The sequence below is a fragment of the Bradyrhizobium sp. NBAIM14 genome, from assembly GCF_020193895.1.
Taxonomy (GTDB): domain Bacteria; phylum Pseudomonadota; class Alphaproteobacteria; order Rhizobiales; family Xanthobacteraceae; genus Bradyrhizobium; species Bradyrhizobium yuanmingense.
The window spans coordinates 57672-115342 of sequence record NZ_JADYVQ010000002.1; the positions used below are offsets into that span (position 1 = coordinate 57672).

Annotated in this window: 50 protein-coding genes (2 of these 50 cut by a window edge); 21 read left to right on the forward strand and 29 right to left on the reverse strand. The window is 64.9% G+C overall.

From position 1 onward, the window contains the following. Nucleotides 1-1509: the 3' portion of an MBL fold metallo-hydrolase gene (locus tag I6F28_RS06065; RefSeq protein WP_225139472.1), read on the forward strand. Its footprint begins 87 nt before the window's first position; only the last 1509 of its 1596 coding nucleotides appear in the window; the start codon falls outside the window, past its left edge; its stop codon occupies nt 1507-1509. Nucleotides 1510-2342: 833 nt separating this feature from the next. Here the strand turns inward: I6F28_RS06065 and I6F28_RS06075 are convergent. The 5 genes from I6F28_RS06075 to I6F28_RS06095 are packed head-to-tail and all read right to left on the reverse strand — an operon-like array spanning nt 2343 to nt 7470. After that, entirely contained in the window at nt 2343-3032 is a 690-nt protein-coding gene (locus I6F28_RS06075) for a type 1 glutamine amidotransferase domain-containing protein (RefSeq protein ID WP_036005815.1), read from the reverse strand. Between the two features lie 58 nt (nt 3033-3090). Further along, the gene (locus I6F28_RS06080) at nt 3091-3723 is read right to left on the reverse strand and encodes a hypothetical protein (protein WP_036023264.1); all 633 of its coding nucleotides are present in this window, start codon (nt 3721-3723) and stop codon (nt 3091-3093) included. A gap of 8 nt (nt 3724-3731) precedes the next feature. Beyond that, nucleotides 3732-5987 (reverse strand): xanthine dehydrogenase family protein molybdopterin-binding subunit, encoded by a 2256-nt coding sequence (locus I6F28_RS06085; protein WP_225139474.1) that lies wholly within the window; start codon nt 5985-5987, stop codon nt 3732-3734. Between the two features lies 1 nt (nt 5988). After that, the gene (locus tag I6F28_RS06090; protein WP_036023261.1) at nt 5989-6453 is read right to left on the reverse strand and encodes a (2Fe-2S)-binding protein; all 465 of its coding nucleotides are present in this window, start codon (nt 6451-6453) and stop codon (nt 5989-5991) included. 18 nt (nt 6454-6471) lie between these two features. Then, entirely contained in the window at nt 6472-7470 is a 999-nt protein-coding gene (locus I6F28_RS06095) for a helix-turn-helix transcriptional regulator (RefSeq protein WP_225139475.1), read from the reverse strand. Between the two features lie 337 nt (nt 7471-7807). Between I6F28_RS06095 and I6F28_RS06100 the strand changes: the two genes are divergently transcribed. The 8 genes from I6F28_RS06100 to I6F28_RS06135 all read left to right on the forward strand — a co-directional run bounded on the left by I6F28_RS06100 (nt 7808) and on the right by I6F28_RS06135 (nt 20138). Further along, nucleotides 7808-8563, forward strand: coding sequence for an alpha/beta hydrolase (locus I6F28_RS06100; protein WP_225111739.1), 756 nt, complete (start codon nt 7808-7810; stop codon nt 8561-8563). Between the two features lie 51 nt (nt 8564-8614). After that, nucleotides 8615-9628: an aldo/keto reductase gene (locus I6F28_RS06105; RefSeq protein ID WP_225139476.1), complete on the forward strand. Its 1014-nt coding sequence runs from the start codon at nt 8615-8617 to the stop codon at nt 9626-9628. A 30-nt stretch (nt 9629-9658) separates the two neighbouring features. After that, nucleotides 9659-10492: a VOC family protein gene (locus tag I6F28_RS06110; RefSeq protein ID WP_225139477.1), complete on the forward strand. Its 834-nt coding sequence runs from the start codon at nt 9659-9661 to the stop codon at nt 10490-10492. A 79-nt stretch (nt 10493-10571) separates the two neighbouring features. After that, nucleotides 10572-10982, forward strand: a complete 411-nt coding sequence (locus I6F28_RS06115) for a putative quinol monooxygenase (protein WP_225139478.1) — start codon at nt 10572-10574, stop codon at nt 10980-10982. 254 nt (nt 10983-11236) lie between these two features. Next, nucleotides 11237-14065 (forward strand): ATP-binding protein, encoded by a 2829-nt coding sequence (locus tag I6F28_RS06120; protein WP_225139479.1) that lies wholly within the window; start codon nt 11237-11239, stop codon nt 14063-14065. A gap of 75 nt (nt 14066-14140) precedes the next feature. Then, nucleotides 14141-15808: a thiamine pyrophosphate-requiring protein gene (locus I6F28_RS06125; protein ID WP_225139714.1), complete on the forward strand. Its 1668-nt coding sequence runs from the start codon at nt 14141-14143 to the stop codon at nt 15806-15808. 104 nt (nt 15809-15912) lie between these two features. After that, a complete protein-coding gene (locus tag I6F28_RS06130) occupies nt 15913-18405 on the forward strand; it encodes a GAF domain-containing sensor histidine kinase (RefSeq protein ID WP_225139480.1) in 2493 nt (830 codons plus the stop codon). Between the two features lie 83 nt (nt 18406-18488). Then, nucleotides 18489-20138 (forward strand): alpha/beta hydrolase, encoded by a 1650-nt coding sequence (locus I6F28_RS06135; protein ID WP_225139715.1) that lies wholly within the window; start codon nt 18489-18491, stop codon nt 20136-20138. A 1-nt stretch (nt 20139) separates the two neighbouring features. On the opposite strand, the gene I6F28_RS06140 is transcribed toward I6F28_RS06135, so the two are convergent. From I6F28_RS06140 to I6F28_RS06160, 5 genes are all read right to left on the reverse strand, one after another. Then, nucleotides 20140-21723 carry an MDR family MFS transporter gene (locus I6F28_RS06140; protein WP_225139481.1) on the reverse strand — a complete coding sequence of 528 codons (1584 nt, stop codon included), beginning with the start codon at nt 21721-21723 and terminating at the stop codon, nt 20140-20142. A gap of 198 nt (nt 21724-21921) precedes the next feature. Beyond that, on the reverse strand, nt 21922-23259 hold the full coding sequence (locus tag I6F28_RS06145) for a ComEC/Rec2 family competence protein (RefSeq protein ID WP_225139482.1): 1338 nt from the start codon (nt 23257-23259) through the stop codon (nt 21922-21924). Nucleotides 23260-23270: 11 nt separating this feature from the next. Beyond that, nucleotides 23271-25292: a S8 family peptidase gene (locus I6F28_RS06150; RefSeq protein WP_225139483.1), complete on the reverse strand. Its 2022-nt coding sequence runs from the start codon at nt 25290-25292 to the stop codon at nt 23271-23273. A gap of 11 nt (nt 25293-25303) precedes the next feature. After that, the gene (locus I6F28_RS06155) at nt 25304-26437 is read right to left on the reverse strand and encodes a patatin-like phospholipase family protein (protein WP_109144373.1); all 1134 of its coding nucleotides are present in this window, start codon (nt 26435-26437) and stop codon (nt 25304-25306) included. 137 nt (nt 26438-26574) lie between these two features. Further along, complete coding sequence (locus I6F28_RS06160) at nt 26575-27084, reverse strand: YcgN family cysteine cluster protein (protein WP_036042979.1); 510 nt, start codon at nt 27082-27084, stop codon at nt 26575-26577. A 293-nt stretch (nt 27085-27377) separates the two neighbouring features. On the opposite strand from I6F28_RS06160, the gene I6F28_RS06165 reads away from it, so the two are divergent. From I6F28_RS06165 to I6F28_RS06190, 6 genes are all read left to right on the forward strand, one after another. Continuing rightward, nucleotides 27378-29666 (forward strand): transglycosylase domain-containing protein, encoded by a 2289-nt coding sequence (locus I6F28_RS06165; RefSeq protein WP_036005842.1) that lies wholly within the window; start codon nt 27378-27380, stop codon nt 29664-29666. Between the two features lie 10 nt (nt 29667-29676). Then, a complete protein-coding gene (locus tag I6F28_RS06170; protein WP_036005844.1) occupies nt 29677-30255 on the forward strand; it encodes a DUF1214 domain-containing protein in 579 nt (192 codons plus the stop codon). Next, the gene (locus I6F28_RS06175; protein ID WP_036005846.1) at nt 30252-30836 is read left to right on the forward strand and encodes a DUF1254 domain-containing protein; all 585 of its coding nucleotides are present in this window, start codon (nt 30252-30254) and stop codon (nt 30834-30836) included. Before I6F28_RS06170 ends, I6F28_RS06175 begins: the two co-directional genes overlap by 4 nt. A 218-nt stretch (nt 30837-31054) precedes the next feature. Beyond that, nucleotides 31055-31837, forward strand: a complete 783-nt coding sequence (locus tag I6F28_RS06180) for a sulfite exporter TauE/SafE family protein (protein WP_225139716.1) — start codon at nt 31055-31057, stop codon at nt 31835-31837. 142 nt (nt 31838-31979) lie between these two features. Then, nucleotides 31980-33059, forward strand: a complete 1080-nt coding sequence (locus tag I6F28_RS06185) for a Cj0069 family protein (RefSeq protein WP_225139484.1) — start codon at nt 31980-31982, stop codon at nt 33057-33059. 130 nt (nt 33060-33189) lie between these two features. Further along, on the forward strand, nt 33190-33597 hold the full coding sequence (locus tag I6F28_RS06190) for a GFA family protein (protein WP_225139485.1): 408 nt from the start codon (nt 33190-33192) through the stop codon (nt 33595-33597). A gap of 237 nt (nt 33598-33834) precedes the next feature. Here the strand turns inward: I6F28_RS06190 and I6F28_RS06195 are convergent, their stop codons facing one another. The 9 genes from I6F28_RS06195 to I6F28_RS06235 all read right to left on the reverse strand — a co-directional run bounded on the left by I6F28_RS06195 (nt 33835) and on the right by I6F28_RS06235 (nt 44228). After that, nucleotides 33835-34314 (reverse strand): DUF411 domain-containing protein, encoded by a 480-nt coding sequence (locus I6F28_RS06195; protein WP_225139486.1) that lies wholly within the window; start codon nt 34312-34314, stop codon nt 33835-33837. Nucleotides 34315-34387: 73 nt separating this feature from the next. Next, the gene (locus tag I6F28_RS06200; protein ID WP_225139487.1) at nt 34388-37579 is read right to left on the reverse strand and encodes an efflux RND transporter permease subunit; all 3192 of its coding nucleotides are present in this window, start codon (nt 37577-37579) and stop codon (nt 34388-34390) included. Further along, nucleotides 37576-38997: an efflux RND transporter periplasmic adaptor subunit gene (locus tag I6F28_RS06205; protein WP_225139488.1), complete on the reverse strand. Its 1422-nt coding sequence runs from the start codon at nt 38995-38997 to the stop codon at nt 37576-37578. The genes I6F28_RS06200 and I6F28_RS06205 overlap by 4 nt, the downstream gene beginning before the upstream one ends. An 81-nt stretch (nt 38998-39078) precedes the next feature. Then, a complete protein-coding gene (locus I6F28_RS06210) occupies nt 39079-39471 on the reverse strand; it encodes a FixH family protein (RefSeq protein WP_225139489.1) in 393 nt (130 codons plus the stop codon). Nucleotides 39472-39565: 94 nt separating this feature from the next. Further along, the gene (locus I6F28_RS06215) at nt 39566-40027 is read right to left on the reverse strand and encodes a hypothetical protein (protein WP_346276206.1); all 462 of its coding nucleotides are present in this window, start codon (nt 40025-40027) and stop codon (nt 39566-39568) included. A gap of 53 nt (nt 40028-40080) precedes the next feature. Next, the gene (locus I6F28_RS06220) at nt 40081-41268 is read right to left on the reverse strand and encodes an MFS transporter (protein ID WP_225139717.1); all 1188 of its coding nucleotides are present in this window, start codon (nt 41266-41268) and stop codon (nt 40081-40083) included. Between the two features lie 60 nt (nt 41269-41328). Further along, on the reverse strand, nt 41329-42504 hold the full coding sequence (locus I6F28_RS06225) for an MFS transporter (protein WP_036005950.1): 1176 nt from the start codon (nt 42502-42504) through the stop codon (nt 41329-41331). Next, entirely contained in the window at nt 42501-43862 is a 1362-nt protein-coding gene (locus tag I6F28_RS06230) for an NAD(P)-binding domain-containing protein (RefSeq protein ID WP_225139490.1), read from the reverse strand. Before I6F28_RS06230 ends, I6F28_RS06225 begins: the two co-directional genes overlap by 4 nt. 48 nt (nt 43863-43910) lie before the next feature. Next, the gene (locus tag I6F28_RS06235) at nt 43911-44228 is read right to left on the reverse strand and encodes an ArsR/SmtB family transcription factor (protein ID WP_109145872.1); all 318 of its coding nucleotides are present in this window, start codon (nt 44226-44228) and stop codon (nt 43911-43913) included. A gap of 129 nt (nt 44229-44357) precedes the next feature. On the opposite strand from I6F28_RS06235, the gene I6F28_RS06240 reads away from it, so the two are divergent. Genes I6F28_RS06240 through arsC form a run of 4 tightly spaced genes read left to right on the forward strand, consistent with a single transcriptional unit; the run spans nt 44358 to nt 46339 of the window. After that, nucleotides 44358-44720 (forward strand): ArsR/SmtB family transcription factor, encoded by a 363-nt coding sequence (locus I6F28_RS06240; RefSeq protein ID WP_225139491.1) that lies wholly within the window; start codon nt 44358-44360, stop codon nt 44718-44720. Nucleotides 44721-44772: 52 nt separating this feature from the next. After that, on the forward strand, nt 44773-45240 hold the full coding sequence (locus I6F28_RS06245) for an arsenate reductase ArsC (protein WP_249781831.1): 468 nt from the start codon (nt 44773-44775) through the stop codon (nt 45238-45240). Continuing rightward, the gene (locus tag I6F28_RS06250; protein ID WP_225139492.1) at nt 45240-45941 is read left to right on the forward strand and encodes an aquaporin; all 702 of its coding nucleotides are present in this window, start codon (nt 45240-45242) and stop codon (nt 45939-45941) included. The genes I6F28_RS06245 and I6F28_RS06250 overlap by 1 nt, the downstream gene beginning before the upstream one ends. Next, nucleotides 45938-46339: an arsenate reductase (glutaredoxin) gene (arsC, locus tag I6F28_RS06255; protein WP_225139493.1), complete on the forward strand. Its 402-nt coding sequence runs from the start codon at nt 45938-45940 to the stop codon at nt 46337-46339. Before I6F28_RS06250 ends, arsC begins: the two co-directional genes overlap by 4 nt. Before the next feature lie 32 nt (nt 46340-46371). Here arsC and I6F28_RS06260 read toward each other — a convergent pair whose 3' ends face one another. The 6 genes from I6F28_RS06260 to I6F28_RS06285 all read right to left on the reverse strand — a co-directional run bounded on the left by I6F28_RS06260 (nt 46372) and on the right by I6F28_RS06285 (nt 52406). Next, nucleotides 46372-47136 carry a hypothetical protein gene (locus tag I6F28_RS06260; RefSeq protein WP_036005895.1) on the reverse strand — a complete coding sequence of 255 codons (765 nt, stop codon included), beginning with the start codon at nt 47134-47136 and terminating at the stop codon, nt 46372-46374. A 2-nt stretch (nt 47137-47138) separates the two neighbouring features. Next, on the reverse strand, nt 47139-47348 hold the full coding sequence (locus tag I6F28_RS06265; protein ID WP_036005954.1) for a hypothetical protein: 210 nt from the start codon (nt 47346-47348) through the stop codon (nt 47139-47141). A gap of 8 nt (nt 47349-47356) precedes the next feature. Continuing rightward, complete coding sequence (locus I6F28_RS06270; RefSeq protein WP_057027189.1) at nt 47357-47800, reverse strand: hypothetical protein; 444 nt, start codon at nt 47798-47800, stop codon at nt 47357-47359. A gap of 24 nt (nt 47801-47824) precedes the next feature. Then, complete coding sequence (locus tag I6F28_RS06275) at nt 47825-51226, reverse strand: CHAT domain-containing protein (RefSeq protein WP_524536098.1); 3402 nt, start codon at nt 51224-51226, stop codon at nt 47825-47827. A 213-nt stretch (nt 51227-51439) separates the two neighbouring features. Then, nucleotides 51440-52201 carry a hypothetical protein gene (locus I6F28_RS06280; protein WP_036023191.1) on the reverse strand — a complete coding sequence of 254 codons (762 nt, stop codon included), beginning with the start codon at nt 52199-52201 and terminating at the stop codon, nt 51440-51442. Nucleotides 52202-52217: 16 nt separating this feature from the next. After that, complete coding sequence (locus I6F28_RS06285; protein WP_036005903.1) at nt 52218-52406, reverse strand: hypothetical protein; 189 nt, start codon at nt 52404-52406, stop codon at nt 52218-52220. A 255-nt stretch (nt 52407-52661) separates the two neighbouring features. Here I6F28_RS06285 and I6F28_RS06290 point away from each other — a divergent pair, with 255 nt between their 5' ends. After that, on the forward strand, nt 52662-53636 hold the full coding sequence (locus tag I6F28_RS06290) for a DUF2336 domain-containing protein (protein WP_225139495.1): 975 nt from the start codon (nt 52662-52664) through the stop codon (nt 53634-53636). A gap of 84 nt (nt 53637-53720) precedes the next feature. Here I6F28_RS06290 and I6F28_RS06295 read toward each other — a convergent pair whose 3' ends face one another. The 4 genes from I6F28_RS06295 to I6F28_RS06310 form a co-directional block, all read right to left on the reverse strand. Continuing rightward, entirely contained in the window at nt 53721-54065 is a 345-nt protein-coding gene (locus I6F28_RS06295) for a DUF1491 family protein (RefSeq protein WP_036005907.1), read from the reverse strand. 46 nt (nt 54066-54111) lie between these two features. Continuing rightward, nucleotides 54112-54324: a hypothetical protein gene (locus I6F28_RS06300; RefSeq protein ID WP_024339804.1), complete on the reverse strand. Its 213-nt coding sequence runs from the start codon at nt 54322-54324 to the stop codon at nt 54112-54114. A 147-nt stretch (nt 54325-54471) separates the two neighbouring features. Continuing rightward, nucleotides 54472-55176, reverse strand: coding sequence for a peptidoglycan-binding domain-containing protein (locus I6F28_RS06305; RefSeq protein ID WP_036005910.1), 705 nt, complete (start codon nt 55174-55176; stop codon nt 54472-54474). Further along, nucleotides 55169-57034, reverse strand: a complete 1866-nt coding sequence (locus tag I6F28_RS06310; RefSeq protein WP_225139496.1) for a sensor histidine kinase — start codon at nt 57032-57034, stop codon at nt 55169-55171. Before I6F28_RS06310 ends, I6F28_RS06305 begins: the two co-directional genes overlap by 8 nt. Nucleotides 57035-57447: 413 nt before the next feature. Here I6F28_RS06310 and I6F28_RS06315 point away from each other — a divergent pair, with 413 nt between their 5' ends. Beyond that, nucleotides 57448-57671 carry the start of a DUF5330 domain-containing protein gene (locus I6F28_RS06315; protein ID WP_036023185.1) on the forward strand. 235 nt of this gene lie beyond the right edge of the window, so 224 of the gene's 459 nt are visible here — the first part of the coding sequence; its start codon is at nt 57448-57450; the stop codon falls past the right edge of the window.

The following is a 57671-nucleotide window of genomic DNA, read 5'->3' on the forward strand; positions in this document are numbered from 1 at the left end:
GTCGATTGCGGATTGTTCCAGGGCCAGAAGACGCTGAAGGAGCTCAATTATCGCGCCTTTCCGTTTCGCCCCGCCGACATCGATGCGGTGCTGCTCACGCACGCTCACATCGACCATAGCGGTCTCTTGCCGAAGCTCGTGCGCGCGGGCTTCGAGGGGCCGATCCTGGCGACGCGCGGCACGATCGACCTCTGCTCCTACATGCTGCCCGATGCCGGCAACATCCAGGAATCGGAGGTCAAGCAGCTCAACCGGCGCAACGCCTCGCGCGGGCGCAAGGAGGTCGAGCCGATCTACACGCAGGCCGACGCGATCGCATCGCTGCGATCGTTCCGCGCCGTCGACTACGAACGATGGACCGACGTGATCCCCGGCGTCCGCGCACGCTACTGGAACGCCGGCCATTTGCTCGGCTCCGCGTCGATCGAGCTGGAAATCGCCGAGCAAGGCGCGGCGCGGCCGCTGCGCGTGCTCGTCTCCGGCGACGTCGGGCCGGAGGCCAAGCTGCTCCAGCCCGATCCCGAAGCGCCGAGCGATTTCGACTACGTCATCTCGGAATCGACCTATGGCGACCGCGCGCACGAGGCCACGACACCTGCGCTTCGCCGCAAGCACCTCGCGGCCGAGGTGCGCGATGCCGCGGCGGCCGGCGGCGCGCTGCTGCTGCCGGCCTTCGCGGTCGAGCGCACCCAGGAGCTGATCGTCGATCTCGTCGACCTGATGGAGCACCGCGAGATTCCGACGGCGCCGATTTTCCTCGATTCACCGCTCGCGATCCGCGCGACCGAAGTGTTCCGCCGCCATTCCGAGAGCCTCGATCCGTCGGTCGACGCCACGCGCCTGCTCAACTCGCCGCATCTGAAATTCACCGAGACCGCGGACGAGAGCAAGGCGATCATGCGTCTGTCCGGATTTCACATCATCATCGCTGCGAGCGGCATGTGCGATGCGGGCCGGATCCGCCATCATCTGAAGCGCTGGCTGTGGAACGAGCGCGCGACCGTGCTTCTGGCCGGCTTCCAGGCCAACGGCACGCTCGGCCGCTTCCTTCAGAACGGGGCCAAGGCCGTCCGCATCCAGGGCGACGAGATCAAGGTCGCCGCCCGCATCCGCATGATCGACGAATATTCGGGTCATGCCGACGGCGCCGGCATGGCCAGCTGGATCGCGGCGCGTCGTCCCATCGCGCGCGGGCTGTTCCTGGTCCACGGCGAGGAAGCGGCGGTTGCGGGCCTGGCCGAGCGCGTCGCCGAGCGCATCATTCCCGCGGCCAGGATCTACCAGCCGATGCTGGACGACACTTTCGAGCTCGCGGCACCCGAACCGCGCGTGCTCGACGCCGATCATCGCCGGCGACTGTCGCCGGAGGCCGTGACGCGTCTCGACTGGCACAACGAGATGTCCGAGCTGATGCTCGACATCAACGATCGCGTCGCAGCCGCCGCCGACGACCGCGCCCGCGGCGTCATCATCCGAAGGCTGCGGCGGGCGCTGCAGGAAACGGCGTAGCGCTCGCGGAAACAATAATCCGGATTGCGCCTAGCTTCATCCAGGCTACGGCGCTTTGACGGCCCTCTGGGTGCTGATATTCTCCGGCGGAACGGGCTCGACGAGCCATGCCGCCAATCGATCAACCAGCGCTGCCGAGAGAATGCGGATGAGACGCGTGATGCTCCTGACGATCGGCCTCATGTCTGTCGTCGCCTGGCCGCACGACAGCGCCAGAGGCCAAACTTCGGCCGCGCCGCCGGTTTCGCTTGCTCGGCCCGATGCAGCGCCGCCACGCCCGGGTGCCACCAAGCCCCCCCGGGTAACGACGAACGGAACTCCAGCAGCGACGTCCAGCAGGGAGCCTTCCGTGATTGGCCGGCCTCAACCGAATCCAGCCGCCGACTACGATGGCTTCAGCGTCGGCACCGTCGATGACGTTGGCACTCCGAGCCGCGTGACGCCGGCCGTGCGTTCACGCGCAGCAAGGGACGCCAGGTCCAATCCGGATGGTCTCGATCAAGAAGATGAGGCGTTGAAGCGAAAGCTGATGATCTGCCAGAGCTGCAAATAGCAGAGCAATCGGATATGACTTGTGGCGGCGGCCTGCGCGCACGCCTCGTCCTTCGGGACGGCGCTGACGCGCCTCCTCAGAATGAGGCTAGTCAGCATCAGTGCTCGTTGAAATGGCTGCCGCGCACTCCGCCCTCATCCTGAGGAGCCCGCCCATAGCGGGCGTCTCGAAGGATGGCCGCCGGGGAAACTCCCAAATGCGATAGCCCTGCTGCAAAGAGGGATGTAAGCACAGCTTCAGATGCCGCGCCCATCCCGCTCGAATTCGTCCTTGCGAATCTTCAGGTTTTCGCGCCGCTGCTCCTATCCTTGAGGGCGGCCAGCAACTCTTTTCCGAGCGCTCCGGCAGAGGCGGGGTTCTGGCCCGTGATGAGCCGGCCATCGACGACGACGTGAGGTTGCCAATTGGCCGCGGACGAGTACTCGGCACCCTCTGCCCTCAACGCATCCTCGAGCTCGTAAGGTACGTCATCGCGCGCATAGTCGTACTCTTCCTTCTTCGAAAAGGATGTCAGCTTCTTGCCGCGCACGAACGGGACGCCATCGCCGAGGTCGACGCCAAGCAGCGCGCACGGCCCGTGACAGACAGCGGCGACGAGCTTGCCGGTGCTCCAGGCTCGCACAACGGCACTTTGGACCGCCGCATTGCGCTGGATGTCCACCATGGGACCAAGACCGCCGGGTATCAGGATGGCGTCGTAGTCGGCGGCATCCACCTCGGATAATTTACGGCTGTGATTCAGGCGGCGAAAGGCTTTGCTGGCGAGGAAATCCTTCTGAGCAGGATCTTTCTCGTCATATGCATCGTAAGGCGTCCACCCCCCGGCCGGCGACGCGAACTCCACCGCGATCCCAGCCTTGTCGAGCACCTCGAAAGGATGGGCAACCTCGGCGAAAAAGAAGCCGGTCTTGCGACTATGCGGTCCGATCACGGCTGCGTTGGTGACAATGAAGAGGACGTGTTGGGTCATGGTTTTCTCCTTTCGATAATGCTATCTGGGATCGCCTTGCCGCGGTGCGGAGACCGCCTCAATTCGGACAGGGCTGTCCGGCCGCGCCCCACATCGCCATGTCCTTGACGTGATCCTCGAAGGTGCCGGGCGGCGTTGAGCGGCCGGCTCCGGGCGCCCAGCCGCGCGGGATGAAGCCGCTCAGCGAGGCATCGTGCCGCAAATGCCCGACGAGACCAGCGGCGTCGCGACCGCCGTTGCGCTTGGGATCTTTCATCTGCGCGCAGATCTCGGCGCCGCTCTTGCCGAACCAGATGAAAGCCACCGGGGCGAGCTGCCAATCGATGCCGGCGCGCGGCGGCGACGGCGCCGGCTCGTTCGCCTGGGTCGAGGTCATGTGGCAGGTCGAGCACGGGATCGCTTCCGCTCCGATGCGGCTCTCGCCGCCATGGATGTTCATGCCATGCGGGCGAGGCTTGGTTTCGCCGGCCGGCGTCCAGATCGGTATCGCCTTGGCATCGACATGGCAGTTGGCACACCGTGGATGGGTCACGACGGCTTCGATCCGCTTCCACGCCTCCAGCCCCTCGGCGCGGCTGACGCTACCGGGCGGCAGCAGGTCCTTGGCGGCCTCGTCCTTCGCGGCGACGATCCCGGTCAGGGCGGCGACGGCCGACGCTGCCAAGACCAACGCGATCAGAGATCTCTGCATGGCGTGTCTCACACGAAATCGATGAACTTGTTGAAGGGCATTTCGCGGATGCGCTTTCCGGTCGCCGCGAAGATCGCATTGGCAAGCGCAGGCGCGGCGGGTGGCACCGGCGGCTCTCCGAGGCCCCTCACCTTCGGATCGTTCTCGAGCCCGCGAACTTCGATGACCGGGCATTGGTGGATCCGCATCGCCTCATGGTGATTGTAATTGGTCTGCTGCGCCGCGCCTTTTGAGTAGGTGATTTCGCAATTGATCGCGTGGCCTAGGCCCCAGACGACGCCGCCCTGGACCTGGTTCTCGAAATTGACGGGATCGATCACCTTGCCGACGTCGACCGCGACCCAGACCTTGTCGATCCGGACGCCACGGTCCGTCGCCGTCACCTCGACGACCTCGGCAACCGGTGTCCCGAACGACTCGACGAAGGCGACGCCGCGGCCCCTGCCGTTGCCGAGCGGCCCCTTCCAGGTCGACATCTCCGCGACCGTCTCCAGCAGCTTGCGATAATGCGGCACATTGCACATCGCGATGCGCGCCTTCATGGGATCGAGGCCGGCTGCGTGGATCAATTCGTCAATGAAGCTTTCGGTGAAGAAGCCGGCCGTGGACGCTCCCACGGAGCGCCAGGTGGTGCACGGCGACAGCCCTTGCGCCTCGTAGCTGATGGCGCGGAAGTTGGGGATGTCGTAATAGACGTTCCACGTGCCGGCGGCCAATTGAGGATCGGGATCCTTCGAGGGTGCACCCATGCGCTCGAGCAGTCCCTTGAACGGCGCCGTCGATGCCAATTGCAGGTCGGTCGCAACGATCTTGCCGTTGGCGACGCTTCCCCTGTGACGCGCGATCGCAATCTGCCGCGGAATATCCTGAAGGAAATCCTCCTCGCGCGAGAAGACGAGCTTGATCGGCGTCCCGCGCATCTGATTGGCGATCTCGGCGAGCACGCGGACGTTCTCGAATTCGAGACGATGGCCGAAGCTTCCGCCGGTCCATTGATTGTGGAAGGTGACCTGCTCCGGCTTGAGGCCGATAGCGTTCGCCGCGATGGCTTGCACCGCCTGCGGGCTCTGATGGCCAACCCAGATTTCCATGCCCTTGTCGGTGACGAGACCGATCCCGTTCAGCGGCTCGAGCGGCTGATGCGCCACGTAAGGGGCGCGATATTCGGCTTCGACGAGCTTGCCCGTCTTCAGGCCGGCTCCGACGTCGCCGATCGTCCGCCACTCCTTGCCGAGGAATTCGGGCTTGAACGATGATTCCAGCACTTTCCAATGATCGGCCTGCTCGGCGGGATAGGCCGAAGGCGCCCACTCGCAAGCGATGGCGTCGACGGCTTTCATCGCGTACCAGCTGTTGGTGGCGATCACCGCAACGCCGTTCTTGATCTCGAGGATCTTCTTCACGCCCGGCATCGCGCGCGCCTTGCTGGCGTCGTAGGATTTCAGCGGCTGTCCCTTGCCGGGGTTCAGTTTGACGGAGGCGTAGAGCATGCCCTCCATCTTCAGGTCGATGCCGAATTGCAGTTCGCCCATCACTTTGGCGCGCACGTCGAGGCGCGTCATCGGCTTGCCCAGCATGCGCCATGTCGAGGGATCGCGCGGCTGCGCATCGAGCACCGGCGGAATTCTTGCGGCCTCGGCCGCCAGTGAGACGTACGGAATTTTGCTTCCGTCAGGCAGGATCACGTGGCCGGATTGCGTGCGGATGTCGGCGACGGCGACGCCCGAACGTTTGGCCGCAGCTGCCTTCAACGTCTCACGCGCAACTGCCCCTGCCACGCGCAGCTTGTCATAGGTGTCCGGGATCGTGCTCGAGCCGCCCGTCATCTGCAGGCCGGATTTTCGAAGACTTTCCAGCGCAGCAGCGCGTGCCGCTTCGGCCTCAGGACTCTGGTCCGCGGCCAGGAACGGCGCCAGTTCCTCCTTGAATCCGGTGTTGAAGTAAGCGGGACTCGGGCCGGCGAAGCGGACTTCGAACTGGCCGGGGTCGAGGTCCATCTCTTCGGCGATCATGATCGGCTGCACCGAGCCGACGCCCTGGCCGATGTCGGCGTGTTGCGCGATCAGCGTGATCTTGTCGGGGCTGATCTCGACCCATGGATTGAAGGTGACGGAATTCGGGCCGAGTCCGGCGGCCAGCGGATTGCCATCGGCACTCGGCGCGGTCGCTTCGGCCGGACCATAGGCACCGAAAACGATGCCACCGGCGACCGCGGCAGAGCCGAACACGAAAGCCCGACGCGAAAGGGTTTGCATGTCGCCCATCTCACTTCTCCGCCATCTTGTTTGCGGCGGCCGCATGGATCGCCGCACGAATGCGCGGATAGGTGCCGCAGCGGCAGAGATTGCCGGACATCACCTGGTTGATCTGCTCGTCAGTCGGTTTTGGGATCGATGCAAGAAGCGAGATGGCCTGCATGATCTGACCGGTCTGGCAGTAGCCGCATTGCGGCACCTGATGCGCGATCCAGGCCTGCAAGACCGGATTTTGGTCCTTGTTGTGCAGGCCTTCGAGCGTGACGACCGATTTGCCCGCGACCTCGCCGATATGGGCCTGGCAGGACCGCACCGCCTTGCCGTCGATGTGAACGGTGCAGGCCCCGCATTGCGCGACCCCGCAGCCGTATTTGGCGCTGGTGATGCCCAGTTCGTCACGCAGCACCCACAACAGGGGCATCTCGGGCACGACGTCGACCTGGCGCTTGATCCCGTTCACCTTGAGCTCGATCATGCCGATATGTCCTCTCGCCTACCTGGTCGCTGCAACAGCAATGCTCGACGCCCATTGCGCCGTATTTCCGAATCCTGCTGGATCATGCGCAATCCCTGCGGAATGGCTTTCGAGCCAATCGGCTTTCACCTCGACCTGGCCACAGCACAATTCGCGATACTGCCCCGGGGTGAGATTTGCGGCCTTGCGGAATACGCGCGTGAAATTGGCCTGCGAGCCGAAACCGAACTCCAGGGCAATCTCGACCAGCGACAGGTGGTCGCGCGCGAGCTCCTCTCGCGCGGCGTGGACGCGGCGATCGGTGACATAACGGTGCGGTGACAGTCCGGTCGCCTCGCGAAACAGCCGGGAAAAATGATAGGGGCTGAGGCAGGCTTGGGTCGCCAGATCCTCCAACCTGATATCGCTGCCGAGAGACGCCTCGATATAGTCCAGCACGCGCTGCAGGCGTCGCGCGTCGAGCGCCGGCGACTTGTCGGGCGCGCGCCAGCGGTCGATCGTGTAATTGCCCAGGAGATGCGCCGCGAGGGTGACCTGGATCCCCTCCACGAACAGCGCGTCGGTCGGGTGGCGCGGGCGATGGAGCAGATCGCGAAGCGGCGAGCAGATGTGGAAGAGCACCTGGTCCGCCAGGCCGTGAGCATAGGCGATCTCGACCTTGGCCGGATCGATGCCGAAATCCGCAAGCGCGCTGTGGTCAAGCAGTGTCGACGGCAGATAGAGATGAAGACATTCCATCCGGTCCGAAAGCTCGAGATGGCTCTCCTGCGTCCCCACGGGCACGAGATAAGTCATGCCCGGACGCGCAAGACTTTTCTGGATTTCGCCGTTGCCGGCACGGCACACCATGCCCCCGCCCGACAGCAGCATGACGAGCTCGGTGCAGATGGGAACGGGCGTTGCCTGACAGCCTGCCTCGAACTTGCGATGCTCGATGCTCAGCCCCGGCCAATCATTGACCCCCGCGAGCTTCTCGCTGTTCTTGTACTTGTGATCTCCATGCGTCACGAGCGCCATTACGACCTCCGCTTCGTTGCGGCGATTCCCGGCCCCGTATCGCGCGAGCGATCATTCCATCCGGTGGTGAGTTGCAGCCCCGGTCACTGCCACGCCGATCGCGAATTACTCACAAGCTGCGCCAGCGAAGTCCAGAGGCGGCACGGTTAAAGGAGGTAAAAGCCAGCCAAGGCAAAGGCTTGGCGCCAGACGTGTTCGGCTTCGCAAGCTTGATCTCCTCGCACCTCAGCAAGATGCGTGCGTCATCGCGCAGGAATCGGAAATATCGCAATGCGGGCCTGCGCTAGTGAAAGGCGCATCAACGGCAATGTCGCCGTATCGAGGATAGGAGCCTGCTATGAAGCCGCTTACCTCCGCGCTTGCCGCATTGTCGATCGCAACCGCCGTCCCCGCGGCCGCCGCCGACCGAAATGTTTCGATTGTTCTCGTGCACGGCGCCTTCGTCGATGGCTCGGGCTGGAAGGACACCTACGGCATCCTCTCGGAGGCGGGCTATGAGGTGCTCGTCGTTCAGCAGCCGACGATCACGCTTCGCGACGATGTCGCCGAGACCGAGCGCGTGATCGCCAAGGCGCGGCATCCCGTCATTCTGGTCGGGCATTCCTATGGTGGGATGGTCATCACGGAAGCCGGCGACAATCCCAAGGTTCGCAGCCTGGTCTATCTCGCTGCCTTTGCTCCTGACGCCGGAGAGTCCGTCAGCACGCTGGCGGAAGCCCCGGTGCCCGCCGGCGAGCACAAAGCTCCGCTGGTCACCGAGGGCAATTATCTGCTCGTCGACCGCGCAAAATTCCCCACCTCTTTCGCGGCCGATGTCGACCCGGCCACGACCCGCTTCATGGGCGCCGCGCAGCTGCCCTGGGGATTGCAGGCGGTGCAGACCAAGGTCGATCGCGTGGCCTGGAAGACCAAGCCGACCTATTACATGGTGACGAGCGAGGATCACATGATCCCGCCGACCGCACAGCGCACCATGGCCAAGCGTTCGGGCGCGAAGGTGACGGAGATGAAGAGCAGCCACGCGGTCATGCTGTCGCATCCGCGCGAGGTCGCGGAGTTCATCAGAAGCGCAGACACGTCAGCGACGCAGTGAGATCGGCCGCGCCCCCCACGGACATGCCCGTCGCAGACAAGGATTCGCACCATGGCGCTCAAGGATATTCTGCCGGGAAAACTGGGGTTCGGCGCAGCGCCGCTCGGAAACATGTTCCACGACATCCCGGAGCAGGAAGCGCTCGCGACAGTGAACGCAGCCTGGGAGGACGGCATCCGCTATTTCGACACCGCGCCGTTCTACGGCGCAGGGCTTGCCGAGATCCGCATCGGCGCCGCGCTCGCCGGCCGCAAGCGGAGCGACTACGTGCTCAGCACCAAGGTCGGCCGCTTGATCCTGGACGAGATCGAGGATGTTGGTGCCCGCGACCTCGGCGAGAAGGGCGGCGTCTTCAGACACGGACGCCCGAATCGGATCGTGAACGACTATTCCCGGGACGGAACGTTGCGCTCGATCGAGGACAGCCTGAAGCGGCTCGCCACCTCCCACATCGACGTCGTCTTCGTGCACGACGTAGCGCAGGACTTCTACGGCGACGAGTGGCTCTCGGTGTTCGAAAGCGCCCGCAAGGGCGCGTTCAAGGCCCTCGACCAGCTGCGGGACGAGGGCGTGATTAAGGGGTGGGGACTCGGTGTCAACCGGGTCGAGCCGATCGAGCTGCTGCTCGCGCTCGAAGAGCCGCGCCCCGACGGCTTCCTGCTCGCGGGCCGATACACGCTGCTCGACCACGCAAGGGCGCTGCAGCGGGTGATGCCGATGGCCGCCGAGCACGAGCTCGCGATCGTGGTCGGCGGCCCCTACAGTTCCGGCGCGCTCGTCGGCGGCCCGAACTTCGAATATGCGCCGGCGCCTCCCGAAATCCTCAAGAAGGTGGCGCGGATCAAGGCGATCGCAGACCGCTATCGGATCAGCATGAAGGCGGCCGGCCTGCAGTTCGCGCTCGCCAATCCCGTGGTTGCCGCCGTCATTCCCGGTGCGAGCCGCCCAAGCCGCATCGCCGAGGATCGCGCGGCGCTCGAGGAAGCCATCCCGGCGGAGTTCTGGCGCGAGCTGCGCTCCGAGGGGCTGGTCAGCCCCGCAGCTCCGCTTCCCGCCGCCGATTGACCAATCCACCCAATGACCAAGGAGAGCAACATGACAGATGAAACCAACAACCCCACCGGCATGGACCGCCGCGCCCTGCTTCAGACCGCCGGCGCCGCCGTCGTCACCGGCATCATAGCCGGCACGGCCATCGACGCGCGGGCCGCGACACAGGATGGCGAGCGCGACGAGGCGCCGCTCGGGGCGCGGCTCCAGGGCGTCCAGCATTTCGGGCTGACGGTCCAGAACATGGAGCGGGCCTACCAGTTCTACACGGAGGTGCTTGGCGGCACCGAGGTGTTCCGGCACGGCGACTTCCAGGGCGACGGGGTGCAGAACACGCTGTTGGCCGACCAGGAAATCGAGGCGAATGCACGTGGGGTCAATCCGCGAACCATCGGCGTGCCCGACTTGCGAAGCGGGGCACAGCGGCTCGATGTCCGCTTCATCCAGTTCGACAACATGGTGCTGGAGCTGCTGCAATATCGCGAGGCTGATCAGCCCGTCGGCAGCGCCAAGAGCTTCGCCGAACCGCTGGAGCACATGAGTCCTGCTTTCCCGCGCATGATGCACATCTGCTTCTATGTTCGCGACGATGTGGACTTCAACAAGTTCATTGCCGATCTCGAAGCGGAATCGGCGCGCCGCGGCATGACGCAGGTGAGAGCGAACCGCACCATCCGTCTCATGACGGAAGCGGATCGCAAGGCCGCGCCCCGCAGCACCAACACGAACCGGGTGACCGCCGAACCTTCGAACGGTTGGGAGCTGATCTACTGCAAGGGGCCCGAAGGCGAACAGCTCGAGTTCGTCAAGGCGCTCGGCCCCGTCAAGAAGCGCTTCAGCGAGGCCTTGGCGAAGCGGCAGCAAAAGATCGTGCGCTAATTCCTTGGACGCGGCAGGCGACCGGTCAGCGCCCCTGACCCGGCCGCCCGCGGCTTACTTACCTGCAGAGGACCTCGTCATGCAAACTGTCCGATTTTTCTTGCTAACCGCCTTGTTGCTCGTCACGACGACACTTTCCGCCGCAGTGCAGGAAGCGCCAGGCGTTCGCTATCAACAGGTTCAGGAAGGCGCATATTCCGTCGTGGCGCAGGTGCGAGCCAAGCCTGGAAAGGAGGATCTGCTGCGCGCGGCCACCCTGCCGCTGATCGAGCTGGTCCGTGGCGATCCCAAAAACCTGGTATATTTCCTTCAGGAAGATCGCACCAAGCCGGGTCATTTCATCTTCTACGAGATTTTCGCCACCCGAGCCGATTTCGACGCGCACAACGCGATGCCATACGTAAAGGACTGGTTCGCCAGGCTGCCAGAACTCGCCGACGGCGGCGTCGAGGTCATGCACATGGCCGTTCTTGGCAAGCCCAAAAATTAGCTGAAGGCTGCGCAAGCGAGCACGCCGCAGCACGCGAGCGAATTTGTCGCAGCCCTGTTTCGGACAAAGCCGCGCAATCGGGCGAATTCCGAACGGCTCTCTTTAACTATTGTGCAGTGCATGATAATTCTGGCGATCTGATTGATCGACTGGAATGAGCAATGCGGGCTGCCACGGAGACACGCCAACGGGGCACGGACCGACGGGAGCTCACTTACTGCTTCGGCCCCTTTCGGCTGATTCCGCGCCGCCAGTTGCTGCTTCTCGACGGGCGTCCGGTCAAGCTGGGCGGACGCGCATTCGAACTCTTGCATGTGCTGGTACAGCGCTGCGGCGAGCTGGTCAGCAAGACCGAACTGATGGCGGCGGCCTGGCCGGGCACCTTCGTCCACGACAGCAATCTCAAGGTCAACATGTGGAGCTTGCGGCGTTCGCTGGGAGACACCCAGATCGAGCCCCTCTACATCGCGACCGTGGCGCGCCGTGGATACAAGTTCATCGCGCAGGTGCAGATCAGCATCGGCGAGATCGACGACGATCTTGCGCTCGCCGAACCGCTCCCCTCGTCCAGTCCGCCATTGCTGCGCGGCATCGTTGGTCGTGAAGCGGAAATCGACGAAATTACCGGTCTGTTGACCGGCAACAGGCACGTGACCCTGGCGGGCGCCGGAGGAATCGGCAAGACGACGGTTGCCTTGGCTGTAGCCCAGGCGTTTGCGCCACAGTGCCGCGACGGCGTGTGCTTCGTCGATCTCGCAACGATCTCCGACCCGACGCTGTTCGGCGCCGCACTGGTGACGGCATTGGGCATCAGGGGCAATCCGGACAACAGCCTGGCTGCGGCCATCGACTATCTGAAACCGCGGCAGATGCTGGTCATTCTGGACAATTGCGAGCACGTCCTGCCAGCCGCAACGATCTTCGCCGGCAGGTTCATGGCGGAGGCATCGCCGTCCAAGCTGCTTGCGACGAGCCGCGAACCGCTCGGCACCGCCACCGAGCACGTCGTCCGGCTCGGCTCCCTGGTCTCACCCAAACCCGGCCACGCCCTGACCCCAGATCAAGCCGTCAGGTTTCCGGCAGTGCAATTGTTCGTCAGCCGCGCCGCCGAATGGGCGGACTACCAATTCGTCGATGATGATTGCGAGGCCGTTGCCACAATCTGCCACTCGCTCGACGGCCTCCCGCTGGCCATCGAATTGGCGGCAGCCCAGATCGGCAGGTTCAATCCTCACCAATTGGTGGAGTTGCTCGACCAGAATTTGGGTTTTCGTGCCCCCGCCGCCGATGGCGCGCCGCCGCGTCATGAAACGCTGATGGCGACGATCGACTGGAGCTTCAGACTGCTGTCGCAGCGGGAAGCCAGACTGTTCGGCCTGCTCTCGGTGTTCAGCGACGCATTCGAGGTCGAGGACGCGGTCTTCGTCGCCGAAGCGGCAGGGCTCACGCCGGTCGACGTCGTCACCGGCCTCGGCAGTCTCGTTGCCAAATCGCTCCTGAGCGCGCAGGCACATGGCGCGAGCCTGCGCTATCGCCTGCTCGACAGCACATGCCGCTATGCGAGCGAGCGGCGCCGGGCCGATCCTGCCTGCGACCAGGCGCTGCGCCGTCATGCGCAACGTGTCCTCACGCTGTTCGAGCAGTCCGAGGAGGAGTGGAACTGGCGCGAGCCGGCCGATTGGACCCAGCGTTACCTTGGCCGCATCGCCGACTTGCGCGCCGCTCTTTCATGGGCGTTCGGCGAGCACGGCGATGCCGTACTCGGGATCAGGCTCACGGTTGCGGCGATCACCTTGTGGTCGGAGACGTCGATCCTGTCGGAAGCGCAGGCGCGGTATGCGGACGCGCTCGCATTGGCCAAGACCGTCCCGTGCGACGATCTGTCGAAGACAAAACTCGCCTGCGCCCTTGGGTGGAGCCTCTTCTACGCCCGCAAGATGTCGAATGAGAACGAGATTGCCTGGCTCGATGCCATCCTCTTTGCAAAGCGGGCCGGCAACATCGAATATCAGCAGCGGGCGCTGGTCGGGTTCGGCTTCTACCTGCTGCAGATCGGCCAGGTCGAGCGCGCCATATCTTATCTTGAAGAGGCCACCGAGCTCGCCGACCGCGATCGCGATCTGACGGCGACGTCCGAAGCCGATCGCGCGCTGGCCTGGGCTCGCGCTTTTGCCGGCGAATTGAGCAGGAGCCGCCCTGTTCTCGACCGTCTTGCAGCGACCTACTCGCTGGCCGAAGGGCGTTCGCGCAAGGACGCGAACGAAGTCTATCGGTTCATCACCGTCCGCTTCAATCTGCCCTTCGTCGCGTGGATGCAAGGGCAAGCGGACTACGCGGCGAGACTCGCCAAGGACGCCATCGATGCCGCGGACCGCAGCGGCCATTGGGTGTCACAGTCGAACGCATTTGGGCTCGCCGCCCTTCCCGTTGCGCTCGAAACCGGCAATCTTGACGCGCTCGCGAGCTACACTGAGCGATTGCGTCGCAACCTTGAACGCGAGCGCATCTCACGCTGGGTTCCGGTCGAGCGCTATTTCTCCGCATGCCTTCGCGACCTGCGGGGCGATCCACGCGCGGTGGAGGATATTCGAGCCGCGATCGACGAACTGACAGAATGCCGGTTCTTGATGCGGATCGGCAGCTATCTCGCGGTCCTCGCCCGCGCCTATCTGAGGCAAGGGCGGATCGCGGAGGCGCAAGAAGCCATCACGCGGGCGATCGAGCATCAGGAACGCCAAGGCGAGCGCTGGTGCCGTCCGGAGCTCCAGAGAGTTGACGCCGCGATCCTTCTCCACACCGGCGAGCCGCTGCGCGCCGAAAAGCGGTTTCAGCAAGCGCTCGCGGAAGCGCGCAGGATAGGCGCGCTGACGTTCCAATTGCGGATCGCGACCGATCTCGCGGCACATTGGATCGCCACCTACCGCAGATCCAAGGCTGTCCGGCTGCTCTCGCCGATCTATCACGAGTTCACCGAGGGGTTCGGGACACCGGATCTGCTTGCGGCCCAGCGCCTGCTGCAGCCGACCGCGAGCGGCTGCAGCGACCATCGCAGGATGGAGCCGGTGCACGCTCGCGACGCATAGCTGGCCTACCGCCGCGCTCGCCGCCCGCGCTTTACGCTTCCGGAAATTCCTGATCCTCTCCTCCCAACAAGCCGGATCAACCGGCCTTGCCAGGGAGAGAGAGACGCCATGAAGCTCGGCACCGCCATTGCGGAAATCATGAGGCGCGAGGGGATCGAGATCCTCTGCGGCTATCCGGTCAATCATCTGATCGAGCACGCGGCCAAGGCCGAGATCCGGCCGGTGATGGTGCGGCAGGAGCGCGTCGGCATCCACATGGCGGACGCCATCTCGCGGGTGACGTCGGGGCGCAGCATCGGCGCCTTCTGCATGCAGCACGGGCCGGGCGCGGAGAATGCGATGGGCGGCGTGGCGCAGTGCTTCGGCGAATCCGTTCCCGTGCTGGTGCTGCCGATGGGCTATCAGCGCAGGCTGGCGCATATCGAGCCGAACTTCAATTCCAGCGAGACGATGAAGCCGTTCGCGAAATCGTCCGAGCCGATTATCCTCGCGAGCGAAGTCGTCAACATCTTCCGCCGCGCCTTCACCAAGCTGAAGAACGGCCGCGGCGGGCCCGTCATCGTCGAGATCCCCTCGGACATGTGGAACGAGGAGGTGTCGGAGCCACTGAACTATACGCCGGTGTTGCGCACCCGCTACGGCGCCGACCCCGTTCACGTCAAGGAAGCCGCCAGCCTGCTGGTGAACGCAAAACGGCCGGTGATCTATGCCGGCCAGGGCGTGCATTACGCGCAGGCCTGGCCGCAGCTGAAACGGCTCGCCGAGCGATTGGCGATCCCCGTCACCACCAGCTTGGGTGGCAAATCATCGTTTCCGGAGACGCATCCGCTGTCGCTCGGCTCCGGCGGCCTTGCAGTGCCGCGCGCGGTGCCGAAATTTCTGGCCGAGGCCGACGTCATTTTCGGCATCGGCTGCTCCTTCACCGAGACCAATTTCGGCATCGCGATGCCGAAGGGAAAGACCATCATTCATTCGACGCTCGATCCCAATCATCTCAACAAGGACGTCGAAGCGAAGATCGGCCTGGTCGGCGATGCCGGCCTCGTGCTCGACGCGCTGCTGGAGGAGATCGGCAAGACCGTCACCGCGGATCGCGATGCATCCGCCGTCGCGGCCGAGATCGCAGCCTCGCACAAGGAATGGCTGGCGAAATGGATGCCGAAGCTGACCAGCAATGACGCGCCGCTCAGCCCCTATCGCGTGCTGTGGGATCTCCAGCACACCGTGGACATCGCGAATACGATCATCACCCACGATGCCGGCAGCCCGCGCGACCAGCTCTCGCCGTTCTGGCGATCGGTCGAGCCCCTCACCTATCTCGGCTGGGGCAAAACCACGCAGCTTGGTTACGGCCTCGGTCTTGCGATGGGCGCCAAGCTGGCAAAGCCCGACAAGCTCTGCATCAACGTCTGGGGCGATGCTGCGATCGGCTTCACCGGCATGGATTTCGAGACCGCGGTGCGCGAGCGCATCCCGATCATGTCGATCCTGCTCAACAATTTCTCGATGGCGATCGAGCTGAAGGTGATGCCGATCTCGACCGAAAAATATCGCTCGACCGACATTTCCGGCGACTACGCCGCGATGGCCCGCGCCTTCGGCGGCTACGGAGAGCGGGTGACGCGGCCGGAGGACATCGTGCCCGCGATCAAGCGCGGCATCGCGAAGACGAGGGAAGGCGTGCCGGTGCTGCTGGAGTTCATCACAGCCAAGGAGACCGAGGTGTCGCGGCCCGGCACGTGAGCGGAGCCGGTGCGGGCACGGCTGCGAGCCGCTGGCTCCGGCCGCAGAAGTTGTGATAATCCGGCCCGGTGCCGCGCACGCCGCGGCATCAAGCTGGACCGGGAATGACGACCGTTTTGCAGGAAATCGAGGAACTCGAGCGCCGATTGCGGTCGGCCACCGCCGAGATTGCGCAGCTGCGGGCCGAGCTTGCGACGGCTCGGGATCGCCAGAGCGCCAGCGCCGAGATCCTGCGTACCATCGCGGCCTCGCCGTCCGATGCGCGGCCGGTCTTTACGGCGGTCGCCGCCAGCGCAAAGCGCCTGCTCGGCGGCTTCTCCGCCACCGTGCTTCAGTTCATCGGCGACGAGCTTCACCTCGTGGCGTTCACGCCGACCAATCCGGAGGCGGACGCGGGGCTCAAGGCGTCGTTCCCGCGCAAGATCGCGGACTTCCCGACTTTTGGCCTCGTGCGGGAGGGCCAGACGATCCAGTTTCCCGACAGCGAGGCGGCCGACGTCCCTGAACTGAACCGGGAGCTGGCGCGGCTGCGCGGCTTCCGCAGTGTGCTATTCATGCCGCTGATGAACCGGGGCGCGCCGGTCGGCATGATCAGCGTCACCCGCGCCGAGCCAGGATCATTCGCGCCCGACCTCGTCCAGCTGCTGCAGACCTTCGCCGACCAGGCCGTGATCGCGATTGAGAACGCGCGCCTGTTCAACGAGACGAAGGAGGCGCTGGAACGCCAGACCGCGACGGCCGATATCCTGAAGGTGATGGCGGCCTCCCCGTCCGACGTGCAGCCGGTATTCGAGGCCATCGCCACCAACGCCAACCGGCTGATCGGCGGCTTCTCCACCGCGGTGCTGCGTTATGTCGACGGCGCCGTGCACCTTGCGGCATTCACCCCGACGGATCCCGCGGGCGACCGCGTGCTCCAGGCCTCGTTCCCGGTGCCGTTCGCACAATTCCCGCCCTATCAGCTCGTGGCCAATGGTACCGCGGCGCAATTGCCCGACACCGAGGTCGAGCCGGCCGCGCGCGACATCGCGCGGGCCCGCGGCTATCGCAGCATGCTGTTCGCGCCTCTGATGAGCGAAGGCGAAGCCATCGGCATCATCATCGCGACGCGACGCGCGACCGGCAACTTCGCCGAGCATCATGTGCGCCTGCTGCAGACCTTCGCCGACCAGGCCGTGATCGCGATCAAGAATGTCAGCCTGTTCAACGCGACCAAGGAAGCACTGGAACGTCAGACTGCGACTGCCGACATTCTCAAGGTGATCGCGGCTTCACCGTCCGATGTCACGCCGGTGTTCCAGGCCATTTCCGACAGCGCCAAGGCGCTGATCGGAGCGCACTCCTCCACCGTCACCCGCGTCGTCGACGGCATGCTGCATCTGGCCGCCTTCACGACCGACAATGAGGCCGGCAATGCGGATCTGCTGAACTCATTTCCGACGCCGCTGTCCTCATCGGGCATTCACAGCCGGGTGGCGAGCAGCGGCGAGTATGCCTTCCGCAGCGACATGCAGAACGAGCCTGATCTTACCGAGGCCATGAAGGAGCTGGCGCGAACACGCGGTTATCGCAGCATCCTCGTGGTGCCGATGCTGCGCGATGGCCTTGCGATCGGCACCATCGCCGTCACGCGGCGGGAGCCCGGTTATTTTCCGGACAAAGCCATCAACCTGCTCAAGACCTTTGCCGACCAGGCCGTGATCGCGGTCGAGAACACGCGCCTGTTCAACGAGGTTCAGGACCGCACCAGCGAGCTCGCCAGATCGCTCGATGATCTCCGCGCCGCGCAGGACCGCCTGATCCAGACCGAGAAGCTGGCGTCACTGGGCCAGCTCACGGCCGGCATCGCGCACGAGATCAAGAACCCGCTCAACTTCGTCAACAATTTCGCCTCGCTGTCTGCCGAGCTGACCGAGGAGCTGAACGGGGTGCTCGCGCCAGTCCCGCTCCCCGAGAACGTCCGCGGCGAGGTCGACGAGCTGACGGGGCTTCTGCAGGACAACCTCGGCAAGATCGTGCAGCACGGCCGCCGCGCCGATTCCATCGTCAAGAACATGCTGCTGCATTCGCGCGAAGGCGGCGGCGAGCATGGGCTGAGCGACATCAATGCATTGGTCGAGGAGAGCCTGAATCTCGCCTATCACGGCGCACGCGCCGAGAAGCCCGGATTCCACGTGACGCTGAAGCGCGCGCTCGATCCAGCGGCCGGACAGGCCGAAGTGTTTCCGCAGGAAATCACCCGCGTGCTCCTGAACCTGATCTCGAACGGCTTCCACGCGGTCATCAGGCGCAAGGCCGACGGTGCCGCCGGTTACGAGCCGATTGTGACCGCCGCGACGCGCGATCGCGGCGATGACGTCGAGATCACGATCCGCGACAACGGCACCGGCATTGCCGACGATGTGAAGGAGAAAATGTTCAATCCGTTCTTCACCACCAAGCCAGCCGGCGAAGGCACCGGCCTCGGGCTGTCGATGACCCACGACATCGTCGTGAAGCAGCACGGCGGCACGATCGACGTCGCGACCGAGCCGGGCAAGTTTACTGAATTCACGATCGTGCTGCCGCGCAAGAGTGGTCTGTCAGGCAATAGCTGAGGTTGAATCGCGCGGTGGGTGCTTTCGGCAAACTGGCGTGGCTCATTCGGCGGCAATTGCTGTCGTTCTCCGGCGTCGGCCTCATGCTCGGTGCCCTGTTCTTCGCAGCCGCGCTGACGCCGACGCTGATCCCGCGGAGCTATCTCACGCAGGGCGCCATCGCCGGCGCCTGCTTCGGGATCGGCTATCTCGCCGGCAACGTCTGGCGCTGGCTGTGGCACTATCTGGAATTGCCCGAGCCGCCGGCGCGCCTGAGATCGACCGCAAACGCGCTGGTGGCGGCCGCCTGCCTGCTCGTCGTCATTGTTTTTCTGTGGCGGGCGGCCGGATGGCAGAACTCGATCCGCACCGTGATGAAGATGGCGCCAGTCGAGACCGCCCATCCGCTCAAGGTCTGCGCCATCGCCGTGATGACGTTCGTCGTGCTGCTGGTGCTGGCGCGGCTGTTCGCGCTTGCCGTGCGCCTCATCGCCGCGCGTGCGAGGCGCGTCATTCCGCGGAGGATCGCGAACGTCATCGGCGTGCTCGCCGCGGGCCTGTTGTTTTGGTCAATCGCCAGCAATGTCCTGATCCGCACGGCGTTCAACGCGCTCGATGTGTCCTTTCGCGAAGTCGACGCCTTGCTCGAGCCCGAGCGGCCGCAGCCGACCGCGCCCGAACGAACGGGAAGTGCCGCCTCGCTGGTGAAGTGGACGCAGCTTGGACGCATGGGGCGCAGATTTATTGCCTCGGGGCCGACCGCAACGGAGATCAGCGCCATTACAGGAAGGCCCGCGCTGGAGCCCGTGCGGGTCTATGTCGGCCTTGGCGGCGCCGAGACGGCGCAAGCGCGCGCCCGGCTTGCGCTCGACGAGCTCAAGCGGCAGCACGGGTTTGAACGCGACACACTCATCGTCGTTACGCCGACCGGAACCGGCTGGATCGACCCTGCCGCGATGGACACCGTCGAATATCTCCACCATGGCGACGTCGCCAGTGTCGCGATGCAGTATTCCTATCTCAACAGTCCGCTGACGCTGCTGTTTCAGCCCAAATCCGGTGCAGAAGCGGCGCGCGCCCTGTTTTCGGAAATTTACGGCTACTGGACGACGCTGCCGAAGAACCGGCGGCCGAAGCTGTACCTGCACGGACTGAGCCTCGGCGCGATGAACTCGGAAAAATCCGCAGAGCTGTTTGAGATGATCGGCGATCCGATTGCGGGGGCACTTTTGAGCGGCGCGCCGTTCGAAAGTCGCATCTGGCGCTCGATCACGGCAAACCGCAATCCGGGCACGCCGGCCTGGCTGCCGGAATTCCGCGACGGCCGCTTCGTGCGCTTCATGAACCAGAATGGACCGTCGGTGCCGGCAGATGCGCCCTGGGGTCCGATGCGCGTCGTCTATCTGCAATATGCGAGCGACGCGATCACCTTCTTCGCCTATCACGACGCCTATCGGCCCCCTGACTGGATGACGGCGCCGCGCGGGCCGGATGTGTCACCGGAGCTGCGATGGTATCCAGTCGTGACGATGCTGCAGCTCGCCCTCGACATGGCGGTCGCGACTAATACGCCGATGGGCTTTGGCCATGTCTATGCGCCCGAACATTACGTCGATGCCTGGGTCGCCGTCACCGATGTCCATGATTGGTCCCCCGACGCGCTGGCGCAGCTCAAGACCCATCTTGCAGCGGCGGCGCGAAAGGCCGCCGAGGGCAATGTCGCAAACGAGCCTTACGCCGATCGAGGCGGCTAGCCTACTCGGCCATCTCCACGGGCTGCTTGGCCGACGGTCCGGCCAGCGGCCGCTCCTCCATCGCGATCAGGCACAGCGCAGCGATCGTCATCAGCGCGGTGGCGGCGCCGAACACGTAGCGGAAGGCGTGCCGCATGTCGTCGGCGGGTATCGCGACGGCGCCCGCGGCGTGATGCTCGCCGGCGAGCGGGACGTCGGTGCCGAGCGCGATGAGCAGGATCGCGGCGAAGGCCGCCACCGTGAACGAGGACATCAGCGAGCGGAAGAAGTTCATCGCGCCGGTGATGGTGCCGACTTGCGGACGCGCCACCGAATTCTGCAGCGAGACCACGCACACCGGAAAAGTCGTGCCGAGTCCCAGCGCGAACGCGGCCATCAGCAGCAGCAGGCCCCAGAGCGGCAAGGTGGTGACCGTGAGAACGAGACCGCACAGCGCGGCCCATGACGTGCCAATGATGGCGACGCGCTTGTAGTGCTTGGCCCGAGCCATGGTGCGGCCGGCGACGGCCGCGCCGACGGTCGAGACCGCCGCGAGCGGGATCAGCGCAAGCCCCGCCTCGCTGGCGGTGAGATGATAGACCTGCTCGTAATAGAGCGGCAGCTGCACGGTCAGGCCGGTGATCGCCCCGAGGCCGCAGCCGCCCGCGGTCAGCGCGAACGGCGCCACCGATCCCGTCAACAAGGGCAGCGGCAAGAACGGCTCGTCGGCCCGCCGGGCGTGCCACACGAAGGTCACCGCGAGCGCGACGGCACCGCCCACCATCGCCAGCACCGTCGGCGAAAGCCAAGCATAGCGCGTCCCGCCCCAGGTCAGCACCAGCATGAAGACCACGGCGGACGCCATCAGCAAGAGGCCGCCGAGCCAGTCGACCTTGCGCTTGCGGTGGAACACCGGGATCTTCTTCATCTTCGGCAGCAGCAATGCGAGTGCTGCGGCCGCAAGCGGCAGGTTGATCCAGAAGATCATCGACCAGTGCAGATGCTCCGCGAACACGCCGCCGATGACCGGGCCGAGGATGCCGCCGACCATCCAGACGCTCGAGAAATAGGCCTGGTACTGCCCGCGCTCGCGCGGGCTCACCACGTCGGAGATCACGGTCTGCACCACCGGCATGATGCCGCCGCCGCCGAGGCCCTGAAGCCCGCGTGCCAGGATCAGCATCGGCATGTTCGGCGCGATCGCGCACAGCACCGAGCCCGCGACGAACAGGCTGAGCGAGATGATGATCATGACGCGGCGGCCGTAGATGTCGCTGAGCGTGCCGAACACCGGCGCAACCGCAGTCGAGGCGAGCAGATAGGCGGTGATCACCCAGGACAGATTGGAGACGTCCTGGAACTGGCGTCCGATGGTCGGCAGCGCCGTCGCCACGATGGTCTGGTCGAGCGCGGCCAGGAACATCGTCAGCATCAGGCTGATGACGATGGTGCGGACCTCGTCGGAGCTCAGCGGCACCGGCGGGGCGATCGAGGGCGCGTCGTCGACGCTGATGACCTCGCTCGGCAGGCGGGACAGCTCTTCGGCAATGTCGTCGGGCAAGGCCTGGATGTCGGCAGAATCGCTCTGCCGGTCGAACTTGTTCATCTCGATCGGGCGTCGTGACGCGGTGCAATACCGCGAAGGATTCGTACTATGCAGCCCAATGTAGAGGGGAAATTTCTTCCCAGGCAGGCACCGCGACGCATGGGTGCATCCCGCCGACGCATCCTCGCGGCTCCGTGATCGACAGGCGGAGCGGCGCCGTATGAGGTACTACTTGGGGCCTGAGCGCCCCCAAGCCCACTAAAGCTCAATGGGGTCCAGCAAGTTGATCAGATGCGGTTTGCCGGGATCAACGATGACCACTTTCTTGCCGAACTTGGGATTGCTCCGGAACAGAGCGCCGAGGCTGTGCTTTTCCGGCGACCAATTTTCTCGAACCGGCTTCTTGGTTGCCGGATTCTTCTTCTTGCGCGCCTTTTCCTTCGCCTGCTCCTTTTCCCAGTCGGCTTGGCGCTCGATATCGATCTCGTCAATCGGGTAGGTCAGGTGGATTGTGTATTCGGCGTCGACGCCCCGTGCTTTCAGCAGCATTTCCAGGGTCGCTCGTTCGGGGTTACCGTGCTCGCCATCGCCTGAGAAGACGTAGTGATCGGCAGGCAGACGTTCGAAGAAGATCGTCTCCATATTGTTGTCGCTGCCGTGGTGAGGAACTTTCAGGACGTGGACATGCCGTTTCCAGTTCTCCTTCTTCTTGTCCGCGTCCAAGAGCCCCGCCAGCTCCATTCCTTCCAAAATCTTGTCCCCGCGCGCGTCGCCGGTCAGCAGCATGCTCTTGCCGCCCATTTCAGCCAGAACGACGATGCTGGAGAGATTGGGCACCGACTTGTCGACGAATGCCGCCAGCATTGCTTCCGGGTTTTTCTTCCCCTGCTTTTGCTCCCTCAGCCATTTGTCATGGGCCTCCTGAAGGGCCAGCAATTCCGGCTGCATCGGTCCTGCCACGGTCATCTTGAGACCGCCATCCAACGTCACCGCTTCCGTATCCTCGGTTGCGACGATCAGCTCGCCGTCGAATTTGTGGTTCAGTTTCCATTGCCGACGCGCTGGCGAGCGCCGTTGCAACACTTCGCGATCATCACGCAATTGACGGCCTTGCGAAATGCCGGCGAGAACATCCACCGTCTGATGCACCTCTTCCTCGTCGAATTCTTCGTCGGGCTCAATTGCGTCAAAATCCGGCCTGCGCGCAGTGCCTGCCTCGAATGACGCCGGCCCAAATCCGGACAACAGTTCTTCAGGCGCAGTCGTAAGCAGATCGTCAAAGCTGTTGTGCCACAGGCTGGCGACCTTGAGACGGAGATCGGGACTGTTGCCCAGCTGATCCGCCGTTAGTTCGAGAATGCCCCTGATGTGATCGTCGTCGATATGACTGATCATCACAACGTCTATCGGCAAGGGATCATTCGGCTCCAATTCGCGCGAACGGTGAATCTGCGCGATTCTCGGCGCCAGATGTGGCTTATAGACCTTGGCAGGTCCTCCATCGATCAGCATCAGATGCGGATCGTCAGCTGTTCCGAAATGAAGGATCAGGCAATCGCCCTTGCGGGCACGCAAGACGTCAAGGCTAAAATGCATCGCATTCCTCCTCAGATCGATTGAAGAGCCCGCAACACGTCGAGCATGCCGTGCCCCTGAAAGCTGCGCTCGCGGCCAAGATCCGTCGCGCTCTCGCACAGGATGCGTTTGACCCGACGCGGCTGCCCGATCAGCTCTTCGTATCGGGCGAGCAGCATCGCCGCGGCTCCACTGACCATGGGAGCCGCCATGCTGGTGCCCGATTCCGGAGCCCAATCATCATTCGGAACGGTCGATAGAATTCGCTCACCGGGCGCGACGAGATCCGGCTTCGCGCGGCCATCGCCAGTTGGACCGCGGCTCGAGAAGAAGCTGATTCCGTATGTATGCGGCCAATTCCCGTGGGTCGATCCAACCGTGATGACGCCCTCGGCGTTTCCTGGATCGGTAATACTGAAGGCGGCGTAATTTTCGAACGGACCGTCCTTCGTTTCGAATTTCTGAAAGCCGCGATTACCCGCTGCGGCCACGACCACCACTCCGCTTTCGACCAAACGCTCGCATTCGTTGCAAATCGGCGTCCGCCCACATGCAAAATTGCGCACGTTATGGGGAATTGAGAGGCTGAGATTCGCGCCGTGAATCATGATGTAGTTGTGCCGCTCGTTGACGTAACGGATGTACTGCATGGCAGCGATAACGGCGAACTCGGTCTCCTCCAGGCTCGCACCCAGCACGCGGAAATCGTACAGTCCGATGTCCGGGCACATGCCGCCAGCGTATTTGCCGTCCTTCTGGTCCGCTCCGATGATTCCGGCAACGTGGGTCCCGTGCGAACTGGGCAGCTTTTCAGACTTGTCGTTTGGATCCGGCCTCTTGACCGTGATTAGCCTTTCGACGGTCGCCCAGTTGATGGGGCGCTCCTTCTCGAAGTCTTCGGCAATCTTCTCTAGATTGACGTCCACCTCGGCTCCAGCGAGCCCGGACGTTCGGATCAGCTTTTCGCGGGTTTGAGCATCGACGTCACCCGTCTCACTGCTAACGATCTCGCGAATATTCGTGAAGTCGAAGATTTTCCTGACACGCGACGTCGGCTTCTCGCCGGACGTCATGAACGCGTCGTGATTGTTTTGAATACCGGAATCAAGAACTGCCCAAACGATGTTCTTGCACTGGACGTTGAACAGCGACCTCGCAGCGTCGGCCTTGACCGCTGGCACCGACCGATCGAGCGCGGGAACGGCCGATCGGTTGAGCGATACCTGGAAAATACAAGTTGGTCTCTCTTCCGCCGGCTCGCTCCTGGTATCGACGCCGTCGTTCTGCTGCCGAGCATTCTCGTCCGCTTTGACTACTTCATAAAGTGCGAACATGCCGGAGAGAATCTCGTCAGCATAGTCCCGGTATCGTTCCAATGCCTGCTCAAAGGTCAGTGGCTCCAGTGGTTCGTCCCAACCGACGGGACGTTCCAGCTTGCAAATCCAGTAAATCAATCCGGCGAGCGCGATATACCTTTGGAGCGACGTGGCATTGTCCAATGTGCGTTCGCGCAGCGCGTTGGATCTCTTCGGCCCTTGCTGGAGCAACTTTTTGATCGTCCCCTGATTATCGCCGGCATCCACGCCTTCGATCCTTTCGGCCACCTTCGGCTCGCGCCACCATTGTGTCCGCGGCACCAGGATGCGCAGCACTTGGTCGAAATAGAGCCGCGCACCGACGAGCCCCTGCAAATAGGCGACCTTGGCCTTTGTTGGAGGCCGGCCAGGCGGCGCAGATTCGACCGGCACTTTCAGCGCGCTTGCGATGGTACGGGCCACGCTCACCGCGGTCGCATTCTTGTGCGGCGTAATCAGAACGTCCTGAGCGATGCCCGGATCGAGAGCGTAAGCCGCCCAGACATCGCCGAGCAGCGGCGAGTCCTGCAGCACGCGCCTGTCGTCGCGGGGACCCAGGAGGATATGTTCGACCACTTCGGGCGGAACAGAGAACTGCTTGGGTCTTCCGTCGGCCGAGACCGGCCAAGTCGGCCCGCGGCTCTTGGGTGTGCCGCTTTGCGGTTTTGCACGCCGCTTACGCCCCTTGTCGTCCGCCATTGTCGTCTTCCTCAGACACCAGACTGCGGATAGGGAAAGGCGGGCGGCGGCCCGACCGCCGCGAGATGCTTGCGCAGGGCTGCATCACACACGGCGTAGCCCCAGTTGATCAGTCTTTCCTGCGTCGTCGCGTCCAACCGCTTCAGACGTGTCGGCACTTCCGCAAGTTGCAATGTACGCTCGAAAGGACACGGCAGAGCATCGGCCAGCCCGTAATTCGCGATGTCGGTGCGGATGCCCCAATAGGCGCCCTTGCGCGTTCCCGATTTGAAGGAGTCGATGACCTGGCGCTTGCGCAGCGAACGCACCTGATTGTCGATCAGATTGAGGATCCGGTAGGAATGCCGCGGCCAGTCCGTCTCCGGCTCCTCCTCAGCCTCGATCTTGCCGCCGGCGTCGCTGACCAGAACGGTCTGGTGGCGCTTCCATGCGGTCTCGAGGCCGAGATTGTCGTAGACGCCGCCATCGCTGAGAACGACGCGCGTTGTAAATGGAGGCCGCTGCAGGTCGAGCCCGGTACCGGGCACGAAATCGCTGTCCTTGAGGCGCAATTCGAAGGGAGAGAGGACCGGAGGAAAAGCGGAGGACGCCGCCACGGCTTGCGCCAGCAGAATTTCTGGATTCTTCACCTCGCCGACGCGGTAGTCGCGCATATAGGGCTTCATGAAGCGCCAGAGCGCGCCTGACTGCACGTTCGTCGCATTGATCACGAAGCGCGGCTCGTCAGGCATATCCTGCAGAGTCTTGCCGCGAAACAGGTGATCGTCATACGCCTCGGCAATCCGGTCGCCGATGCTGCCTGGTAACAGTGCGCCCAGGATGACCGACTCGGCGTCGATTGTGATGCCGGCGAAGGCGCGCAACGGCGCGACGAATTTCGGAATGAAATCGCTGTCGACGCTGTCGGGTGTGAAGCTGAGGCCCGGCCACGCCAGCGCCAACATGCCGGCAGTGATCGACCCGCCGGAAACGCTCGATATGCGCCTGACGTTCTTCAGCAGTCCTGTTTCATATAGGCGCCACAGGACGCCGACATGAAACACCATCGCGCGATATCCTCCGCCGGAAAGGCAGAGCGCAGTGGTTGGTTTCAGCGGCTTGTTCTCGTCGTCGGTCGGTATCGGGTGAACCGGATCGGTAATCATGGGGCCCCCAAAAATCCTAGGGTACCTTCAGCAATTCAAAACAACCTGAATATAGCCATAGCAGAATCTACAACCAGCTTAGCACCTCAACCCCTGAATGTGAAGCGCATCTGCATGCGACCGCTGCGCACAGCTGTTCAAGGTCGCTTCTTCAGACGCGCCCGCTTCGGCAAGGTCGCCGGCCATTGCACGATGTGGTCCTCGAGCTCCTCGTCCGGGACCTCCTCCTCGCTGCCCTCCACGCGCCCGCGCACGGAGACGCCGGCTTCGTGCACGGTGTTGGGGTCACCCGAAACCAGCGGATGCCACCAATAGAGGTCGCGCCCTTCGGCGACGAGCTTGTAGCCGCAGCTCGGCGGCAGCCAGTTCAGGGTGCGGACATTGGCCGGGGTCAGGCGGACGCAGTCCGGAACCTTGTCGGAACGATTCGGATAGTCCTTGCAGGCGCAGCTCGTCCCGTCGAGCAGCTTGCAGCCGATATGGGTGAAGTAGATCTGCCCGGTATCCTCGTCTTCGAGCTTGTTCAGGCAGCAGCGGCCGCAGCCGTCGCACAGGCTTTCCCACTCGCGCTCCGACATCTGTTCCAACGTCTTGGTTTTCCAGAAGAATCCTTCCTGGCCTTGAGATCGTTTGGGAGCTGCGGTCATGCGCCTCAACAACAGTTCGAAAGAGCTACGGCAACGCCATCTAGGGCGCGCGGCGGCAATGGTGCAAGCGAGGCCCCTTTGAGGCCCGTAATGAACCGGGGGTCAATTAGGCCTGTTGTTCAAAATAGCGAGCGTGGCCATTGGTTTATGAGCCCCGCTCGGCTAGAAGGAACAGCAAGTCCCTCGGATGCTGGCCGGGCGCCTTGGGTTTGCCGCAACATACCCGCAAGACGTCTCGATGCCGCCCCGGCCGGGTGCTTGAACGCTTTCGAAGCAAGCCGCAAGGGTTCTAGGTGCGCCAGATCATACCACCGCATTGGAAGCAGAGGATCCGGAATTTCTTCCTGGATCTCGATGCGCGCATCGACTCCTCGCTGTTCTCCTCGGCCAAGGGCATCCGCGAGCTCTACGAGCGCTACTCGACCTTCATGGACCGCTTCTATGTCGGGCGGTGGAAGCGCTGGGTGTTCATCGAGCCATTCTCGGAGGCCGCAACCCTCGGGCTTGGCGGCCTTGTCGTGATGCTCGCCCTCGCCATTCCGGCCTTCCGCGAGACCGCGGACGAGGACTGGCTGAAGAAGTCCGACCTCGCGGTGAGCTTCCTCGACCGCTACGGCAACCCGATCGGCAGCCGCGGCATCAAGCACAACGACTCCATTCCGCTGGAAGACTTTCCGGACGTGCTGATCAAGGCGACGCTGGCGACCGAGGACCGCCGCTTCTACGAGCATTTCGGCATCGACATCGCCGGCACTGCGCGCGCGCTCGTCACCAACGCGCAAGCCGGCGGCGTGCGCCAGGGCGGCTCCTCGATCACCCAGCAGCTCGCCAAGAACCTGTTCCTGAGCAACGAGCGCACCATCGAGCGCAAGGTCAACGAGGCCTTCCTCGCGATCTGGCTGGAATGGCGCCTGACCAAGAACGAGATCCTCAAGCTCTATCTCGACCGCGCCTATATGGGCGGCGGCACCTTCGGCGTCGACGGCGCGGCGCATTTCTACTTCAACAAGTCCGCGCGCGACGTGACGCTGGCGGAAGCGGCGATGCTCGCCGGCCTGTTCAAGGCGCCGACCAAGTACGCCCCGCACATCAACCTGCCCGCCGCCCGCGCGCGCGCCAACGTCGTGCTGGACAACCTCGTCGATGCCGGCTTCATGACCGAGGGCCAGGTGTTCGGCGCCCGCCGCAACCCCGCCTTCGCGGTCGACCGCCGCGACGAGGCCTCGCCGAACTATTATCTCGACTACGCCTTCGACGAGATGCGCAAGCTGGTCGATACCTTCCCGAAGTCCTACACCGAGCGCGTCTTCGTGGTGCGCACCGCGATCGATGCCAACGTGCAGAAGGCGGCCGAAGACGCTGTCGAGAACCAGCTGCGCCAGTTCGGCCGCGACTATCACGCGACGCAGGCCGCGACCGTCGTCGCCGATCTCGACGGCGGCATCCGCGCGATGGTCGGCGGCCGCGACTACGGCGCCAGCCAGTTCAACCGCGCCACCGACGCCTATCGCCAGCCCGGCTCCTCGTTCAAGCCCTACGTCTACACCACCGCGCTGCTGAACGGCTACACGCCCAACTCGATCGTGGTCGACGGCCCGGTCTGCATCGGCAATTGGTGCCCGCAGAATTATGGCCATTCCTATTCCGGCTCGGTGACGCTGACGCAGGCGATCACCCGTTCGATCAACGTCGTGCCGGTGAAGCTGTCGATCGAGATCGGCCGGAAGAACGAGCCCAAGACGCAGAACCCCGCCAAGGTCGGCCGCGCCAAGATCGTCGAGGTCGCGCGCCGCTTCGGCATCAAGGCGCCGCTGCCCGACACGCCGTCGCTGCCGATCGGCTCGGACGAGGTCAACGTGCTCGAGCACGCTGTCGCATACGCGACCTTCCCCAATCGCGGCAAGGCGGTGACGCCGCATGCGGTGCTGGAAGTGCGCACCGGCGCGGGCGACCTGGTCTGGCGCTGGGACCGCGACGGCCCGAAGCCGCGGCAGGCGATCCCCGCTTCCGTCGCCGCCGACATGTCCGGCATGATGAGCCACGTCGTCAGCGAAGGCACCGCACGGCGCGCCGCGCTGGACGGCATTCCGACCGCGGGCAAGACCGGCACGACCAATGCCTATCGCGACGCCTGGTTCGTCGGCTTCACCGGCAATTTCACTTGCGCGGTGTGGTACGGCAACGACGATTACTCGCCGACCAACCGCATGACCGGCGGCTCGCTGCCGGCGCAGACCTGGCACGACATCATGCTCGTGGCGCATCAGGGCGTGGAGGTCCGGGAGATTCCCGGCATCGGCATGGGCCAGAAGCTGCCGCCGCAGCATGTGAGCAACGCGCAGGCCAACGCAGCGCCGAAGGTGCTGGAGACCAAGCCCGGTCCGCCGCCGGTGCTGACCAAGCGCGGCGCGGACATCCTGGTGCGGGTCGAGAAGCTGCTGGATGATGCGGCAAAGGCCGCGAACAAATCGACGGCGAATGACAGCAAGCCGGCCAGGCCGTCCTCGTCGACGAGCGCGCTCGCCTTCCCGCAGAACTATGCGGAAGACAACGCCAACACCTCTGCCCCGCGCAAGAACTGATCGAAAGCAAGTGCGGCTGATCCTGACCACATTGACGGCGCTTCTTCTCGCGACGGTCGTCGGCGTCGGCGCGACGTGGATGACCACGACGCGCGGCACCGAGATCGGCGCGCTGACCATCGGCCCCTGGACCGCACGGCCGCGCACCGGCACCGCCGACGTCGATCCCTATTCGCGCGCCACCATCGTCCGCAACGGCGAGCTGCCGATCGGCACCGGCGACGGTGTCGCCTTCACCGCCACCACCGACGACAGGAAGAAGGCGCTCGACGGCCGCTGCGACGTGGTCGTCTCCGGCGTGACGCCGCCGGCGCGGTTCTGGACGCTGACGCTCTACGACCGCAAGGGCCATCTCGTCGCCAATTCGCTGCAGCGCTACGGCTTCACCAGCCAGGAGATCGTGCGCTCCTCCGACGGCTCGTTCGAGATCCGGATCGCCTCGCGCTCGCGCGCCGGCAATTGGCTGCCGACCGGCGGCATCGAGCGCTACGCCTTAATGCTGCGTCTCTACGACACGCCGGTCGGCGTTGGAACGCGCACCCAGCGCGATGCGCCGATGCCGAGCATCACCACGGTGGGCTGCTCATGATCCGGCTCGTCTTCACCGTCGTCGCCGGCGTGGTGCTGGGCCTCGTGGTCCATCTCGTCAGCGTGCTGGCGCTGCCGCGGATTGCCACACAGGATGCCTATTCGCGGCTGACGCCGATGACCAGGGTGAACGCCGTCACCCAGCTTCCCCTCGCCGATCCCAACAATTCGCCGATGCCGTTCATGGATCCGGCCTTCGCGCTGGCGATCTGTCGTTATGATCTGTCTGGCGGGCCGATCAAGCTCACCGTGCCGGTGAGCCAGGCCTACACCTCGGTGTCGTTCTACACCCGCAACGAGATCGCCTATTACGCCATCAACGACCGCTCCGCGGGCCGCAAGGTGATCGAGCTCGACCTGATGACGGAAGCGCAGCATAGCGAGCTGCCGGAGGACGAAGAGGTCACCGCGGCCGACCGCCTGATCATCGATTCCCCGACCACGACCGGCCTGATCCTGATGAAGGCGCTCGCGCCCGAGCCCGGCTTGATGCAGCAGGCGCAAGGCTCGCTCCAGGCTGCGACCTGCGCCCCGCAGACCGAGCCGCCGGCCAAGGCCGAGGCACCGCGCAGCCGGCGGTGAGCGCGGCCGCCAACAAAGTGCGAAAACAACCCCATGCACAGTAGCGGGGCGTTGAAATCATTACGCTCTTCCGCCGACCGCAACGATACCGCCGGGGACGCGTGCGTACCTTTGACTCGTCGGGCAAAACAGGGGCATACTGGCATCATCGAGAGTTGATCACACCCGCACGGAGCCGTCCGTCGCGGGTGTTGTCTTTGGCGCATCTTTCCGTGTCCATGCGAAACAATCCTGCCGCGTTCGGCTCGGGCACAATCATCGGCACTCTGGGCGGCTTGATTGGTCTCGGCGGTGCAGAATTTCGGCTGCCCCTGCTCATCAGCCTGTTCGGATTTCGCGGCCTCGAGGCCGTGATTCTGAACAAGGCGACGAGCCTGATCGTGGTGGCGAGCGCACTGCCGTTTCGCGCACGCGCCGTTCCGTTCGCGGAGATACATGCCCATTGGCCGATCATCCTGAACCTGCTGGCGGGCAGCCTCGTCGGCGCCTATGCGGGGGCATCCTGGGCGACGCGTCTGGAGTCCGGGACGCTCTACAGGATCATTGCCGTCCTGCTGCTCCTGATCGCCGGCATGCTTCTGTTCGCACATGGCAACGAGGCGGCAACCCCACCGGCGCTGACAGGCGCGAGCCTGATCGTCGGGGGCATAGCAGCGGGCTTTGCGATCGGGATCGTGGCATCGTTGCTCGGCGTTGCCGGAGGGGAATTCCTGATCCCCACCCTCATCCTGTTGTTCGGCGCGGACGTGAAGCTGGCAGGCAGTCTCTCACTCGCGGTGAGCCTGCCGACCATGCTGGTGGGATTTGCGCGCTATAGTCGCGACCAGAGCTTTTCGGTGCTCCGCGCGAATTGGCAGTTCATGCTTGCGATGGCCATCGGGTCCATCACCGGCACATTCATAGGCGGCCTGCTTCTGGGCGTCGTCCCGAATTCGATTCTTCTGCCGGGATTGGCTGTGATCCTGGTCATTTCGGCAGTGAGAATCTGGCGGCATGAGTAGGCTGCCTCAGGGTGACTATGCGGGACCACTCTTGAAACTTGAAGGCCATCTCACGTAAAATGGTCCGCGTGGGGACGATGCAGACTCCCCGTGAGACCCAGGTCCAAGCTCTGCGCAGCACGCAATTCCGTGGAGCTTGCGCATGGACACCGAACGTCACTCCTCTCCCCTCCGAACCATCTCCATCCTCTCGCGCGGCGACATTGTCGCGCGGCGCGAGGCGACGGCGCAGAACAGCCGCTTCGTCCGCGTCTTCGAAGCGCTCGCCGCCGCGGGCATCGACGCCTTCCCAGTGATCTATGACGAGAGCTTTGCGGGCGCGGTCCGCGACCAATTGCTTGCAGCCGACGGCGTGCTGGTCTGGGTCGATCCGATCCACCAGGGCAAGACCCGCGCCGAGCTCGACGCCCTGCTGCGCGACGTCGCGGCGCAAGGGCCATGGGTGAGCGCGCATCCGGACATCATTCTGAAGATGGGCGTCAAGGAGGTGCTCTACCGGACACGGCATCTGGGCTGGGGCGCCGACACGCACCGCTATGACACCGCCATAAGCTTCCGCAGCCAGTTTCCGGCGCGCCTTCGTGCCAGCGGCCCGCGCGTGCTGAAGCAGAACCGCGGCAATGGCGGCCAAGGGGTCTGGAAGGTTGAGGCCCTGCCCGATACCGAAGGCATGGTTCGCGTGCTGCATGCGCAGCGCGGCAGCACGCCGGAGGACATGCCGATCGATGCGCTGCTCGCACGGTGCGAGCGCTATTTCGGTTGGGGCGGCTGCATCATCGACCAGGCGTTTCAACCGCGCCTGCCCGACGGCATGATCCGCTGCTACATGAGCGGCGCCAAAGTCGCAGGCTTCGGACACCAGAAGATCAAGGCGCTGATCCCGCCGCCGCCGGAGGGACCGGAGGCGCCTGAGGCGCAGCCCGGGCCGCGGATCATGCACGGGCCTGATGCTCCGCCATTCCAGGCGCTGCGAGGAGCGATGGAGGACGAATGGACGCCGCAGATGATGGCAACGCTCGGCATCGATGAGTCGTCATTGCCGGTGATCTGGGATGCGGACTTCCTGTACGGGCCGAAAGATGCGGCCGGCGCAGACACCTACGTGCTCTGCGAGATCAACGCGAGCTCGTGCTTTGCGATCCCCGAGGAGGCGCCGGCTGCGATCGCGCGGACGGTGAAGCAACGGCTGATGCGGATCGAGCGCACACGGGCGCGAACTTAGCCTGGTCGCGCTCGTCGGAAATGGCAGCAGCTGTCAGCGACAGTAGGACGCAATCTCGAATTGGTTGCATTGTTGAAGCCAAAACGCTCGAGAGCTATCGATCTGAAGTTATCTTCGATCGGAGGAACGCATGAGCAAAATCACGGGCGGCTGTCACTGCGGTGCAATCCGTTACGAGGTCGAAGGCGAGGCGATCGTGCACGCGCTTTGCCACTGCCGCGATTGCCGGCTACACGCCGGGGCTCCGGTCGTCGGCTGGACGATGTACCCGGACGGCGCGGTCAAGGTGACCAAGGGCGAATCGAAGGTTTACCGCTCCTCGGAACACGGGCGGCGGCACTTTTGCAGCGCGTGCGGAACCGGACTGTTCTACGTCAATGCCAGCATGCTGCCGGGGGTCATCGACATCCAGAGCGCGACCTACGACGATCCCGAGGCCGTGCCTGCCACGATGCAGATCCAGGTCGCCGAGCGCCTGCGCTGGATGGAGCATGCGCATGAATTGCCGACCTTCGAGCGCTATCCGCCGCAGCCGTAGTGGTGGCTAGGCGGAATGACCTTAGGTTGAATCGATTGCCACGGGCTCGGTGCAACCTCTCCCGCTTGCGGGAGAGGTCGACGCGAAGCGCCGGGTGAGGGCTTTCTCCTCTTGGGGATTGTCCCATTGCGGAAGCACCCTCTCCCCAACCCTCTCCCGCGAGCGGGAGAGGGAGCGCACCTCCGTCGTTGCGCGATCAGGGCTCATGTCATCGCACTCTAGCCTCGCGCAGCACTCTCAATCAATTTCCTGCGCGCCGATGAAGCGCATGAACGGCTTCTGACCGTCGGCACCGAACAGCACGACCTCGTAACGCTGCGACTTGCCGCCTTCCATGCCCGGCGATCCGACCGGCATGCCCGGCACGGCTATTCCCTTCGCGTTCGGACGCTCCGCGAGGAGGCGTCGCACGGCCGCAGCCGGCACGTGCCCCTCGACGACATAGCCAGCGACCTCTGCCGTGTGACACGCGACCAGGTTCGAGGGGACGCCGAGACGCGCCCGGATCGGCTCGAGGTCGGGAGTCTCCTCCACCTGGGCGGTAAATCCTGCGTCCCGCAGATGCTGCACCCAGCCGGCGCAGCAGCCGCAGCTCGGATCCCGGTGCACCGTGAGCGCGGCTGCGTCGGATGCTGCCGCGGCGGGCCTTGCAAAAGCTGCCGCGGCCATCAGCCCGACAAGGGACCGGCGGGTCATCAGATATGCGCGTTGCTTCATCTTCGGCTTCATCTTCGGCTTCCTCTTCTGTCACTCCGTCGCCCTGACATATGATCGTGCGTCACGGCTCGCCTCATCCGGCCGGCTCCACGACGCGCAATCTGGCGCCGATCGGCTTGGGCATCTCAGCCGGTTGTTCTCTGTCCTCGCGCGTGGGCGGCAGGCGGACACCCTTCACCAACCCGAAGATCGCCGGGATCACGATCAGCGTCAGCAGCGTCGACGATATCATGCCGCCAATCATCGGCACCGCGATTCGTTGCATGATCTCCGACCCGGTTCCGGTGCTCCACATGATCGGCAGCAGGCCCGCCATGATGGCGACGACCGTCATCATCTTGGGACGGACGCGCTCGACCGCGCCCACCATGATCGCCTCGTGGAGATCCTGCCGGGTGAGGCCCCTGCCCTCGGCGCTGCACGTCGCCTTGATCTCGGCCAGGGCATGCTCGAGATAGATCAGCATCACGACGCCGGTCTCGGCGGCGACGCCGGCAAGCGCGATGAAGCCGACGGCGACGGCGACCGACATGTTGAAGCCGAGCCACCACATCATCCAGATGCCGCCGACCAGCGCGAAGGGCAGCGACAGCATCACGATCAGGGTTTCGGTCATGGCCCTGAAATTCAGGTACAGCAGCAGGAAAATGATCGTCAGCGTCACCGGCACCACGATCTTCAGGCGCGCCGCGGCGCGCTGGAGATATTCGTACTGACCGCTCCAGACCACGTAATATCCTGATGGGAACTGGATGCTGTCAGTCACGGCGCGTTGCGCATCGGCGACGTAGCTGCCGATGTCGCGATCGCGGATGTCGACGTAGACGTAGGTCGCGAGCTGGCCGTTCTCGGTCCGGATCGAGGTCGGCCCCCGCGCCGGCTCGACCTTCGCGACCTCGCCGAGCGGCACCGCGCCGCCTGCGGGCATCGGCACCAGGATATCGCTGGCGATCGCCTTGGGATTGTCGCGCAGGTCGCGCGGATAGCGCATGTTCACCGTGAACCGCTGCCGCCCCTCCACCGTCGTCGTGACGGTCTGGCCGCCGAGCGCCGCCGCGATGGTGTCCTGAACATCCTGGATCAGGATGCCATAGCGGGCGAGCGCCTCGCGATCCGGGACGATCTCGAGATAGTAGCCGCCGATGCCGCGCTCGGCATAGGCCGATGAGGTGCCCGGCACCGTCTTGATCACCCGTTCGACCTGCTTCGCCAGCCGGTCGATCTCGACGAGGTCGGTGCCCATCACCTTGACGCCGACGGGGGTGCGGATGCCGGTGGACAGCATGTCGATGCGCGCCTTGATCGGCATGGTCCAAGCGTTGGAGACGCCCGGAAATTGCAGCGCCTTGTCCATCTCCGCGATCAGGCTGTCGATGGTGACGCCTTCCCGCCAAAGCTCCTTTGGCTTCAGGCTGACCACCGTCTCGAACATCTCGGTCGGGGCCGGATCGGTCGCGGTCGCCGCCCGTCCCGCCTTGCCGTAGACCGATTCGACCTCCGGGAACGACTTGATGATGCGGTCCTGCGTCTGCATCAGCTCGGCCGCCTTGGTCACGGAGATACCGGGCAGCGTCGTCGGCATGTAGAGCAGCGTGCCCTCGTTCAGCGTCGGCATGAACTCGGTGCCGAGCTGCCGCGCCGGCCAGATCGTAACAGCGAGCACGACCAGCGAAGCCAGGATCACCGGCGTCTTGGCGCGCAGCACGCCCTTGATGACCGGGCGGTAGATAAAGATCAGGAAGCGGTTGATGACGTTTTTCCTCTCCGGCACGATCCTGCCGCGGACGAAGATCACCATCAGCGCCGGCACCAGCGTGACGGACAACAGGGCCGCGGCCGCCATCGCGAAGGTCTTCGTGAACGCCAGTGGGCTGAACAGCCGCCCCTCCTGCGATTCCAGCGTGAAGATCGGCATGAACGAGACAGTGATGATGAGCAGGCTGAAGAACAGTGCCGGCCCGACCTCGGATGCCGCGTCGATCAGGATCTGGACGCGCGACTGACCGGGCTCGGCGCGCTCAAGGTGCTTGTGCGCGTTCTCGATCATGACGATCGCGGCATCCACCATGGCGCCGATCGCGATCGCGATGCCGCCGAGGCTCATGATGTTGGATCCCAGGCCCAGCAGCTTCATGGCGCCGAACGCCATCAGCACGCCGACCGGAAGCATCAGGATCGCGACCAGCGCGCTGCGGACATGGAGCAGGAACACGATGCAGACGAGCGCGACGACGAGACTCTCCTCGAACAGCGTGTGCTTGAGCGTGTCGATCGCCGAATAGATCAGGCCCGAGCGGTCGTAGACCGGGACGATCTCGACCGATTTCGGCAGGCTGCTCGCAATCTCCTTGAAACGCTTCCTGACGTTTTCGATGACGTCGAGCGCGTTGACGCCGAAGCGCTGCAGCACGATGCCGCTTGCGACCTCGCCCTCGCCGTTCAGCTCCGCAATGCCGCGCCGCTCGTCGGGTCCGAGCTCGACATTGGCGACGTCCCGCAGCAGCACCGGCGTGCCGTTGCTGGTCTTCAGGACGATGTTGCCGAGATCGTTGATGCTCTTGATGTAGCCCTTGCCGCGAATGACGTATTCGAACTCCGACAGCTCGACCGTGCGGCCGCCGACGTCGGCATTGCTGGCACGGATCGCCTCCCGGATCTTCTGCATGCTGATGCCGCGGTCGCGCATGCGTTGCGGGTCGAGCACCACGTTGTACTGCTTGACGAAGCCGCCGATGCTGGCGACCTCGGCCACGCCTTCGGCCTTGGCGAGCGCGAATTTCAGATTCCAGTCCTGGATCGTGCGCGTGTCGGCGAGGTTCAATTCTTTCGACATCACGGCGTATTGGTAGACCCAGCCGACGCCGGTCGCATCGGGCCCGATGGTCGGGGTGACGCCGACGGGAAGCCGCGACGTGGCGCCGTTCAGGAACTCCATCACGCGCGAGCGCGCCCAATAGATGTCGGTGCCGTCCTCGAAGATCACGTAGACGAACGACACGCCGAAGAAGGAGAAGCCGCGCACCACCTTCGATTTCGGCACGGTCAGCATCGCCGTCGTCAAGGGATAGGTGACCTGGTCCTCGATCACCTGCGGCGCCTGGCCAGGATATTCGGTGTAGACGATGACCTGGGTGTCCGAGAGGTCGGGGATCGCATCCAGCGGCAGATGCAGCAGCGCGTAGAAGCCGGCGGCCGCCGCAAAGCCGGTGCCGAACAGCACCAGCAGCAGGTTGCGCGCCGACCAGGCGATGATGCGGGCGATCATTTGTGCTCTCCCGTCGCATGGCCGGCGTCGGAGGCTTGAGGCGCAGCCTCGGCAAAGCCTTTGAGCGCGGCCTTCAAATTGCTTTCCGCATCGATCAGGAAGTTGGCTGATGTGACCACCGCTTCGCCTTCGGCAAGGCCGTCGCGCACCTCGATAAAGCCGCCGCCGCGCCGGCCGAGCTTCACTTCCCGCGGCTCGAAGCGCCCGTCCCCCTTGTCGACGAGGACGGCCTGCCGCGTGCCGGTGTCGAGCACCGCGCTGTCCTGGATCGTCAGGACAAGCGCGCTATCGGCCGTGTCGACGTCGGCATCGACATACATGTCCGGCAGCAGCAACGCTTCGGGATTGGCGAGCTCGATGCGGACGCGAACCGTCCGGGTTTCGCGGTTCACCTGCGGATAGATCACCGCGATCTTGCCGGTGAAGCTTCGGCCGGGGAAGCTGCGCGCGCGCACCGCGACGGACTGCCCGACCGCGATGTTGCCGAGATCGCGCTCGGCGACGTCGACCAGCGCCCAGACCAGCGAGGTGTCGGCGATGCGGAACAGCACGTCGCCGGGATTGGCGCGCATGCCTTCGATCGCGTTGCGCTCGAGCACGATCCCGTCGCGCGGCGCCGACCAATGGATGGTGACGGGCGCGACACGCGTTCTCTCCATCTCGGCGATCACCCGCTCGGGGACGTCGAGATTGATCAGCCGTTGCCGCGAGCCGCGGCCGTAGATCTCGACCCCGCCGACGGTCTTGGAGGTGATGGTCGCAAGATAGTCGGCCGCCGCGGAGGCGACCGCCGAGCTGTAGATCTCCATCAGCGGCTGGCCCGCCTTGACGCGGGAGCCGGTGGTGACGTCCGCGATCTTCTGCACGAAGCTCTCGGCCCGCATCGCGATCACCGAGACGCGGCGCTCGTCCAATTGGATCGTACCGGGCGCCTTGACCAGGACTTGGACCGATCGCCGCGCCACCGGCTCGGACTTCACGCCGCTGCGCTGGATCTTGCCGGGCGACAGTTTCACCGTGCCGTCATCGGCGTCGTCGCCTTCGTAGACGGGGACATAGTTCATCCCCATCGGGTCCTTCTTCGGCACCGGCGAGGTGTCGGGCAACCCCATCGGATTGCGGTAGTAGAGGATTTTTCGCGATGAAGCCGCCTGCGGTGGCTTCGGCTCTGCCTGGGCGGCCTTGTCGTCATCGTAGACCGGCAGATAGTCCCGCCCGCGGTCGTCCTTCTTTGGCCCGGCGGACCAAAGCGGCGCGCCGCTCGGATCGCGATAGTAGAGCGGAGTCCGGTCCGCTGGCGCCGCAGCCGGGGTCACCTCGGCATGGACCGACCAGCGCCCCTCGTTCGAGAACCAGTACGCGCCAAGGGCGAGGCCACTGCCGAGCGCGAGAGTCGTCAAGAGACGCAACGTCTTCATGGTTGTTTCGCGCGCTCGGAGCGCGCGTCCATGTGAATGGGAAAGAGAAAGTTCGGGCACCGTCCGACGGCGCCCGAAAGCTCACTTGATCGCCTTGACGATGACCTTGCCGGTGACCGTCTCAGGCTCGCCCTGCACCTTCGCCGAGAGCGTGACCTGATAGCGGCCGGCCATCGGCAGGTCCGTCCTGAAGGCGTAGACGCCCGGCTCCTTGGAGGGCAGTGGCGCGACCGCCGATTCCATCTCGGCCATGCCGTCCGGAGCCATGTCGACGCGCGTCTTGAAGATGACGGCATCAAGCACCGGCTTGCCGGTCTGCTTGTTGGTCAAGCGAATGGCGAGCGTGACGTCGTCGCCCTTCTTCATCTCGGGATTGACCGGCTCGAAAGCGTAATCGCCGGCACCCGCCAAGGCGACTGAAGCGGCGAGCGAAAGGGTGGCGGCAACAGCCGCGGTGCTGAACTTGGAAAGCATTGTCCTGTCCTCATGAATTGATCTCGACCGCGACGCTTGAATGCGCACATCCAGTCATCGCCGCGCGGGGCGTGCCCGCGCGCGTCTTGAGAGATCAGATTCGAGGAGGCCGGAAGGGAGGACTGCCGCCGCGCGAGTCGACGACTTGATCGGCAGGAATAGCGGTTTCCGCTGCCGCGACGGCAAGGAATTCGAACGCCAGGGGACGAATGTCCGCCAGTGCGACGGTGCCGCCGACACAGCAGAAGCCCATCCCGCATTGGTAGCCGGTGTCGGAGCCCGTTCCCTTCATGTCGGGACAACAATCGTGCACCGACATATCGTCGTCGCCGCCGACCTGCATGGCCGCCTGCATGTCACCCGATGACATCGCGACGCCGGAAGCGGACACGCCAGCCGGCAGCATCGCCAGGGAGATGGCGATGGCGAATGCCAGGATGGTCCGAACGATCCGCATGAAACGTGCTTTTAACCTTTTGGATACCTTTGGGAACCGCAACGTTGCCTGAGTACCATAGTCTGCGGCCGAATGCATTCTTTGATCAAAGTCAAGCATTCGTGACCGAGGCTCCGAGGCCTGTCAGGCCGACCGCCCGCATCCTGCCTCGCCTATCGCGACTTCGATACCAGCTCGCCGGACCGCGCCGTCCGCGACCATAGCAAGGCGAGCGGGCCGAGCGCGATCCCGGCCGCGAGCACGATGAAGGCCAGCAGCCAGCCCTCTGCACTCTGCGGGCCGCCAGCGGCATCGAGGGCAACCCCGGTTCCCCAGGCTCCGATCGCCGATAGGCCGAACCCGACCGTCGAATGCAGGGCCAGAGTCGCCCCGCGATGCTCCGAGACAGCCGCGGCCGACATCCCGGCTGTCAATGCACCGGAATACGCCGGCACTGTCAGGCCATAGATCATCAGCAGCAGCGCCAACACCCATGCCGGAGCCGTCGCATTCAGGCCGATGACGAGGGCAACGCAAGCCGAGGCGATCATCACCACCGTGATCGCCCGATGTCGCCCGAATTTCAGTGCGGCCTCGTTGCCGAGGATGCTGGCCGGCATGGAGATCACTGCAAAGCAGAAGCTCATCAGGACCGGGCTCAGCCATGAGGGCGCACCCTGATGCGCGACGACGTAGGTCCAGAACCCGACCAGCCAGGTGCGAATGCCGTAGAGCTCGAAGCAGTGCGCGCCGTAGCCGAAGATGTAACCGAGCGCCTTGCGGTTGGCCAAGACGGGCGCAAAGTTCAAAAGGCGTCCTGATCTTGGAGCGGGACTGCGGCTCTCGATCAAGAGACACGCGACCACCATCGCGATGGGACCGATGCCGGTCACGTAGAACGCGGTCCGCCATCCCCAGCCGTCGGCGAGGACTTGGGCGATCAGGAACGACAGGCCGACGCCCACCGAGAAGCTCGACGTGTAGAGCGTGACCGCCCGCGAGGTGTCGCCGGCGGGCAGCCGGTCCGTCAGTGCCTTGATCCCCGGCATGTAGGCACCGGCAAAACCAAGGCCGGCGAGCGACCAGATGATGGTCCCCGACCAGAAGCCTTGCGCGAAGATGCCAAACGCGACGGTCGCAAGTCCGCTGACGACAGAGCCGCCGAGGAGCACGAGCCGTGCGTCGATGCGATCGGTCAGTGTCGTCAGCACGGGCACCGCCAGCATGTAGCCAAACGCGTAGCCGCTCGCCATCATCCCGCCTTCGGCGGCGGACAATCCCCACATCGGCATCAGATGCTGGGCCAAATTCGCGGACAACGTCACGTGCGGCAGCAGATTGCCGAGCTGGCCGATACACATCACCGCAATCAGCGGCCAGCCGCGCAAGCTACGAATGTTCCCCTCCCATCGGACAGCGACTCATGTCGTGTGATCCCCACGGAGCAGCAGAAGCGCGAAGAATGCAGAGACCGAGGCCAGCGCGCCGATCCAGAGCGCGCTGCTGCCGAGATGCTCCACCATCAGTCCCAGCGCAAGCGGCGCGAAGGCGCCCGTTGCCCTCGAAGGCAGCGAAATCATCCCGACCCGTCTGCCGAACCCGACCGGCCCAAACAGCGCCAACGGCAGCGTACCACGGGCAATGGTGATGATGCCGTTGCCCGCGCCATACAGCACCGTGAAGAGCGGTGCGAGCAAAGGGCCGCCCGCAACCAGCGCAAGCACCCCGATCGGATTCATGAGCATGGCGAGCCGCGCCGACAGCAGCGGATGAAACCGGCCAAGCCATCCTGCTTCCAGAAGGCGGGCGCCGACCTGCGCCGGTCCGACCAGTGCTCCCGCCAGCAACGCCTGTGCCGGCGTGGCACCGAACGCGACCAGCATGGTGGGCAGAATGGCCGAGACTCCGGAGCTGACAAAACTCGCGGCCGCAAACATGTACGCCAGCAATATCATTGCAAAGGTTTCGCTCTGGCGGCCGGATTGCTGGCTTGCGCCCGTGCTCGGTCCGGCCTCCTGATGCAACGGAGCGGCACGGGGCAGCGCAAGGTTGAGCGGCAAGGCAAGGCCGATGTGGATCACCGCCCAAAGCTGGCAGGCCGCGCGCCAGCCGTACTCCGTGGCGAGCCATGTCGTGAGCGGCCAGCCGAGTGTGCTGGCGAAACCGGCGATCAGGGTGATGCCGGTGATCGTTCGTCGCGCATTGGCGCCGTAAATGCGCGCAAGCGTCGCGAACGCGGCTTCATAGAGGCCCATGCCCATGCCGATCCCGAGCAGGATCCAGGCTGCGATAAGCACCGCTACGCCATAGGCCACGGACAGCAGCAGCAAGCCCGCCGCGAAAACGAGGTTCGAGACGGCAAGCAGGCCGCGCCCACCGAACGTATCGATGGCGTGCCCAACGCGCGGACCAAGCAGGCCGGAGATGACGAGCGCTCCCGACAGCGCGCCGAACACGTAAGTCGGCGCTAGTCCGAGATCGCTCGCGATCGGCGCGGCCAGGATCGCAGGAAGATAGTAGCTCGACGCCCACGCGATGGTCTGCGCGGTGCCGAGCGCGATGACGACGGTGAGCGGGCCCGCAGTGCCTCGGCTCATGAGCAGCCGCACCCCGCACCGCCCGCCTTCCTGGCGGATTCATCGGCGGCACAGCAGGCCGAAGGTTCGGCCTTGGCCGGGCCGCCGCAACATCCCGCTGCGGCGGAGGACTCCACGCCGGCGCGTGTGCAGACGCCGGTCTCCGGGAGCACGAGCTCGACCCGTGCCGCGGCCTTCTTGTCGCCGGCGATGTCGGCGACGATCGATCGGACCTGCTCGTATCCGGTCATCATCAGGAAGGTCGGCGCACGTCCGTAGGATTTCATGCCGGCGAGATAAAAGCCCGGCTCATCATGCGCCAGCTCGCGCGCGCCGTGAGGCCGCACCGTTCCGCAGCTATGCTCGTTGGGGTCGATGAGCGGCGCGAGCGCGAGGGGCGCCTCGATCGCCGGATCGAGCCGCAGCCGCAGCTCGGAAAGAAGCGAGAGATCGGGCCGGAAGCCGGTCGACACCACCAGCTCATCGGCAACCACACTCCGCGCAGCCACGCCGGCGCCTGCCGAAATCCTGAGGCGGCCTTCGATCTCCGAAATGTGAGTGACAGCGAAGCCGGTCTCGACCGCAATCTTTCCGGCAGTCACCAGCGCGGCGAAGGCTGACCCCAGCTCGCCGCGCGCGGCAAGCTTGTCGTTGCGGCCGCCGCCAAAGGCCTTTGCCGGATCGTCGCCGCGCAGCAGCCAAACGGGCCTGGTGCCGGGCGCCTCCTCGGCGAGCCGCGCGAGATCGATCAGCGTGCCCAGCGCGGAATGGCCGGCACCGAGCACAGCCACGGCCTTGCCCGCATATCTGCTGCGAGCGGAGCCGCGCACCGCCGGCATGCCATAGGCGATGCGACCGGCGCATTCGCGTTCGCCGAGCGCCGGCAGACCGTTGCTGCCGGCGGGATTGGGCGAGAACCACGTGCCGGAGACGTCGATGACGGCATCGGCGCGCAGCACCTCATCGCCTTTGCCGTTCTGGTAGCGGATTTCGAACGGCGTCTGGTCCCGCCCCTTCGTCTTCGCCTTGTCGAAGCCGGCGCGGCTGATCGCCGTGACGCGGCTCGAGGTCCGGATCGTCTCGCGCAGCGGCGTTCGCGTTGCCAGCGGCGCGAGATAGCGCTCGATCAGTTCGCCGCCGGTCGGATAGGAGCTTGGATCCGGCGAATTCCATCCCGTCGGCGCAAGCAGGCGCGCCGCGGCCTTGTCGACGTTGTATTCCCACGGCGAGAAGAGCTGGACGTGCTGCCATTGCCGTACCGCATGCCCGGCCTCGGGTCCGGCTTCGAGCAGGACAGGGGACATGCCGCGTTCGAGCACATGAGCGGCGGCCGCGAGGCCGACCGGCCCCGCCCCGATGATGGCTACCGTCTTGTCCATTCCGAACTCTCCATCCTTCTAGAATTATGGAATAACTGATCAAATGAGTCAGGCTGCGGTCTGCGCAGCCTTGCATCCCGCTTCTTCCGCACAGCACTCCGCGGCCAGGAAATCGACCAGCCCGCGCATGGCGTCGAAATTGGCGCGGCAGATCAGGGTGGTCGATTCCCTGATCTGACTGACCAATCCGACCGAGACCAGCGTCTTGATGTGGTGCGACAACGTCGAGGCCGGGACCTTCAGCTTGTCCTGCAAGCGGCCGACCGGCATGCCCGCGTGCCCGGCCCGAACCAGCGCGCGATAAATCTGCAGGCGGGTCCGATTCCCCAGGGCTTCCAGGCGTGCTGCTGCGTCGTCGATCTTCATGAGCGACACGGTGCGCCGGTGCAGCTCCCCTGTCAAACGATATTTCTAGAATATTGGAAATTTCCGTTCGCGCAGTGACCGGAGGCTTCCACATTGACTCGGCGCTTATAATTCCATAGATCTGGATATGTGGAAACAGGACAAGCCGTCTTGGCGCTCGCCGCGCTGTCTCAATCGACCCGTCTGGAGGCGTTCCGGACGCTGGTCAGGCACGAGCCTGAGGGTCTTGCGGCCGGCGATCTCGCCCGCCTGTTGGAAGTCCCGCAAAACACGCTGTCGGCGCATCTGTCGATTCTGAGCCGCGCCCGCCTCGTGTCCTCCGAGCGGCACAGTCGCTCGATCGTCTACCGCGCCAATCTCGACGAATTCCGCGACGTCGCGCTCTTCCTGCTGCGCGATTGCTGCGGCGGACGGCCGGAGGTTTGCGAGCCCGTCGTCGAGACCTTGCAATCGTGCTGCTCGCCAAAACGAAAGGAGCGAAGCCGTGTCTGATCACAGGTTTAACGTCTTGTTCCTATGCACCGGCAACTCGGCGCGATCGATCTTGGCTGAGTCGATCCTGCGCAAGGACGGCGGCGGCCGCTTTCAGTCCTTCTCCGCCGGCAGCGCCCCGAAAGGCGCAGTTCATCCGCTGGCGTTGCGCACGCTGGAACAGACGGGCTATCCCACCGACGGAATGCGCTCGAAAAGCTGGCTGGAGTTTGCCGCTCCGGATGCACCGGTGATGGATTTCGTCTTCACCGTCTGCGACAACGCAGCGGGCGAGTCCTGTCCGATCTGGCCGGGCCAGCCGATGACGGCACATTGGGGCATCGAGGATCCTGCCGCGGCAGAGGGTTCAGAACTGGAGAAACAGGCGGCATTCGTCACCGCGTTTCGCTATCTGAGAAACCGCATCGCTACATTCGTGAACCTCCCGCTGAGGAGCATCGACAAGCTTTCGCTCGGCATCAAGCTGCGCGAAATCGGCCGCTCCGAAGGTGCAACCGATTTGGCGCCGAAGGCCGGCTGATGGACAGTTTCGATCTCCCGCGGCGCCTCGCGGCTGAAGCGCTCGGCACGGGTATTCTGGTCGCCACCGTGGTCGGCTCCGGCATCATGGCGGAAACGCTGACCAAGGACGTCGCCCTTGCGCTGCTCTGCAACACCTTGCCGACCGGGGCCATCCTGGTTGTCCTGATCACGGTGCTCGGTCCGATCTCCGGCGCACATTTCAATCCCGCAGTGACGCTCGTCTTCACCGGCAAGCGCGAGCTGCCGGTCAACGAGGCCGCGCTTTACGTGATCGCGCAGATCGCTGGCGGCATCGCGGGAACGCTGGCGGCGCATCTGATGTTCGGCCTGCCGCTGCTCGACCTCGCGACGAAGGTCCGAACCGGAGGGCCGCAATGGTTCGCCGAAGCGGTCGCTGCGTTCGGGCTGGTCGCGACGATCCTGGCCGGCATCCGGTTTCAGCGGACGGCCATCCCCTGGCTGGTCGGCCTTTACATCACGGCCGCCTATTGGTTCACGGCTTCCACGTCGTTTGCCAACCCTGCGGTGGCCATCGCAAGGTCGCTGACGAACACGTTCGCCGGCATTCGCCCCGCTGACCTGCCCGGATTCATCCTCGCGGAACTCTGCGGCGCCTTCGCGGGCATGCTGCTGATGAACTGGTTGCTCGGCCGCTCACGCGCGTCCGCCTCGGTCGCAATCACGGAGACAGTTCGATGACCGTCACGATCTATCACAATCCCGCCTGTGGCACCTCGCGCAACACGCTGGCGATGATCCGGCAGAGCGGCGTCGAGCCTGATGTCATCGAATATCTGAAGACTCCACCCTCGCTGGACAAGCTCAAGGAACTGATCGCGAGCATGGGCATTCCGGTCCGCGCGCTGCTGCGCGAGAAGGGAACGCCTTACAAGGAGCTCGGCCTGGACGACCCCAAATGGAGCGATGAGCAGCTCCTCGATGTCATGATCGCCCACCCTATCCTCATCAACCGGCCGATCGTGGTGACGCCAAAGGGCACGCGCTTGTGCCGGCCGTCGGAAGCCGTGGTCGATCTCCTGGACAATCCGGTTGGCCGGTTCGTGAAAGAGGACGGCGAAGTGGTGGAAGCGCGCTAGGCTGCAAGCGCGCCTGCGAAGGTGCAGTCGAGCTATCCCAGCAAGCCCTTCAACCCCGCATAGATCGAGCCGATACCGGTCGCAGCAACGCCCGCGAGCGGCCCGACGGTCTGCATGAGATCCTGAATCAAGCGGGCACGACGGCGCAGCTGTTCCTCGCCGACATGCTGCCCGAGCAGCCGCGCCACCCTGAATGCGAAAGCGTTCGGCTTGCCTCCCTGCGTCAGCACACGCGGCAGGATCTGGAAGATCACGACGCTGAGAATGTTGCCGGAGACGAAGGCGAGCAGGATGCTCGCGCCATATTCGAACACTTCACGCCATTCGATCCAGATCGTCGGAAGGATCGGAACATGGTCATGGATCCCCGTAACCGTCAGCATTGACAGGACGCTGACGGCCGCTGCCAGGAACGCCAGCACGAACGCCGTCAGGGCGGATACCCGGTGCAACGGATAAGCCACGAAGCCGAACAGCAGCGGTATGGCGATCGATGCAATCCGGAGCGGGATCGGGGACACGTTGAAGGTGATGGTCACGAGCACGTGCGCGATCACCAGCAGCAGGGCTGGAATGACCACATAGAGCACCGCATGCGTTCCGTAATAGCGCAGCGGATTGTTGTAGCGCTCGAGACGGACGTTGACGCGATCGAGATCCCGCCTGAGCTTGTCCAGCTCGGCAACGATCTCGTCGATCTCGAGGAGCGTCGGTCGCACGACGCGCAAGTCGCGCGAACAATGCTTGCACGCGATGGCTTCGTCCTTGATCGTCTCGGCGCAGAACGGACATTCCATCGCTAGCGCGACTTCCCTCGCCTCATAATGGCTTCGATCTCGCCTCTGGCCCGCTTCAGTTCATCGCGCAGATCCTCGCGCTTGCGCAAGAGATCGTCGCGCTCGGCAAGCAACGTGGCGGGAACGGCGATGTCGCGCCCGCACGAGGCGCAGACCAGCGCACCCTCGGCATTTTCCGACCGGCAGTAGAGGCACGCCACTTGCGAGTTCACCTGCGAGCTCACTTGGGCGCAACCTTCAGGGTGAAGACGGTCGTGCCCGGCCGGCCATCGCTGTCCTTGATGTCGACACGCATCGTGTACTCGCCCGGCGGCAACTCCGCATCCTGCATGTTGATGCCATCTGGCTGCACGAAGGGCCTGACCCGAGGCGTCAGGTCGACGTTCGGCGTTCGGAGGAAGATCACCTTGACCGATTCCGGATCGATCTTGGCCCCGCCATAGGACTGGAATTTCAACACCAGCCGCAGAGGAGAATTCGCGGGAGCGCCCGGCGAGACGAACTCGATCTTCGGGCCGCGCATGATGCCGCGCTGATCGACGGCGACCGCGCCCTTGGGAGGCGGCAGCTTGGCCTCCTCTTCCGTGATCAATGGCGCAGCGCGCGAGGATCCCGCGGCCAACAGACCTGCAACCACCAGAGCCAGTAGAGCATTCCGCTTCATTTTCCTTGCCCCCTTTCCCATTCGTCAACGCAAGCCGCCATCGCCGATGATCGTGTAAGGCGCCCAGAACAGCGGATGCGCATAGGCAAACTCGGTCTTGCCCTCGCTGTTGAGATAGCCGGGACCATCGACAAGAGCCATCGTCGCCTGGCGCAGCGCTTCGCTGCGCGACAGCTTGGGATCGTCGGCCTGTCGCTTGAACAGGTCCGTCACCAATTGCCGCGCCGACTGGGAGTGCACCGACCAGTTCGTCACCAGCAGGGCGCGCGTGCCGGCGTAGAAGAACGCGCGGCCCAGCCCGGAGGCCGCCTCGGCCCCTGCGCCTGCGCCGGCGCCGGTATTGCAGGCCGACAGGACGACCCAGTCCGCATCGAGCTTGAGACCGAGAATCTCTTCCATCGTCAGCAGTCCGTCGCCGCCCTCGCCCGTCACCACCGGCGACGACAGAGCGAGCGCCGGCTGCGTCAGCCCATTCAGCTCGCCCGGGACGAGGCCATGGGTCGCAAAGGCCAGGATCCTGAAGCCGGAGAGATTCATCGTCTTCACCGCGCTCTCGGTCGCGCTCTTGCCGAGGAACAGCACCTTCGAGGGATCCGCCTGCAAGGCCAGCGCGATCGACTTCAACTCGTCCGCGGTGTCGGGCAAACGGGGCAACAGACCGAGTTCGGCGCTATCGACGCCGTCGAGCTTGGGACTGTTGCGCCGCTTCAGCGGCCCGCCGCGCGTGATGTTGCCGCCGGCATCGGCCAGCTGAATCTTCTCACCTGTGCCTTCCGCCTCGGCGTGCTGATCGCTGTTGAAATAGGGATCGCCGAACGCGACGAGGTCGCCGCGGCCGGGCTTGCCGGGCGGCAACTGCCGCAGCGTGCGCAGCGCCGCCGCCGACGGCACCGTCGACACGGCATGGGTTCGCGCCAGCCACGGCACGTTGCGATAACCGACGAAGAGCGGGTCTTCGTCGGCGGCCACCTCCGCCGGTGCCGTCGGCAACAAGGCGAGCGGCAGCAGGCCCAGCGCACCGTTGGTGACAACGATCAGGTTCTTGGCCGGCTTCCAGCCGCTCTCGACCGGCTTGAGCAGCAGCTCGTACAACTCATGGCCGAGCTTGAGATCGAAGGGCGGAATGTCCGAGATCATCGCGGCCTGCGGCTCGAGCGCTTCACGCAGCTTGCGTATCTTGCTCTCGATGTCGCCGATCCTGGCCTGGACGGCGGCGAATGCCACCGGCCCCGACTTCGGCACGGCCCAGACGAAGCTGCCGTTCTGGCCGAAATAGAACGACAGCATGGCCTCGCCGTCGGTCAGCGTCGCGCGGATCTCGGCGACGCTCGGCGGCCTGGGCGAGACGAGATCGGCATAGATCGGGAATTTCTGCTTGATCTCCTGGCGCGCCTTGTCGCGCTGGCCGCGCAACGCTGCGATCGAGGCCTGTATCTGCTGCACGCCTTTCTCGTCGCGTTCCGCTGCGGGAAGCGCGAGCACGTTGTTAAGCGTACCGAGCTGGGCGTTGACCTGCTTGCTCAGATCCTGCTCTTTCCGCACGAGCTCGGCGAGCGCGGGATCCTTTGCCGCCGCACGCGCACTCGAGGCAGCCAGCGCCTGCTGCACCGAGCGGCCGCGGACGGCATCGGCCAGGCTGAATGTCTCTTCGCCGACATTGGTGCCGCCTCCTTCCACCCTGCCGAGCAGCAGCAGATAGCTCTCGACGATGGTCTGCAGCCGCTGGCTGCGCGCGGCCACCACGGTCGTGTTCTCGTCGTCGGCGTTATCGTTGGCGCTCGCCATCATCACCGGAATGGCGGCCTTGAACTCCCTGATCGCGTCGGCATCGCGGCGGGCGCGCATCAATCCGACCGCCAGCGTGCCGCGTGCCGAGGCGGCGTCGAAATGATTCTCCCCCACCCGCGCGATCTGCCTCTTCACGAGCTGCTCCGCGGCGGCAATGCCGGCGTCCAGCTGCCCGGAATCATAGAGGGACAGGATGCGAGAGGGATTGAGCTCGAACACCTGGCGGCGCTGCGGGTCCCAGCCGGCGACGGCCTTTTCTATCCTCGCAAACATTTCGCCCGCTTCGGCGTTCTGGCGGCGAAGCGTCAGGATGCCCGCAAGCTGCGACAGCAACTGCACCGTCGCCTGCGAATCCTCGGGCACACCCACCGTCTTGTTGATGTCGAGGGCGACACGGCCGAGCTTCTCGGCCTCTTCGTAGCGGCCCTGGTCGACCAAAATGCCCGCCAGCCCCATGACGAAGCGCGGCGTGACCGGATTGTACTTGCCGGTATCCTTCAGGCGCGACAGCAGCGCGCGGCGCGCATCCACCTCGGCCTCGGCCAGCTTGCCCTGCTTCGCCTTCATGCGCGCCTGGCTCAACACGGTGCCATCGATCGCCTGCAGCAGAAGGGTCTCGGCCGGCGCACTGTCCGACGCCATGATGGCCTTCGTGCTTGCGCGCTTGCGCAGCTCGGCGGTGCGATAGGCGGCCTCGGCATCGGCGAACTGTCCGCGTGCCTCGAAGATCGCGGCGCGAGTGAGCTCCAGCTCGCCTTCCCAGCTCTGGCCGAACTTCGCATAGGCCGCACGCCAATTGGGATGGCCGCTGGTGCGGGCCTCCTGGATCGCGGTCTGGGTGCGGCGGAGATAGGCTTCGGCCTGTGCGAGGTCGCCCATCTGGATGAGAACGACCGCGATCCCGCGGTTTGTCACGAACTGAAATCCCTTGGCGCCCGGCATGCTGGCCGATTCGCGCAAAAGTCTCTGCATGATCTCGAGCGCGCGCTTCGGATCGCCCGCGAGCGAGTGTTGCAGGGACTGGAGCTGCAACATGCGCCCCAGCAAATTCGGGCCGACTGCGCCGCGCCCGACCTCCACGGCCTTGTCCGCGTCAGCCATCGCTTCGGCGAGCCGGCCGAGCTGCGCGCGTGCATTGGCGCGATCGAAATAGAGCTGCGCGAGGTCCTGGCGGGACTCCTTGCCCGTGGGCACGGCGTCGGCCTCCGACTTCAATTCCGCGATCATCTTCTCGTTGGGCTTGTCGCCGTCGAGGATCGCCGTGATGTCGGAGATGCTGCGCGGCGGGGCGACGAAATCCTTCGGCAGTGCCGTGCCTGCCTCGAGCTTGGGCGCCGTTTCCTTGGGAAGCTCGACGGCGACATTGGCGCGGCCATTGGCGGCGTTCAGCGCCGCCATTACGCAGGCCCTGACCTGGGGCGAGGCCTTGGCGCGGCAAGCTTCGAGATTGGCGCCGCCAGCGCGCATGCAGGCCTGCACGATCGGCTTGCCGACGCTCATCCGGCAATTCTCGAGCGCTGCTTCCTTGGTCAGCGCGGCTGCGGAGCCGGTCGATCCGAGCAGAATGGCAACTGCCAACAGGCGGCGCGAGGAAATGTCCCGACGGCACTTGCGCAGACGCGCGGCGTCTAAGCTCATCTCGAAGGACCTTTGGACAAAATGAATTCGAAAGAAACGTGGTGATCCTATCCGGCCTGCGCGGAAGGACAAGGGCAATCAATGCGGTTCCCGGAGGACCTCAACTGGTGGGCGGCGACAGGCGGCGCACTCCTGTGGAACCGGTCAGGCGGCCCGGGGAATCGGGCCGATCGGCCGCGGGGCGGCCGCGCTCAAAGGGCTGAGGACGCGTGCTTAGCCCTTCGAGACCACCGCGCGACCATAGGGCGGTTGCCCCTGAACCGGCGGATTGGCGGTCTGGGCGGCGAGCTCGCCGATCAGGCGGTCGGCATCGGCGGCCATGCCGTCGGGGGCCTGGATCACCAGGCGCTCCAGCGCCCAGCGGTAGGACGAGATTCGCTGCTCCAGGCATTGCTGCACCCACTGGATGATCAGCGAGTTCTCCTGCATGCGCGCGACCGCGTCGTCCCTCTCCCTAGGCGACAGCGCGGAGACGCGCGCCATGCTGGCATCGCGCTTCCTGTCGAGATCGATGACGCGGATCGCGGATGCGAAGAACGGCTCGAATCGGGTGATGTCGTTGCGCACGTCCTCGATCAGCTGCGCATAGCGCGAGGAATGCGAGCGGTGCGGCTCGTCGATCAGCGTGCGCCCGTACATGGTGCGGTCGAACACGACCTTCTGCCGCCACGGCGAGGGCAGCGCCTTGTAGTCGCCGAACACGCTCTTCCATGCGGGGCGCGACAGCGGCGGCTCGATCATGGGATAGGCGAGATCGCGAAGCTGGCGCTCTTCGTCGGTGAGCTGGAACTGCGATGGTCTCAGGCCGACGCTGGAGGTGACCTCCGCACCGAGCCAGCGATGCATGTCGTCGCTGCGCATGCTCTCGCGGGTGCGGCCGAAGTCGCCGCCGCTACACGCCGCGAGCAAAGCGCCCAGCAGCGTGAGCAGGACGGCCGATAGGACAGGCCGGATCTGGCGGATGACGTCCGGCATTGCATGAAGCCGGATGTCAGCGGCGGCGACGACGGCGCCCCGGCGCTGTGCCCTGCTCCGGTCCGCGATCGCCGCTGGTTTCGTCCGCCTCGCGCTCGATTCGAATCACGGGAAGGATCAGAACCGTTCCCATGTCCGCGCGCGGAGCGACATCCCCGGACGAGCCCACCCGGCGACCGGCCGGAAATTCGATGATGGTCCCCATGTCAGCTCTCTTCAATTGCCGCGCGACCGAACGCGCCCCAGCAACATGCATTCATTAAGATCAGCTCATGGTTAACGGGGTGTAAACGGGCCGCTTCAACCGTAGCCGCACGGACCGCGCCGCGCCGTCCCGTTGCGGCACGACAACGCCTCAAATTGCAGGGCCGGCTTCACGCCTCGTTTTCCTTAACGAGGCTTTAAACGAAGCTGCGCTAGGCTCGCCCCCAAGTATCTTTCCCGAGTTGCGTACGCCTCCATGACCAAGTCGCTGTTTCCCGGATTCGACGGGCTGATGACCCTGTCCCGTCGCGAAGGTGTCGATGTCCGTCCGACGCTGCTGCGCGTGCTGACCGACCTCTATGTCCAGACGAGCACCCACAGCGACGACGAGCAGCGGCAATTCGTCGAGCTCGCCACGCGGCTGATCGACCAGGTCGACGATGCGACGCGCGCGGCCGTCAAGGCCCGCCTCGCGGTCTATCCGCAGACGCCCGTCCCGATCCTGCAGAAGCTCGGCCTGGTCGCGACCCAGGAAGGCCGCAGGGTTCCATTGGCCCGGGAGATCCCCGCCCCGCCGCGCGCGTCTGCTCCGGCGCGCGTGCCGACCGAGGCCGAGCAATGCATGGCCGCCAACTTGGCGATGCAGCCGAAAGAGGCGGCCGAGATCCACGACATGTTCTTCCGCGCCGGCGCCTCCGAGCGCGCGCTGATCCTGCATAATCTGGCGCAGACCCCGCTGAAAGCCGCCCCCCGTATTCCGACCGTGCGCGCCAAGCGCGCGATCCAGATCCTGGAGATGGCGGCGATCGCGGGCGATATCGAAAGCTTCACCTTCGAGCTCGGCGACAGCCTGATCCTGCCCTCGCGCGTCGCAGCCCAGATCGTCGACGATGCCGGCGGCGAGGCGCTTGCCGTTGCCGCACGCGCGCTCGACATGCCGAGCCCGGTGTTCCAGCGCATTCTCTTGTTCTTCAAGCCGGAGATCGGAACGTCCGTGAACGCCGTGTACCGCCTGTCGCGGCTCTATGACCGTCTCGCCGAGCGATCGGCGCTGGTGATGCTGGCGGCCTGGCGCGGCTCGACGCTCGCGGTCACCCGCGCGAAGTATCAGTCCTCGCTGCATGACGGGGAGCGCCAGCGCGCACGCGCCGGCGCGAGCCAGACGTGGCCGGGCGTGCAGCCCGGCTCGAGCCCGGCGGTGCGGACGGGGACTAATCCGTCGGATCGCTGATTTGCTTACGCCGCCTCAGCGAGCGGCAGCGGTGAGGCACGCAACGAACTCCAACCCCGTCATTGCGAGCAATGACGGTTGAGGCTACGCCTTGGCCAATTCCAGAAAATGCCGGCCCGCGCGATCCTCGGTCTCGACGATCCAGGCATCCGGATCGAAGCGGATTTCCTTGGTCAGCCGCTCCTCGATCGTGTGATCCGGCAGAGGCTGCGGCGCGACAGGGACGAAAAAGCGGTCGACCGGCCGGCCGTCGTCATAGACGGTCTGCGGCGCCGGCGCATACAGCATGGCATGGCCGTCGAGCAGCGACACCTTGACGAACACCGCGCCCGCCTCCTCGGCACCGCGACGCCGCACGGCGCCGAACACGCCCTCGGTCTGGCACCGGCGCAAGTAAGCCGCCACCCAAATATTGGATTTCAAACGCATGAATTCGACGATAGGCCAGTGCGAGGCCTCACGCCAGCTTTACGTCTCACGCCTTGCGCGTGCCGTCCTGACCACCGCGAATCTGCGTTGCGATGAAGTATGACAGCGGCATAGCGAGTGCAAATCCTACCGCCACGGCATAGGGGATGTTCCTGATGGCGTCGGCGGCAAAACTCGGGACCATCAGCACCACGATGAGGCTGATGCCCGCCAGCGTCGTGCCGAGCATGATCCAGACGAGAATCGAGACCTTGAACATGACGACCTCTCTTCCTTGATGAGATGAGCCATCTTGTTCCTGCGGCCGCCGGCCGTCATTGATCCCACTCAAATCGCAATCGTATCGGATCCGGTCCATCGTGCCGGCGCCGGCAATTGACCTGCGTCAACGACACTCGACGTGCGGCTATTCGACCGGGCGGCCGATCGCAGCGGCGAGCTCGCGCAGCAGCCGGTCCGAGACCTGGCCGGTGACCTGCATCTTGTGCTCGCGCTCGAACTTCTGGATCGCGGCCTGGGTCTCGCCGCTCATGGTGCCCGTGATTTTCAGATTGCCGTAGCCGTATTCGGACAGCGCGCGCTGCACGCCGGCGATGCGGCGTGCGGCCGGGCTTTGCGCCGGGATCGGCGCCGGCGGACGCAGGGCCGCGGGCGGCGTCGAGGTGGTCGCCTTGACCAGATTGGTCATCGGATCATTCGAGCGCGTCGAGGCGGTCGCCTCGACCGGCTTTTCGGCAGCACGCTCGGCGGGCTTGGGCTCGGCAGGCTTAGGCTCGACACGGAACTCGGTCGCGCGCGGCTCGAGCGGCGAGGTATCGGCGCCGACGGGGCGCGGACGCGGCATGGGATTCGACAGCGGCACGGATGACGGCGCGGGAAGATTGATCACCGTGCCGAACATCGGCGCGGGATGCCGGCCGGTCTGGAGGAACAGCGCATTGGCAACGATCGCGGCGATCGCGGCGACGGCGACGAGGCCGGCCAGCGTGTCCTTGGGGCTGTGCAGCAGCACGCGCATCACGAGGTTGCGCTCGGTCTCGACGTCGACAACCGCAGCTTTGGCACCACGGCGGCGCGGAGCGGCTTCGTCCTTGGCAGACTTCTTAGGCACTTTTCTTCACCAGAGCGGGTTGGTCCTGAGACTGGTCGTGAGCGTGGTCTTGAAGATCCTGGTCTTGAAGATCCTGGCGCAGCACAGGCGTCAGCGTCGCAATCTTGCGCTCGGCCGGCTTGGCTTGCGGCGGCGTGTAGACGAGCGGCAGCTTGATGGTGACCGCCGTGCCCTCGCCCAACCTGCTTTGTACCGTCAATTCGCCGAGATGCAACGCCACGAGACTCTTCACGATCGAAAGTCCAAGGCCGGTGCCCTCGTGCCGGCGCTGATAGGTCGTGCCGGCCTGGAAGAACGGCGCGCCGATGCGCTTGAGATCGTCGGGCGCGATGCCGACGCCGGTGTCGCTGATGCGCAGCGTCAGCTGCGAGCCGGACACCGCGGCCGATACGCAGACCTGACCGCCGCGCTCTGTGAACTTGATGGCGTTGGCGACGAGGTTGAGCACGATCTGCTTGAAGGCCCTGGGATCGCCGGTCATGACGGGCAGGTCCTGCGGCGCGTCGGTGATCAGGTCGATGCCGTTCTCCCGCGCCTTCAGCGCCAGCAGATTGCAGCAATGCAATAGCGAAGCGCGCGGCGCGAACGGCTCGGACGCGATCTCGAAATTGCCCGATTCCATCTTCGACATGTCCAGGATGCCGTTGACGACCGACAGCAGGTGCTGGCCGGAATCGTTGATCAGCTGGGCGTATTCCTTGCGCTGCGCAGCACCCAGCATCAAGGCCTGCTCCTGCGCGATCATCTCGGAGAAGCCGATGATGGCGTTGAGCGGCGTGCGCAGCTCGTGGCTCATGGTGGCGAGGAAGCGCGTCTTGGCGGCATCGGCCGCCTCGGCGGCGCTGCGCGCCTGGTCCAGCGCCTGCTCGAAAAGCTTGCGGTCGGTGACGTCGCGCATCACCGCGACGACTTCGGCTTCGCACGTGACGTCACGCGCGCTGTCCTGATCGAGCGGACGGCAGCGCATCTCGACCCAGATGAAATCGACCTGGCCGCGCTCGGCGGCGGGCTCGCGCCGCAGCCTGAACTCGACGCTGCGCACCTCGCCGCGCGCCGCGTCGGACAGTGCCGTGAGATAGGCCGGCCGATCGGCGACATGGACACGGTCGAACAGGCCGTGGCCGAGTAGTTGCGCCACCTGCGCTCCGAGCATGGCCTCCACCGCCGGCGAGATGAATTGCACCGCACCGTTGCGCTGATGCCGCGAGATGACATCGCTCATGTTGCGCGCCAGCAGGCGGTAACGCTCCTCCTCGCGCGACAACAGCGCGACGCTGGTGCGCGCGAGCGATTCCGCGCCGAAGGCGAGGCCGGCGGCATAAAGAGTGGCAGACGTGACCCCGAAAGCCATCAGCACGCCGCGCTCGGCGGCACTCGGCTCAACCACCGGCAGCCAGCCGAGCTGGCTGACCAGAATCAGCATTCCGGCGCAGGACAGCGCAAGCAGCGAGGCAAACGCCGCGACGCGGCGCGAGGCCGACAGCGCAGCTTCGAGCGGAACCACGATCAGCCAGACCGCGGCGAAGGATTCGATGCCGCCTGTCGTGATCGCGACAGCCATGATCAGGCCGGCGAGCGCCAGCGACGACAGCACGTGTGCGCCCTCGTAACGGCCGGTGCGCGACAGGAACCAGGACAACATGATCGGCGCGATCAGCCAGGCAAAGGCCGCGACCTCGATCGCGCTCGGCGCGCCGCGCATGGCGAGATAGACCGGAAATGCAGCGAAGGCGGCAAGGCTGCCGAGCAGCCGCGGTGCCATGAAGGCGCGATGGCGCGCGCGCATCAGCGCATCGTAGCGCGCAGAGGGATGCAGCAGTGCATCGAGACAATCGCGGATGATACTCAAAACTGTCACGGGTCTCGCGCTTCGGCTCAATCGTCTCTTGGAAGACGCGCCGGAACGCCTCCTTGTCGTTGAGCCACCGTGTCAGAGCGACCTTAAACGAGTGCTAAGGCGGCACAGCGTGTGGCCGGACACCGCGTTATCGCGGAGCTTTTTAGACGATTTGGCGACGTCTTCGCTGCGAATGGTGAACGCGGGGTTTCACCCTGCTCCGCATGGTTTCGAATTGGTGGATGGGGGCGGCCGGCAGAACCATGGGTACGGGCGTCAATCGAAAATTTACCGGAACGTCGCTCCCGAAGAATCTTGCGTCAATTTTCCGCGAATTAAGCTCAAGGCAATCACTTGCGATTTATCGAGGATCGCTAGGTCCGACATCCGCGGGGAGATCGCCGCGGGCGGAGTCTAACGGACAGGTCGATAAGATGCGCTTTCTGCTCCGCATCACATTCTGGCTCGGGCTGGTGCTGGTGCTCCTGCCGCGGGACAAGACGCCCGAATCGGACAAGCTGCCGCAGATCGGCGCCGCCGATGCGGTGCAAGCCGCGACCGCGGCCGTTTCCGACGTGACCCAATTCTGCAAGCGCCAGCCGGCGGCCTGCGAGGTCGGCGGCCAGGCCGCGACCATCATCGGCCAGCGCGCCCAGGA

Coding starts and splice junctions, on each gene's coding strand:
- I6F28_RS06075 (WP_036005815.1), bottom strand. CDS start 3,032: ATGACCCAACACGTCCTCTTCATTGTCACCAACGCAGCCGTGATCGGA.
- I6F28_RS06080 (WP_036023264.1), bottom strand. CDS start 3,723: ATGCAGAGATCTCTGATCGCGTTGGTCTTGGCAGCGTCGGCCGTCGCC.
- I6F28_RS06085 (WP_225139474.1), bottom strand. CDS start 5,987: ATGGGCGACATGCAAACCCTTTCGCGTCGGGCTTTCGTGTTCGGCTCT.
- I6F28_RS06090 (WP_036023261.1), bottom strand. CDS start 6,453: ATGATCGAGCTCAAGGTGAACGGGATCAAGCGCCAGGTCGACGTCGTG.
- I6F28_RS06095 (WP_225139475.1), bottom strand. CDS start 7,470: ATGGCGCTCGTGACGCATGGAGATCACAAGTACAAGAACAGCGAGAAG.
- I6F28_RS06100 (WP_225111739.1), top strand. CDS start 7,808: ATGAAGCCGCTTACCTCCGCGCTTGCCGCATTGTCGATCGCAACCGCC.
- I6F28_RS06105 (WP_225139476.1), top strand. CDS start 8,615: ATGGCGCTCAAGGATATTCTGCCGGGAAAACTGGGGTTCGGCGCAGCG.
- I6F28_RS06110 (WP_225139477.1), top strand. CDS start 9,659: ATGACAGATGAAACCAACAACCCCACCGGCATGGACCGCCGCGCCCTG.
- I6F28_RS06115 (WP_225139478.1), top strand. CDS start 10,572: ATGCAAACTGTCCGATTTTTCTTGCTAACCGCCTTGTTGCTCGTCACG.
- I6F28_RS06130 (WP_225139480.1), top strand. CDS start 15,913: ATGACGACCGTTTTGCAGGAAATCGAGGAACTCGAGCGCCGATTGCGG.
- I6F28_RS06135 (WP_225139715.1), top strand. CDS start 18,489: ATGCTCGGTGCCCTGTTCTTCGCAGCCGCGCTGACGCCGACGCTGATC.
- I6F28_RS06140 (WP_225139481.1), bottom strand. CDS start 21,723: ATGAACAAGTTCGACCGGCAGAGCGATTCTGCCGACATCCAGGCCTTG.
- I6F28_RS06145 (WP_225139482.1), bottom strand. CDS start 23,259: ATGCATTTTAGCCTTGACGTCTTGCGTGCCCGCAAGGGCGATTGCCTG.
- I6F28_RS06150 (WP_225139483.1), bottom strand. CDS start 25,292: ATGGCGGACGACAAGGGGCGTAAGCGGCGTGCAAAACCGCAAAGCGGC.
- I6F28_RS06155 (WP_109144373.1), bottom strand. CDS start 26,437: ATGATTACCGATCCGGTTCACCCGATACCGACCGACGACGAGAACAAG.
- I6F28_RS06160 (WP_036042979.1), bottom strand. CDS start 27,084: ATGACCGCAGCTCCCAAACGATCTCAAGGCCAGGAAGGATTCTTCTGG.
- I6F28_RS06175 (WP_036005846.1), top strand. CDS start 30,252: ATGATCCGGCTCGTCTTCACCGTCGTCGCCGGCGTGGTGCTGGGCCTC.
- I6F28_RS06180 (WP_225139716.1), top strand. CDS start 31,055: ATGCGAAACAATCCTGCCGCGTTCGGCTCGGGCACAATCATCGGCACT.
- I6F28_RS06185 (WP_225139484.1), top strand. CDS start 31,980: ATGGACACCGAACGTCACTCCTCTCCCCTCCGAACCATCTCCATCCTC.
- I6F28_RS06190 (WP_225139485.1), top strand. CDS start 33,190: ATGAGCAAAATCACGGGCGGCTGTCACTGCGGTGCAATCCGTTACGAG.
- I6F28_RS06195 (WP_225139486.1), bottom strand. CDS start 34,314: ATGAAGCAACGCGCATATCTGATGACCCGCCGGTCCCTTGTCGGGCTG.
- I6F28_RS06200 (WP_225139487.1), bottom strand. CDS start 37,579: ATGATCGCCCGCATCATCGCCTGGTCGGCGCGCAACCTGCTGCTGGTG.
- I6F28_RS06205 (WP_225139488.1), bottom strand. CDS start 38,997: ATGAAGACGTTGCGTCTCTTGACGACTCTCGCGCTCGGCAGTGGCCTC.
- I6F28_RS06210 (WP_225139489.1), bottom strand. CDS start 39,471: ATGCTTTCCAAGTTCAGCACCGCGGCTGTTGCCGCCACCCTTTCGCTC.
- I6F28_RS06215 (WP_346276206.1), bottom strand. CDS start 40,027: ATGCTTGACTTTGATCAAAGAATGCATTCGGCCGCAGACTATGGTACT.
- I6F28_RS06220 (WP_225139717.1), bottom strand. CDS start 41,268: ATGTGTATCGGCCAGCTCGGCAATCTGCTGCCGCACGTGACGTTGTCC.
- I6F28_RS06225 (WP_036005950.1), bottom strand. CDS start 42,504: ATGAGCCGAGGCACTGCGGGCCCGCTCACCGTCGTCATCGCGCTCGGC.
- I6F28_RS06230 (WP_225139490.1), bottom strand. CDS start 43,862: ATGGACAAGACGGTAGCCATCATCGGGGCGGGGCCGGTCGGCCTCGCG.
- I6F28_RS06235 (WP_109145872.1), bottom strand. CDS start 44,228: ATGAAGATCGACGACGCAGCAGCACGCCTGGAAGCCCTGGGGAATCGG.
- I6F28_RS06250 (WP_225139492.1), top strand. CDS start 45,240: ATGGACAGTTTCGATCTCCCGCGGCGCCTCGCGGCTGAAGCGCTCGGC.
- arsC (WP_225139493.1), top strand. CDS start 45,938: ATGACCGTCACGATCTATCACAATCCCGCCTGTGGCACCTCGCGCAAC.
- I6F28_RS06260 (WP_036005895.1), bottom strand. CDS start 47,136: ATGGAATGTCCGTTCTGCGCCGAGACGATCAAGGACGAAGCCATCGCG.
- I6F28_RS06270 (WP_057027189.1), bottom strand. CDS start 47,800: ATGAAGCGGAATGCTCTACTGGCTCTGGTGGTTGCAGGTCTGTTGGCC.
- I6F28_RS06275 (WP_524536098.1), bottom strand. CDS start 51,226: ATGAGCTTAGACGCCGCGCGTCTGCGCAAGTGCCGTCGGGACATTTCC.
- I6F28_RS06280 (WP_036023191.1), bottom strand. CDS start 52,201: ATGCCGGACGTCATCCGCCAGATCCGGCCTGTCCTATCGGCCGTCCTG.
- I6F28_RS06285 (WP_036005903.1), bottom strand. CDS start 52,406: ATGGGGACCATCATCGAATTTCCGGCCGGTCGCCGGGTGGGCTCGTCC.
- I6F28_RS06290 (WP_225139495.1), top strand. CDS start 52,662: ATGACCAAGTCGCTGTTTCCCGGATTCGACGGGCTGATGACCCTGTCC.
- I6F28_RS06295 (WP_036005907.1), bottom strand. CDS start 54,065: ATGCGTTTGAAATCCAATATTTGGGTGGCGGCTTACTTGCGCCGGTGC.
- I6F28_RS06300 (WP_024339804.1), bottom strand. CDS start 54,324: ATGTTCAAGGTCTCGATTCTCGTCTGGATCATGCTCGGCACGACGCTG.